Here is a 57,247-nt window from a genome sequence, read left to right as displayed (position 1 = left end):
CAGCGATGCGCCGATGGCGACCACCAGCAAGGCGACAGCCAGCGGACCGAGCCCGTTGGGTGTATGACCGAACATGATGATGACGAACACCAGCACGAATGTCCCGATGGCTTCGGTCATGCAGTTCCAGAAACGTGACCGGATCGTGGGGATGGTCGAAAACGTTGCCAGGATAGTGGTGGCATCCTCGGTGTCGTCGTACTGTTTCTTGTAACAAAGGTAGCAGAGCACCGCACCCAGCCACGCACCCACGAATTCGCCCGTGAAGTAGGCCAGCGTATTGTTCAGGGTGATGGGAATACCCTTCGCATACTCTGTGGCCGGGCCCAGCCACAGTGCCAATGTAATCGTCGGGTTCAGGTGCGCGCCGGTATCGAACGCGATCCATACGCCGCAGTAGACCGCGAGTCCCCAGCCGAAGAAGATCAGCAACGGACCACCATTGTGGCCGCCGGTCTTCTTGAGCAGCACGTTGGCCACCACGCCGCAGCCGAGCAGCGTCATGCAGGCCGTACCGGCGATCTCATGAAGCACTATCGTTTCTATGACTCCCATGGTCTTCCTTAACGTTGGATGATGTTACGGCCGGTATGGCCCGAGTGACATGCGTCACGACGATGGTTGGATTGGCTGCCGAGTCGTGGCGCAGTTGTCGGCTACGCTCACCCTTCCGCCGCTGCCGGAGACGGGAGGGCTAGGTAGTCGGCGAGCCGACGCTTTTCGCGCTCGTCGAGACGCAGGCCGAGCTTGGATCGCCGCCAGAGCACGTCCTCGGCCGTGCGCGCCCATTCGTGATCGCGCAGGTAATCGACTTCGGCGGCATACAAGTCGGCACCAAAATGCTCGCCCAGACCGTCCAGGCTTTTGGCGTCACCCACGATGTCGCGAACGCGGGTCCCGTAGTTGAAGACCAGACGATTGGCCATGCCCAGGGGAATGAAGGGATGGCTGGCCTGCAGCGACTCGAACAGGTGCTGGGGTTTCGCTTCTTCGCCGCCGGGGAGCGGGTGGCCCTTGCCGGTCCAGGCTTTTCCCTGGTTGCCGAGCTCGGGCGCCAATTGGTCCACAGCGTCTTCGGCCAGCCGCCGATAGGTCGTCAGCTTGCCACCGAAGACGTTGAGCAGGACGGCACCGCCGGAGGTATCGAGCTGAATGCGATAATCGCGGGTGATTTCGCTGGCGTTGTCCTCGCGATCGTCGAGCAGGGGGCGCACGCCGGAGTAGCTCCAGACGACGTCGTCTGGACCGATCGACTGCTCGAAATAGCGATTGGCGGATTCGCACAGATAGCGGATCTCGTCTTCTTCGATGGCCACCTTGCCCGGTGCGCCCTCATGCTCGACGTCGGTCGTGCCGATCAGCGTGAAATCGCGCTCGTAGGGGATGGCGAACACGATGCGGCCATCGGGCTGCTGGAAGATGTAGGCGTGATCGTGGTCGAACAGCTTGTTCACCACGATGTGGCTGCCCTTGATCAGGCGCAGCGAATACGGGTGCTTCTGCGAGGCGACCTCGTCGAGAAAACTCACGGCCCAGGGGCCGGCCGCATTGACCAGCCCGTGAGCACCGACCTGGATTGTCTCGCCCTCAGTGGACCGCAGCGTGATGCTCCAACCGTCAGCGCTGCGTTTGGCCATCTCGGCGCGAGTTCGCGTCATGATCCGCGCGCCACGGCTGGCCGCATCCATGCAGTTCAACACCACCAAGCGGGCATCCTGGACCCAAGCATCCGAATAGGCGAAGCCCTTCGTGAACTCGGGCTTCAGCGGGGCGCCGGCCGGGTGATCGGCGAACTTGACGCCTTGCGAGCCCGCCAGCGTCTGCCGTCCACCGAGGTGGTCATAAAGGAAAAGCCCGGTTCGGATCATCCAGGCCGGGCGCAGATGTTTCTGATGAGGCAGGATGAAACGCATCGGCCAGATGATGTGCGGCGCAGCCTTGAGCAGTATCTCGCGCTCGGATAGGGCTTTGGCCACGAGCCTGAATTCGTACTGCTCGAGATAACGCAAACCACCGTGGATCAGCTTGGTCGAAGCCGAAGACGTGTGGCTGGCAAGGTCATCCGCCTCGACGAGCAGCACCGAAAGGCCGCGACCTGCGGCGTCACGAGCGATACCCGCGCCGTTGATGCCACCGCCGATGACAATCAGATCGTAGTTTTCGTTAACCATGTTCGGATCTGCTCAATAATGTTCGATTAAGATCATTGTGGCGCGAAATCGAACATTTGGAAGTAGGCAAAAAGTATTAGAAGCCTCCTTATTTTAGGGCCGGGCCGGTCTGCTACATGGCGGGGGAATCTCCTGAAAAGCCACCGGGAAGGTTTCCACCGAATCCCCGACAAACTTTTCACCTGTGGAAAATGCCTCAATATTTACGATTTGTATCATGGTGTTGCAGCCGGGCGGAGAGTCGCCGGCGGTCTGAAGCCGCCGGCGTACGGCACTATCGCAACTTTTGTTGCGCCTATTTCGTCGCAGTGACGAGCCAGTGGAGAGTGCTGAGGTTGTTTTCGCTAGTGAACATTCGGGTTTGCTTGAGGTCGGGCTCGATTTTCATTTCGAAATCCGACAGGGCCCGATTATCGTCGCACTGTCTGGGCCGCCAGCAGATACAGTTGTTACCTCCTGAAAATTGGCCGACGCTAACAATCTCTTGCATGGGGGTGCGCCGTGACGAAGCAGATCTCATTTCTGACATCGCTGATTCTCCTCGCCGCCGTGACGGTGACGCTCTCTACCCAGTCGCTATCCGTCATCAACTGGCCACTTCTGATCGGCGCCTCCGTTGTCATGGCGCTGACCCCGGGGGCGAACCAGCTGCTCTCGCTTGCCAACGGCTTCCGTGTCGGCGTGGTCCCGGCGATGACGGCGGCCTGCGGATGATTTGCCGCTTTCGTGGTGATGGTGATCGGTGTTGCCGTGGGGCTGGGCCATTGGCTGGCAACCTCGGCACTGTTCTTCGGTGTGCTCAAATGGATGGGAGCGGCGTATCTGCTCTATCTGGGCGTGCGTTCGCTGTTGACGGCTTGGCGCCCGACTATGCCAGCGGCGAGCGGTGACATCGCAACCGCCGATTCGCGGTCCTTGATCCGGCGGGAAGCGCTGGTCGCGTTTTCCAATCCCAAGGCGTATGTGCTGTTCGCGCTATTTCTGCCGCAGTTTCTCCACGCCGACGGCGAGTCGTTCGCACTGGCGATCGTATTGGCGGGGCTGGTCTATATCCTGATCGAGTTCTTCTGCGCGTATCTATACGCCACTGCCGGGTGCCTGCTGGGCCGAGGCAGCGTTACGCTGCGTCGTCAGCGCTGGCTGGATGGCACCAGTGGCGCGGCAATGATCGGTCTGGCGGGATGGTTGGCGCTGGAGAAGCGGCCGGGATGAGCTCAGTTTTCGCTATATGACGTCTTGCGTCATATGCTGCTTGTCATTACCGCTTCGGGAGAGGCAAATCATGACTGAAGAACGACTTCCCAATATTCATCCCGGCGAGATTCTGCTGGAAGAATTTATCGAGCCCATGGGCCTCACCAAGAATGCTTTGGCGACCTCTATTGGCGTGCCGGCCACGCGTATCGGTGAAATCACGCGAGGCACGCGATCAATCACGGCGGATACGGATCTGCGTCTGTCGATCTACTTCGGTACCAGTCAGGGTTATTGGCTGCGGCTGCAGAATGCCTATGATCTGGAAGAGGCTAGACGCCACGGTCACTATGACGGGATTCGTGCTCGCGTGGCGTGAGGCAACCCGCGTCTCTTGGAAGAATGAAAAAATGGGCAGCGACATATGTCGCTGCCCATTTTTTTGGGCCATTTGGCTTGGAGGCCAGTTTGGCTGGCGTTCTTTTGCTCGCTGGCGGCTAGTCGGCCCGTTGCAGCTCGGGCTCTTTCTCCTCGCTGTAGACCATCAGCGTGGACCCGACCAAGGCCAGAATGATGCCGATGGTGCTGAACAGCGACGGCAGCACGCCATAGAAGGTGAGCGACAATACGATGGTCAGTACCGGGGCCAGCGCGTTGGTGCACGGCGCTACGATGACGGCACGGCCGCGACTCAGGGCCATGACCAGGAACAGCGCGCCAACGGCATTGAGTACCTGGGTCACCGTGGTCAAGGCGGGCGCCTGCCAAGGATAATCGAAACCGCTGCCGGGCATCATCCAGAACGCGACCGGAACCAGCAGCAACCCGCTGATGGTCATCCAGGTGAAGGTGGTGCCGTCGTTGACGCCGGCCAGCGACGCCCGCTTCATCAGGAAGGCCTGCACGCCCCAGCAGAGGCAGATGATGATGGCAAGGAACAGCCAGGGGCCGTAGTCGACCTGATCGGCGTCTCCACTGGGCAGCGAGAACATCACGATGGCCACCAGCGCTGCCACGATCCCGGCCCCGCCGAGCGGCGTGATTTTCTCGCGCAGAATGAAGTAGGCCATAAGTACCGTGATGGCCGGCGAGATTGAGATGACCGGAAAGATCAGATAGGCCGGACCGATGGCCAGCGCCTTGAACAGCAGCAGTTGCCCGCCGGCGCCGGTCAGGCCGATGGCGAGTCCGTATAGCGCAGCGATGCCGCGTTTGTCGAAGGTGTCGCGCTTCAGCGAGAAATAGCAGGGAATCAGCATGGTGATGGCCCAGATGATGTAGACCATCTGATCGGGATAGCCGTATTTCTCGGTCGGGAGGCCGGAGAACGCGCCCCACACCCCCCAGAACAGTACCAGCAGAAACGTATAGAAGATCCAGCTCTTGTTGTTCATCGGTATCTCCAGTCGTGGATGATTATTGGATTGATTCAGTCCGTGGTGATGACATCGAGAGAGACGTCGGCCAGCCTCGCGGCATAAAGGGCTGCGCCGATGTCCGGGGTGTGAAGCGGCTTGCGAAGTTCGTGACGGATGCCGAGGCCAGAGAGCGCTTGCGTGAAGGCGTCGAGGAACGTCTTCTCCCGGAACAGGCCACCCGAGTAGGAGACGGGAATGCACTCGGACGCCTCGAATCCGAGCAGTCGGGCGGTGGTCTCCACGATGAGTGCCAGCTCGCCGACCGCATCCTCGATGATCGTCACGGCCTGAGGATCCTGACGGTGCGCCGCTTCGATCACGGTGAGCGCCAGTTCGGCGATGCGGGTGCGGTCGGCATGCCACTCGTTCAGCACGATATCGATCACGTCGAGATCGCTGGTCAGGGCAAAGTGCTGCTTCAGTAGTTCGTAAAGCGGCCCTTGTGGCAGACGCCCGTCGCTCATGCGGGTGAAGGCGCTCAATCCTCGACAGCCGATCCAGTAGGCCGAGCCCTCGTCACCGAAGATTTCACCCCAACCGCCGCAGCGCGCGCCCGCACCGTTGCGCTCGCCATAGGTCATCGAGCCGGTGCCGGCGATGACATTGATGCCGTCGGTGCCGCCCAGCGACCCGGCCCACCCGCAGATCATGTCGTTACCGCACTGGTAACGGTCATGACCGAGAATGTCGCGGGGCATGGCATTGAGGGTTTCGATGACCGATGAGCCTTCTCCGTAGGCGGGCAGCCCGAAGAAGGCGTAAGCGATCTCGGCCGGGGCGATGCCGGCCTTCTTGCAGATGTGTTCTACCCCGTCGGCCAGCACCTGACGAGAGGCTTCGAGCCCGATCGACAGGTAGTAGCAGGTGCCCGCCTGGAATGTCGCTACGACCCGGCCGGACTCGTTCAGGAGGCAGAAGGACGTCCTCGTCCCGCCGCCATCGACGCCAAGAAACATGCGCAACCTCCGGTTTTCGGTTGGCTTCAGCGAGCGGTCGGCTCGAAGGGATGGATGGTGACGCCCTGGACGACCCGATTGACCTCGCCCGAGGGGAAGGGGTTGTCGGGTGTTCGACCCAAGGCGAGCGATGCGTGGAGCGCGAGCAGCTGTGCGTGAACCAGGAAGGGAAACAGCAGGGCCCAGTCCGGATCACGAGCCATTCCGGAAACCGACCAGAGCGCGCATGGGGGCGCCGGATCCAGAGTCTCGGCGGCAATGGCGACAACGGCGTCGCTGCCGATCTGTCCGCAAAGCTCGTCGAGAATGTCGAGATCGTAGCGGCGGGCGTAGTCGTCGTTGGAGACGAACACGACCACCAGCGTTCGCTCGTCGAGCAGGGATTTGGGGCCGTGCCGGAAACCGAGCGGGGTATCGTGATACGCCATGATCCGGCCGGCGGTCAGTTCCAGAATCTTTAGCGCGGACTCCTGGGCGAGGTCCTTGAACGGACCGCTGCCGAGATAGACGATACGGTCGAAACCGCGCTCGGCTAGCGCCGCGATGCCCGACGAGCGTTCATTCATCAGTTGCTCAGTGGCCGCCGTCAGGCGATCCATGATTTCACTGCCGACGAGGGTCGGTGCCAGCGAGTAGAGCACCGCCAGCATCATCGAGGTCACGCTGGAGGTCATGGCGAAGCCCTGATCGTCCGCAGCCTCGGGCATCATCAGCACCAGCGAGCGTTCGGCATCGGCATGCGCGCCATAAAGCTTGCCTTGCGGGTTGCAGGTCACCACCAGGTGGTGACACTGCGCGCTGCACTGCTCGGCGAGCTCGGTCGCCGCGATGCTCTCGGGGCTGTTACCGGAGCGAGCGAAGGAGATCAGCAGCACGGGTCTGTCGTCGACAAAGCACTGCCGGGGACGCGAGACGATATCGGTCGTGGCGATCGCCTCCACCGGGCGCTGCAACTGGGCGCTCAGCGTCGAAACCAGCATCTGCCCGCCGAAGGCCGAGGTGCCGGCGCCGGTCAGCACGATACGCAGATCGGGTTTCGCGAGCAGCGGCTCGAGGAAGGTATCGATCGATTCGCGCTGCGATCGGAGCTGATCGAAAGCGGCTTGCCAGACCTGCGGCTGCTGGGCAATTTCACGAACGGTATGCGCCGCTCCGCGTGCCGGAGCGTCGGCAACGCCCAGCATGTCATCGGACTTCATGGTTGATCTCCGCAGGTATGGGAAGGGTCGCAGGCTGCGGCGTAGTCGCGCAGCACGGTGCTGACGTGATCCATCAGCAGGGTATGGGGATGATTTTCCAGATGGCCCTCGCGCACTCGACGGTACTGCAGGGGCATGTAGCGGCTCAGTAGCGGCAGGGGAATTTCCTGCTCGGCCAGGTTGTTCACCAGCGTCTGCTGCGCTGCCTGAATCTCGGGATCGGGCCAGTAGTAGCGGATTCGATCGCTGAGGCTGAATCGGCGCGCAAAGCGCTGCTGGGCTTCGTCGCCGTGGTAATGACCCTGCCAGTAGCCGGGCGCTTCACACATGCGGCGCTCGACGGTCTCGCCCAGGCGAGAGCGTTGGTCGGCGGGGACCAGCAGCGTTTCCATGTCCTCAAGGGCGAACAGCGCTTCACGCAGCGCGAAAGTCAGCCCTGGCCCGACCTTGAGAATGGCGAAGTGATCCTGCACCAGCGCCTCGAGAGCCGAGCGCGTCTGATAGTCGGTAGAGTGCGCCTCGAACACCAGATGATCGTATTCGTCGACGACCGACTTGAGCGCCTGCGCTTCATCGCGCTGGTAATCGATCACGTGCAGATGATCGAACTCCACGCCCGGCTGAACGACCAGCCCGATGACGCGGGGCCAGATGGCATCCAATCCTACCCGGGAAAACGCCTGACGGTGGGCGGCGATCGTGTCGCGCGCGGCCTGCGGCGACGTCGGCGTGATTCCTGAATCGAGCGACTCACGAGCGCCGCCGGGAACGGGGACTTCGGTGCCGACGATGTACAGAAGCCGGCTTTCGCCGAACCGCTCCTCGGCAGTCTGCTCGGCAATGGTGGCGAGGCGGGCGGCACGTTCGGCGGCGCGCTCGTCGCCCAGCGGTGTGGGGTCATCGGCGCAGGACATGCTGCAATCCAGATGAATCTTCTCGAAGCCTGCCGCGACGTAATGGCGAATCAGCTCTTCAGCGTTGGCCATGGCCACCTCGGCGCTTTCGTTCTGCCAGCGATTGGGGCCGAGGTGATCGCCGCCCAGGATGATGCGGTGAGCGGGCAGCCCGACTTTTTCCGCGATCGACATGACGAAATCACGGAAGTCGGCGGGCGTCATGCCGGTATAGCCGCCGGTCTGATCGACCTGATTGGAGGTCGCCTCGATCAGCGCCAGGCCGTTCGAGGCGTGGGCCTGGCGCAGCGCAGCCTCCAGCACCAGCGGATGCGCGGAGCAGACGGAATAGATGCCGATGGGCTCGCCCTGCTTGTGGCGAGCGATCAGCTCACTCAGCGGATTCATGTCATCACCTCCCGGATTGATGCCGTGTTCGATGCGGCTGTGTTCTCTACGACGATATTCGGTGCGGCTATGAAAGAATGACGTCGACGTTGTGCTTCTGGCGCAGCGTGTCGGTATAGCTGTCGGGCAGTTGATCGTCCGTCACCAGCCGGTCGATGCCGTCAAACGTGCTGACGAGATGTACGCTCTTGCGTCCTGCCTTGCTGGAGTCGGTAACGGCGACGATTTCGTCGGCGATCGCGATCATTCCCCGGTTCAGGCTCGCTTCGTTCTCGTGGTCGGTCGTCAATCCCCGATTCAGCTCCATCGCATCCACGCCCAAAAACAGCCGATCGAAGCGATGATGCGCCAGGCTGCCTTCGGCTTCGGCCCCTGAGCACGAAAGCGCCGTCTTGCGCAGCCTGCCGCCCAGCATGATGATCTCGACGCCGGGGGCGTGTGACAGCTCCATCGCGATATCGAGACCGTTGGTCATTACCAGTAACGCTTCGTGCTGTTTCAGATGACGGGCGACTTCCAGCGTCGTGGTGCCCGCATCCAGAATGATCGACTCGCCGTCCTTCACCAGCTTCGCTGCCTCGGCGCCGATTCTTCCCTTCACGCCCGAATGTTTTTTCCGGCGTTCCGCAAAAGCGATCTCCGCCGCCGTGTTCTGACTCAACACCACCACGCCATGCATCCGCAGCACGTAGCCGGCTTCCTCGAGCAGTCGCAGGTCGCTGCGGATGGTGACGGCCGAAACCCCGAGGTGGTCGGCCAGTTCATCCACACGGATGCGTTCGTGTTGCGCCAGGTGGTGAACGATGGCCTCGCGTCTTTCCTGTCCTGTCATTCTTCATATCCTTTCGTTTGAATTAAACATTCTTTCGTTTGTCTTCTCAAATGCTTTATAAGCTTTCGATATTCGCCATTAGTCGCATATCTTCGGCGCGTCGATAGGGTATTCCCCCTCATGCCCATCGTGGCATGAGAACGTAAACACAGGCACCGAGATGTTCTTTCAGCGAGATCGCATCCCTTCGCTAGCTTGCATCAACGGCAAGGGGGCGGAGCGTCAGCCATTGCTGGGAGTGGCAAATTATCAAAATAGGAAGGTGCTGAGGGAGGCGACGAAACGCTGCGAAAGTCGATGAAAGAAGTTGCCGGAAGCGAAGCTGGCGAACAGCAACACCAAGGCGCTGATGGAAATGATCGATGATATGCCGCGGATGTCACGACGGAGGGCGCGCACCCTCCGACGTTGATGCAGCAGGCTGCTACGCCAGCTTCTGCGGCTCTTCATATAGTTGAGCCGGGATGGTGACGCCATTGATGCGACTGCGCTCCCGCGCTTCGAAGCGGCGCTGCGAGGGCAGGCGGGCGTCTTGATCGACGATGCGTTCGAACAGCACTTCCGCTGGACGAGGTGCTCGATCATGCTCGCAAGCGCCGAGCCTTCATGGCCGGGCCCATCAGACCCATCTCTGCGAGGGCTTCGACCTCGGGCCATAGCGCGGAGACGTGATAGTGGTAATCTCTCGCGATATCCGGATACTCATAACGCTGATTTCTGGTTTCAGACAATAAACAGGGATACGAATTTATGAGAAAGGCCTTTTACCCTTTCGCGGCGGTGCTGTTTACCATGGCGTCTATCGCCCCGATCCAGGCCGATGCGCAGGACCAGGCGCAGGAAAAACCGCTGGTCATCGGCACCAACAACTGGGCGGAAAACGTGGCCGTCGCCAATCTGTGGAAGCTGGTGCTCGATGATCACGGCTACGACGTCAAGCTCGCCGATGTCAGCAAGAGCGCGCTCTATGCTGGCATGGACAGCAACGACATCGATCTGTCGCTGGAGATATGGCTGCCGTACACCGACAAGAGCTTCCTGGAACCCTACAAGAATACGCTCGAGGTTCACGAGGCGTGGTACGACAAGACCGGGCTGGGGCTGGTGGTGCCGAGCTACGTCGACATCGATACGATTCCGGAGCTCGTGGAGCACGCCGACGAATTCGAATATCAGGGCAGCCCGACGATCCTGGGTATCGATTCCGGCTCCGCCATCGCCGGGATGACCGAAGACGCCATCGAGACTTACGATCTGCCGTTGCAGCAGGTCAATAGCTCCGAACCGGCGATGATGTCTGCGCTCGACAGCGCCTACCGGAATCACGAGCCGATGGTGGTGACCCTGTGGAATCCTCACTGGGCGTTCGCCAATTACGATCTCAAGTATCTTGAAGATCCCGACAAGGTCTACGGCGATGGTGATACGATCTACTGGTTCTCGCGTCAGGGCTTTTCCAAGGATGATCCATGGCTGACTGCGGTGCTCGATGCCTGGCACATGAGCGACGCAAGCCTGAGTGATCTGATGGCGGAAATCGAGTCGCAGGACGATCCGGTGGCGGGAGCGCGCACCTGGCTGGATGAAAACCAGGATCAGGTCGACGAATGGCTGGCCGCCGGCGAGCAGATTCAAGACTAACGATAGCGCCGGCCCGTCTTCCCCGGCGCGGCTGACCGGGGCCTTGGGCGGGTCGCTTAGACTGAACGGCCGTTCAGTGCAACCACCTCGTCTCACGCTATCGCCCAATTGATTAAACGCTACTTCACGCTCTAGTCTGTGCCGACTGCTGGCTGCCTGACCGGCTGGCAATACAATGACAATCGGCCCCGAGCCGACACCACAATAACAGCGTGCTGCTGTGCAGGAGATTGATGATGAAGAAGACGCTGCTTGCGGCTGGCATCGCCGCCATGATGCTGGGCGCGACCCCGGTCATGGCCAAGACGCTGGTCTACTGCTCCGAAGGTTCGCCGGAAGGCTTCGATCCTTCCCTCTACACTGCTGGCACTACCTTCGACGCGTCCAGCAAGACGATCTACAACCGTCTGGTTCAGTTCAAGCCGGGTACCACCGAAGTCGAGCCGGCCATCGCCAAGAGCTGGGAAGTTTCCGACGACGGTCTGACCGTGACGTTCCATCTGCGCGATGACGTCAAGTTCCAGACCACCGACTTCTTCACGCCGAGCCGCATGCTCAATGCCGACGATGTCATCTGGACGTTCGAGCGTCAGATGGACGAGAACAATCCCTATTACAAGCTCGCCAACGGCAGCTTCGAGTATTTCAACTCGATGTCGATGGGCGATCTGATCAAGTCGATCGACAAGGTCGACGATCACACCGTGAAATTCGAGCTTACCAAGCCCAATGCCCCGTTCGTGGCCAACCTGGCGATGGATTTCGCGTCGATCCATTCCAAGGAATACGAGCAGAAGCTGCTCGACGAGGGCAAGCCGGAGCTGGCCAACCAGCAGCCGCTCGGTACCGGTCCGTTCCAGTTCGTCAACTATCGTGAAGATGCCGCCATTCGCTACAAGGCGAATCCGGACTACTTCCGTGGCAAGCAGCCGATCGACAATCTGGTCTTCGCGATCACTTCCGATGCGCAGGTTCGCTATCAGAAGCTGATGGCGGGTGAGTGCCAGGTGATGCCGTTCCCGAACCCGTCCGATGTCGAAGACATGAAGCAGAACGACGACATCAACGTGCTCGAGGAAGCCGGGCTGAACGTCGCCTACATGGCCTACAACACTCAGATGGCGCCGTTCGACAAGCCGGAAGTGCGCAAAGCACTCAACATGGCGATCGACAAGCAGGCGATCATCGATTCGGTGTTCCAAGGTGCCGGTCAGGTGGCCAAGAACCCGATTCCGCCATCCATGTGGGGCTACGACGACGACATCAAGGACGATCAGTACCATCCCGACAAAGCCAAGCAGATGTTGAAGGACGCGGGCGTCGAGAACCTGAAGATGAACATCTGGGCGATGCCGGTTCAGCGTCCGTACATGCCGAACGCGCGGCGTACCGCAGAGCTGATGCAGTCGGATCTGTCCAAGGTCGGCGTCGATGCGCAGATCGTGACCTACGAGTGGGGCGAGTATCTCAAGCGCTCCTCCGACACCAAGCGCGACGGTGCGGTCATTCTGGGCTGGACCGGCGACAACGGTGACCCGGACAACTTCATGGGCGTGCTGCTCGGTTGTGACGGCGTCGGCGGTGCCAACCGCTCGCAGTGGTGCTACAAGCCGTTCGACGATCTGATCAAGAAGGCTCGAACCCTGGACAACCAGGACGAGCGCGCCAAGCTCTACAAGCAGGCGCAGGAGATCTTCAAGGAGCAGGCACCGTGGGACACCCTGGCGCACTCCACGGTCTTCATGCCGATCCGCAAGGAAGTGACCGGCTACAAGATCGATCCGCTCGGCGGCCATAGCTTCGAAGGCGTCGACATCGAGTGATTCTCTCCTAGCGAGGACGCGGGGCGGCTCTGGTAGCCGCCCCGCGTCTTATCGCGTGAATAGTCAGACCTCCAAACATGTTCAAATTTTTCCTGGTCAAACTGGCGCAGCTGGTGCCGACGTTCATTGGCGTCACCATCGTTGCGTTCTCTTTCATTCGCCTGCTGCCGGGCGCCCCGATTCTGCTGATGGCGGGGGAGCGCGGCATATCCGCCGAGCGCTACGCCCAGCTCAAGTCCCAAATGGGCTTCGATCGTTCGCTGATCGTCCAGTATTTCGATTTCCTCAAGGGTTTGCTGCACGGTGATCTGGGTAATTCACTGGTGACTCACGCCCCGGTGATGGACGAGTTCATGAGCCGCTTTCCGGCCACGCTCGAGCTGTCGCTGTTCGCATTGGCATTCGCCGTCATCATCGGCCTGCCGGCCGGCGTGCTGGCGGCGGTCAAGCGCGGCAAGACGCTCGATCACACCATCATGGGTATCAGTCTGACCGGCTATTCGATGCCGATCTTCTGGTGGGGCCTGCTGCTGATCATGCTGTTCTCCACCATCCTTGGCTGGACACCGGTGTCGGGGCGTATCTCGTACATGTATTTCATCGAGCCGGTAACCGGCTTCATGACCATCGACAGCCTGATCGCCGGGGACTGGGGCGCGTTTCTTTCCGCGCTGCACTACCTGATTCTGCCGTCGATCGTGCTGGGGACGATTCCGCTGGCGGTCATCGCACGCCAGACCCGTTCCTCGATGCTCGAGGTGCTGGGCGAGGACTACGTGCGCACCGCACGCGCCAAGGGGCTGTCGAATTTCCGGGTGATCATGGTGCACACCCTGCGCAATGCGCTGATCTCAGTGGTGACGGTGATCGGCCTTCAGGTCGGCCTGCTGCTGGCGGGGGCGATTCTGACCGAGACGATCTTCTCGTGGCCGGGGATCGGCAAATGGATGATCGATGCGATCTCGCGACGCGACTACCCCTCGGTACAGGGTGGCCTGGTGCTGATCGCGTTCATCGTGATGATCGTCAATCTGCTGGTCGATCTCGCCTATGGCGTCATCAACCCGCGTATTCGCCACTAACAGGGGGCTTTCATCATGAGTACCATTTCTACCCCCGCCGCGCCCGGTACCTTTCGCTACCAGCTGGCGTCTTTCTGGAGTGACTTCAGTGCCAGTCGCGGCGCGCTGGTCGGCCTGCTTTTCATTGTCTTCATCCTGCTGGTCGCGCTGTTCGCGCCCTGGGTCGCGCCGCATGATCCGGCGATGCAGGATCGCTCGGCGCTGCTGGTCCCGCCGGTGTGGCATGCCGAAGGCAGCTGGAGCTATCTGCTCGGCACCGATGCTGTCGGTCGCGACGTGCTCTCGCGGTTGATCTACGGGGCGCGTTATTCGCTTTCGATCAGCGCCATGGTGGTCGTGCTCTCCATGGGCGTGGGCATTTTCCTTGGTCTGCTGGCCGGTTATTTCCGCGGTTGGGTCGAGACCGTGATCACCCGCGTGATGGACGTGGTGCTGGCGTTCCCCAGTCTGCTGCTGGCGCTGGGCCTGGTCGCCATTCTCAGCCCCGGCCTGACCAGCGCGATGATCGCCATCGCCATGGTCCAGCTGCCGTATTTCGTGCGTCTGACCCGGGCGGCGGTGATCGGCGAGAAGGATCGCGAGTACGTCATCGCCAGCCGACTTTCCGGCGCCGGACATCTGCGCCTGATGTTCAACACGCTGCTGCCCAACTGCATGGCCCCGCTGATCGTGCAGGCGACGCTTTCGTTCTCTACCGCGATTCTGGATATCGCGGCACTCGGCTTCCTGGGTATGGGCGTTCAGCCGCCGACGCCGGAGTGGGGCGCGATGCTGGCCAATGCGCGCGAGTTCATGGGCAGCGCCTACTGGGCGGTCACATTCCCGGGCCTGATCATTCTGCTGACGGTGTTGATGATCAATCTGATGGGTGACGGCCTGCGCGACGCGCTGGACCCCAAAATGAAACGCTCTTAACGCCGGAGGTTCTGACTTATGGCATTACTCGATATTGAAGGCCTCAGCGTTCGCTTCAAGACCAGTAGCGGCCTGTTTGCCGCCGTGGAAGACGTCGATATCAACGTCGACCGCGGCGAAGTATGGTCGATCGTGGGCGAGTCCGGCTCTGGCAAGTCCGTTTCGATGCTCGCCACCATGGGCCTGCTGCCATGGACGGCGCAGGTCACCGCCGACAGGATGACCTTCGACGGCCAGGATCTGCAGCAGCTGAGTCCGCGCCAGCGCCGGCGCATCGTCGGCGGCGAGATGTCGATGATCTTTCAGGAACCGATGAGCAGTCTGAACCCCTGCTTCACTGTCGGTACCCAGATCGACGAGATGATCAAGCAGCACCTGGGCGGTTCGCGCAAGGAGCGCCACGAACGGGCGCTGGATCTGCTGGCGCAGGTCGGCATCCCCGACCCGGCGCGACGGATCAAGGCCTATCCGCATCAGCTTTCCGGCGGCATGAGCCAGCGCGTGATGATCGCCATGGCGATCTCCTGCAATCCGCGGCTGCTGATCGCCGACGAGCCGACAACGGCACTCGACGTCACCATCCAGGCGCAGATCCTCGAGCTGCTGCTCAAGCTGCAGGAAGATACCGGCATGGCGCTGATCCTGATCACCCACGACATGGGTGTGGTCGCGGAAACCGCCAAGCACGTGGTGGTGCAGTACGCCGGCCGCCAGGTCGAGAAGCAGGACGTGAAGTCACTGTTCGCCAATCCGCGTCACCCGTATACCGAGGCGCTGCTGTCGGCGCTGCCGGAGCGTGCCGGCAATCAGGACCGCCTGCCGACCATTCCCGGCGTCGTTCCCGGCCAGCACGATCGCCCGACCGGCTGCCTGTTCAACCCGCGCTGCCAGTACGCCACCGAGCACTGCCGCGAGGTGGAGCCGGTACCGGCCGCAGACGATCCCGCCCGTACGTTGTGTCACTATCCACTGGAAGATGGGATTTCGCCGTCGCCGGCTGCGGCGGGCGTGGCGCGAGACAACCCGCAATCCAGCCCGCATAGAGAGGTGCGCCCATGAGCCGCGATGCCGTACTGAGTGCCGTCAATCTCACGCGCTATTATCAGGTCAAGGGCGGACTGTTCTCCAAGGCGGCGACGGTCAAGGCGCTCAACGAAGCGAGTTTCGAGCTCTATCCCGGGCAGACGCTGGCCGTGGTCGGCGAGTCCGGCTGTGGCAAGTCGACGCTCGCTCGTGTGCTGACGATGATCGAGCCGCCCACCAGCGGCAAGCTGACGATCAGTGGGCATGAGGTCTCGTTGAAGGAGGGGCAGCGCCCGCCAGCGGCGCTGCGTCGCGAGGTGCAGATCATCTTCCAGAACCCGTATGGTTCGCTCAATCCGCGCAAGACCGTGGCGACCATGCTGGAGGAGCCGCTCAGGCTCAATCGCAAGGAGATGAGCGCGGAAGAGCGGCGCCAGGCGGCGCTGGAGATGATCGCCAAGGTCGGGCTGCGCCCGGAACATGCCGATCGCTATCCGCACATGTTCTCCGGCGGCCAGCGCCAGCGTATCGCCATCGCCCGTGCGTTGATGCTCAATCCCAAGATTCTGGTGCTCGATGAGCCGGTGTCGGCGCTGGACCTATCGATTCAGGCCCAGGTGCTCAACCTGCTGGCGGATCTGCAGGAAGAGTTCGGGTTGGCCTACGTGTTCATCTCGCATGATCTATCGGTGGTGCGACGCATCGCCGATGACGTGATCGTGATGTATTTCGGCCAGCCAGTGGAAACCGGGCCGGCGGAGGAGGTCTTCACGACGCCGCGACATCCCTACACCCAGGCGCTGTTTTCGGCCACGCCGGTGGCGGACCCCAATCGGCGCCGCGAGCGCGTGCATCTCAAGGGCGAACCGCCGTCGCCGCTGGCGCCGCCGCCGGGATGTCCGTTCGCACCACGCTGCCATCTGGCAACCGAGGAGTGCACCCAGGTCGATCCGCCGCTGGAGCACGTCAACGACCGGGTCGAGGTGGCGTGTATCCATGTCGACCAGGCGGCCGCCAAGTACGCGCACGCCGAGGCGAGCTGAGACGGCGTGCCAGCGCCGTAGCACCACCACCCCCCGCCGAGATCGGCTACGCTGAAGTCAGGTAGCGGCGATGCGACAGCGATCAGCGCGCATCGAATCATCGACGGAGGGGTGGCAATCATGACTCAGCAGATACTGGTACCCATCGACGGCTCCGCCAGCGCGCGCAAGGCCCTGGCACACGCTGTGCTGGTCCAGCAGGCGACCCAGGCCTGGATTCACCTGCTGCATGTTCCCGAGATACCGGTCGCCACGGATGCGCTGGGCGCCATGGTCGGTGCATCACCGGCCGACTACACGCCGGAGAAGGGGCGTCTGACGGGCGAGCGCCTGCTCGCGGAAGCCTGGCGGGCCGTCAGTGGCGGTTCCGACGAAGTGACCTATCACGTCGAGGAAGGGCGACCGGCGCACGTCATCGTGCAGCTGGCGACCAATCTTGGCGTCGACATGATCGTCATGGGCAGTCGCGGCCAGAGCAATCTCAAGAGCCTGATGGTCGGCAGCGTGTCGCACAAGGTGTCGCATATTGCTCCCTGTCCGGTGATCACGCTGCACATTCCGGATTAGTCGCTGTCTCCTGCTACCGAGCTGACGTGAATCGTTTCGTGGTCGTCGATCACCGACTCGAAAGTCCGTAGCCGTTTGACGATCGACAGCAGCTCGATGATCGTCGACCAGGAATTGACCAGATACTGGAACGATTCGCGTACCTGACCGAAGACGTTGAGTACCTGTTGCAACAGGCCCAGCGTCAGCTTGCCGGCGACGATCGACGGCGTCAGCACGACGAAGGCGAAGAGCGTGTCCGCCTGCAGGTAGAAGATACGGGCAATATTGAAGTAGGCGTAGTGCCAGTAAAGCCGGAAATAGTTGCGACGCACCCGCGAGAAGAGCTGACTCATGGTGGCCGGCTCGGCGCGTGACGCGTCGTCCTCGCCGTAGACCAGCTCCTTGCGATAGGCCGCCTCGACGCGCTGATTGCGAAACTCGAGCCCTGGCAGCTTGATTCCCACCAGTGCCAGAAACAGCGTGCCGAAAACCGACCAGACGATCGCTGCCCAGACCAGAGCGTTGGAGACATGGCCGATCAGTGGCAGTTGGGTGATATGGGATGACATCGTCACCAGCAGCGGCAAAAAGGCAATCAGGGTCAGCACCGCCTTGAGCAGGTTGACCCCTAGCCCCTCCAGCGTGGTGGAAAAGCGCATGGTGTCTTCCTGCACGCGCTGGGCCGCGCCTTCCACGTGCCGAAGCTGCGGCCAGTGGGCCATGTAGTAGTCGTTCATCGCCGTGCGCCAGCGAAAGATATAGTGGCTGACGAAAAACAGGTTGAACACGCCGACAGTCACTGCAACGAAGGCGATCCCCGCGAAGGTCAGCATTTCTCGATAGAGATCCAGTGCGGTCACGGCGCTGCCCCCGGCGAGCGCTTGCTGGACCATGTCCCAGAAGGGGCCATACCAGGCATTGATGGCAACGCTGGTCTGGACCGAGAAATAGGTCAGGAAAACGATCAGGGCGCTACCCAGTATCGACCAGTGCTGCCAGCGATGAGGGCAGAGTCGATACCACAGCGTGGCGAATAGCCCCACGCAAAGCGCGTAGTAGACGTAGAACCACAAAAACGAGGACGACCAGAAGCGGGAGACACCGACCGGCAGCGAGGCGTCTGTCGCCAGAGGCGGCAGGCCGATGGCGGCACCCCAGGCGCTGGCGCCGGTTTCCCACACAATGGCGGCAATCAGCGCCCAGATCAGGGCGCTGGAGAAAAAAAGCGACGGCTTGGGAAAGAACGATCGGAACACGGTGACGGCCCTGCGGCTGGGATGAAGATCGGGATGGCGTGATCCCGCCGCCATCCCGACCTCTCATCGACCTCGAACCGTCGGTTACGTTCCCTTACGCTCGACGCCGTCGATGGAATAGCTATCCATCATGGTGGTTCAGGAAATATCGACCTGATAACGGAAGGTGCTGGCGGCGCCCCGTGAGCGTCGGTATTCCAGCGGTGTGCGGTCGTAGCCGAGTGCCAGTCGCTCGATCAGCACTACGGGTTCGCCGGACTCGAGATCGAGGATCCTGGCGATATCGGGGGTGGCGGTTTCGACGCTCAGCGTTTCCCGCGCCGAGCCGATCAGCTGACCACACCGTGATTCGTAGAATGGGTAGAGCAGATTGCCGAAATCGTCGATCTCGATCTCGATCAAGGCCTCGAAACGCGCCGCCGGCAGCCAGATATCCTCGTGGTAGAGGGGCGCTCCGTCGAACTGCCGGACTCTCTCCAGCCGAATGACCTTCTCCGATCGCTCCAGCCCCAGCGCATTCGCGATGTCCTGAGCGGGTGATTCCAGCTGGCGATCGAGAATCCGGCTCTCGGGAACTCGGCGATCGCCCCTGGCATCGACCTGCCGGAAGAAGCGGAATAGCGAACCTTCGAAGTTGGGCCGCAGGATGAACGTGCCTCGCCCCTGGCTGCGCTTCATCAATCCATCCTGGACCAGGGTGTCCACAGCCTTCCTCAGCGTGCCGACGGCAACCCCGTAATGCTTGGTCAGCTCGGCTTCGGTGGGTATCGCGCCGCCAGGTGTCCATTCTCCGGCGGCGATCTTCGCCAGCATATCGTCACGCAGTCGCTGATAGAGCGGCAGACGTTCGTCTGTCATGGAGCTGATTCCCTTCATGAATGTTCCCTCCATGTTATTTCAAACAACTGTATCACCAAACTTCTCATCTTTAGTCGTACGGAGTTAAGCGTACGACCAAAGCGTGTATGATCGATGTATCTATACGACTATATGAATAGTTCTTTTGGGGCGGTTCTTTGCCAAGATAGAGCGTATCGCTCGCCGCGAGGTGTTCATGCCAATCAGAAAAGGCCGTCCATGACGCAACTCCCCCACGCCGGATTGACCGGCGTCGACACTCACGCGCACATCTTCCATCAGGGCCTGAAGCTGGCCGGGGATCGCCGCTATAGCCCGGATTACGACGCGACTCTCGAGCAATACCTCGAGCATCTCGATCGCTGCGGCCTCTCCCATGGCGTGCTGGTACAGCCCAGTTTTCTGGGCACCGACAATAGCCACATGCTGGCTGCACTACGCGGCTTCCCTCAGCGTCTGCGCGGCACCGCCGTGGTGGAGCGCGACGTGAGCGATGACGTACTCGACGAGCTGGCCGAGGCGGGGGTCGTCGGCATCCGGCTCAATCTGATCGGTCAGCCCCTGGATGATTATCGTAGCGCACCGTGGCAAGCGCTATTCGCCAAACTGGCGAGCCGGGGATGGTCGGTGGAAATCCAGCGCGGGATGGACGATCTGGCCCGGATCGTGCCTCAGATTCTGAAAGCCGGCGTGGCGGTGGTGATCGATCATTTCGGTTTGCCCGCGGGAGAGATCGATCCGGTCAATTCGAACCATCAAGCGCTGCTATCCCTGCTTTCGAGCGAGGATGTCTGGGTCAAACTGTCGGCAACGTATCGCAGCCGCTCGAACCCGGCCCAGGCATCGAGGTCGATCGAACGTCTACGCGATGCCTATGGCCATAGCGAGCGACTGCTGTGGGGCAGCGACTGGCCGCATACGCGATTCGAGGACCGGACCGATTACGACGCCCAGTTCGCGCTGATGCAGACGCTGCTGCCGAACGCCGACGAGCGTCGGCAGGTTCTGGTGGAGAACCCGGCCAGGCTGTTCAAGATCGAGCTCGCGAGCTGAGCGCCGATAGGTCAGAGAACGAGCACGCATAACGAGTGCGCACGACAAGCAGAAAAGGGGAACCGACTTATGATGAGTCTATTGGTGGTGGGGGCGATCGTCGTATCCATCATTCTGGGGTATCGCACCCGGATCAATATCGGGCTGTTCGCGATCGCCTTCGCCTACCTGATCGGTTGCTTCGGGCTGGGTCTGAGTCCTAAGGAAGTGATCGCGATGTGGCCGCTGAAGATATTCTTCATCATCTTCTCGGTGTGCCTGTTCTACAGTTTCGCGATCGTCAACGGCACGCTGGAGAAGCTGGCCGAACATCTGATGTATCGCTGCCGCCATTTCCCGCATCTGCTGCCGTTCGCCATCTTCCTGGCCGCGGTGGTGATCTCCGCACTCGGTGCCGGCTATTACACCGTGCTGGCGTTCATGGCGCCGATCACGCTGCTGCTGTGCAGCCGCACCGGGTTGAACCTGATCGTCGGTGCCATGGCGGTCAACTACGGCGCGCTGGCAGGCGCCAACTTCGTTTCCAGCCAGAGCGGCATCATCTTCCGCACGTTGATGACCAATTCGGGCATCTCCGACAATCAGGCTTTCATCAACAGTTTTGGCATCTTCGCCAGCACCATGATCGTGCCGATCGTTGTCCTCGCCGGCCTTATTCTGTTCAGTCGCAAGCGCGGTACGGCGATGGTCTCGCTGGCGCATGTCGAACGTCCCAGCCCGCTGAGTCCTGACCAGCGTTCCACCCTGATTCTGACCCTGGTGATGATGGCCACCGTGCTGCTGCCGCCCATCGCCAGCCTGATTCTGCCCGACAACACCGCCGTGACGTTCGTCAATTCCAAGGTGGATATCGGCCTGATCGCCAGCGTGTTCTCGGTCATCGCGCTGCTGATGAAACTGGGCGACGAGCGTAAGGCCATCGCCTCGCTGCCGTGGGGCACGATCATCATGATCTGCGGCGTCGGCATGCTGATCTCGGTGGCGATCAAGGCCGGCACCATCGATCTGCTCGGCTCCTGGATCGGGACCAATATTCCGCCGGCGCTGATTCCGGTCGCGTTCGGCATCGTGGCCGCGTTCATGTCGCTGTTCGCCAGCACCCTGGGCGTGGTCACGCCGGCGCTGTTCCCGCTGGTGCCGTCGCTGGCCGGCACGCTATCGATCGATCCGATGATCATCTTCATCGCCATCGTGGTCGGCGCGCAGGCCACCTCGATCTCGCCGTTCTCCTCCGGTGGCAGCCTGATTCTCGGCTCCTGCCCGACGGACGAAGCGCGTTCAGGGCTCCTGCCCAAGCTGCTGTTCCGCGCCGCGCCGCTGGGTTTCATCGCTGCGCTGGTGTTCAATTTGCTGCTGACGTTCGTGTTCTGAACGGGGTGGGTGAGGGAGCGTAAAGTGAGCGCTTTGCGCTCCCTTTCCATCGCGCGACGATGCGCGCTCCTGTGAGACCAAGATGAGATGGAGAGACAGTGTTGGCAATTTGGCGCTAATTTTTGGATATTGTGTGGCTAGGCGGAGCACCGCTCGATAACAGCTCGATAACAACAACCAGGCAGCGTCCATGTCAGAACTCGAGAAAAAGTTCTCCTCGGATATTCGGTTACCCGAGTCGGAAACCGTTCGTCTCCGCTCGCCTTTCTCTCCCAGCCTTCGCTTTCACGCCCTCGCGACAGACCCAACTACCAAAACTTCGGCCGGTTGTTCGTCAACCAGGCTGGGTGAGAGACCTCGACTTTCAGGGATGCCATGAATAAGCAGGAATTGCCTCCGATCCTTCGGATCGACGAGTTGAGTGTCAGCTTTGGCACTGCTTCCGTGGTCAAAGGCTTGTCGTTCGACGTGTTCCCGGGTCGAACGACGGCAGTCGTGGGCGAGAGCGGCTCGGGAAAATCGGTGATGTCGATGTCGATCATGCGGCTTGCCGATATGGCGGGCGCCAGCTTCCCCAGCGGACGTATTCTGTTCTCATCGGGGGCTGGCGAAGGCATCGATCTACTGAAGTGCGACCAGGAAGCGATGCGTCGGATTCGTGGCAAGGAGATCGCCATGATCTTCCAGGAACCGATGACCTCGCTCAATCCGGTATTTACCATCGGCGATCAGCTCTGCGAAGTGTTGATTCTCCATGAGAAACGCTCGCGCGCCGAAGCCATGGTCGAAGCCGAGCGTCTGCTGGCGTTGGTTCGCCTGCCGGATGCGAGAGCTCTGCTTGCGCGCTATCCCCATCAGCTTTCGGGTGGCATGCGTCAGCGCGTGATGATCGCGATGGCACTGGCCTGCCGGCCGAAGTTGTTGATCGCCGACGAGCCGACCACGGCGTTGGACGTCACCGTCCAGGCGGAGATCCTCAATATCATGAAGGATCTGCAGGCCGAACTCGGCATGGCCATGATCTTCATTACCCATGACATGGGCGTCGTCGCCGAGATGGCCGACGATGTCGTCGTGATGTGGCAGGGCGAGAAAGTCGAAGCGGGGCCGGTCGAGGAGATATTCACCCGCCCCAGGCACCCCTATACGCGAATGCTGCTGTCTGCCGTGCCCAAGCTGGGGGCGATGCAGGGCTTCACGCATCCCAGGCGGACACCGCTGACCGTGCTGCGGAATGGCGAACTGGTACAAGAGGGTGACGATCGACAGCAAGACACGGCCGACTACACGGTGCCGCCATTGCTGCGTGTAGAGGATCTGTCGATTCAATTCGACGTGAAGAAGAGCTTTTGGGGGCGTACCACCCATCGTAATTTCGCCGTCTCCCAAGTCGGTTTCGAGATCTATCCCGGTGAGACGCTGGCGTTGGTGGGTGAGAGTGGTTCGGGCAAGTCCACGATCGGACGCACGATCCAGCAGTTGCAGGAGTCGGCCAACGGTGAAGTCTGGTTCGATGGCAAGCCGATGTCGAAGATGAAGCTCGCCGAGCGCCAGCGTCTGCGTCGCGAGGTGCAATACATTTTCCAGGATCCGTTCGCTTCCCTCGATCCGAGACGCACGGTCGGTGACTCCATCGCCGAGCCAATTCTCACCCATGGTCTGCTCGATCGCGGCACTCCGACTCGTCGCCGTGTCGGCGAGCTCTTGGAGCGGGTCGGCTTGTCTGCGGATATGGCGAGCCGTTACCCGCATGAGTTTTCGGGAGGCCAGCGTCAACGGGTCTGTATTGCGCGCGCCCTGGCTTCCAGGCCTCGTCTGATCATCGCCGACGAGGCACTGTCGGCGCTCGATGTCTCGGTTCAGGCCCAGGTGATCAATCTGTTCATGGATCTGCAGCGAGAAGAGGGACTGGCGTATCTCTTTATCAGCCACGACATGGCGGTCGTCGAGAAGATGAGTCATCGGGTCGCTGTACTCTATCTGGGCCAGATCATGGAGATCGGCAAGCGGGCCGACGTATTCGAACGTACGGCACATCCTTACACCCAGCGTCTGCTTTCCGCCGTTCCGCTGGCGGATCCGTCGGCTCGACGTCAGCGTGTGGCGCTGACCGGCGAAATCCCCTCGTCGATTCATCCGGTGGGTGCTCCGCCAGCGCTAAACCCGTTACGTGAAATCGCCAATGGCCATTTCATCGCGCAGGAACGCGTTTGAAAGAAGAGCGTGTTCGACAGCAAAAACAACACCAATCCAGCAAGGGAGATATCTCGATGTCGCCAACGATGTCCTTCAAGACAGTCACTGTGTCGGCCTTAGGCCTTCTGCTCGTCAGCGGCGCTCTTGCCTCGCCGGTCTTCGCGGACGGCACATTGACGGTCTCATCCCCGCAGGACCCGGGCTCCTGGGACCCTGTAGATACGTTCTTGGTTAACTGGGCTTCCGTCGGTACCAATCTGTTCGACGGTCTGACTTACCGGGGGCCGGATATGAAACTGGTGCCTGCACTGGCTACCAGCTGGAACGTTCTGGACGATGGCATGCGCATTCGCTTCAAGCTGCGCGAAGGGGTGACGTTCCATGACGGCGAGCCGTTCAATGCCGAGGCCGTCAAGTTCACCTTCGATCGTCTGCTGGGGGAGGAGGGAGCCAAGGGGCCGCAACAGTCGAACTATACCGCGATCGAGAACGTCGAGATCATCGATGACAATACCGTCGACTTCCATCTCAAGGCGCCTGATCCGGTACTGCTGACCAAGCTCGCGGGCTATGGCGCGATGATCGTGCCGCCGCAATATATCAAGGAGCATGGCGAGAAGTACTTCAACACCCACCCTGTCGGCACCGGTCCATTCCAGTTCGTTTCCTACGAGCCGAAGGTGGATATCAAGTTGAAGGCCTACGATGGATTCTGGGGCGATGGTCCCAAGCTATCCGAGCTGGATTATCGCTTCATCTCCGAGCCCTCGACCGCCGTGGCCGAGCTGCAGTCGGGTGGCGTCGATATCGTCATCCCGCCGACCATCCCGATCGCAATGATCCCGACCATCGAAGACGACGACAATCTCGATCTGATCACGACTTCAGGGCCAACCGTCTATGCGCTGCGTTTCAATACTGCCGACGGCATTACCGCCGATGAGCGTGTGCGCAAGGCTCTGATCATGGCGGTCGACCGTAAATCCATCGTCGACGGGATACTCGGTGGTCAAGCGCAGGTCATCGCCTCGTTCCAGGGTGAGCGCTCCTTCGGCTTCGACCCGGAGATGCAGCCGCTGCCCTATGATCCCGACAAGGCCAAGCAGCTGCTCGAGGAGGCCGGGGTCAAGCCGGGGGCGCAGGTGCAGATCGATATCCGTGGCAACGACGCCACCTTCGCCGAGGTGACCCAGGCGGTTGCCGCTTATCTGTCGATGGTCGGGATCACCGCCTCGATCCATCCGGTCGAGACCAATACGCTGCTCAACGACATCATTCCCCAAGGCAAGACTGGCGCCATGTTCCAGCAGTCATGGGGCGGCTGGACTTTCGATTTCGACAATACCGCCTATGCGATGTATCACAGCGGTCAGAAATGGAATCCCTACGATAGCGATCCGAAGATGGACGAGTTGCTGGAGAGCCAACGCTCGCTGACTGATCCCAAGGAGCGCGAACGGATTCTGCAGCAGATCGCTCACTATGCTGCGGACCGGGCACTGGAGCTGCCGCTTTACAGCCTCAATGCGATCTATGGCGTCAATAAACGCGTGAAACACTTCGTGCCGGCGCCGGACAATCGTATGCGACTCAATGACGTCGAAGTCGAATAAGGCGCTTTTCGTGCCTCGCTTTCCACGAAGGCGAGGCTCTCTTCATTCGACGGAGGCTGGGATGTGACTGGATTTATCGTAAAGCGCTTCGCGCAGGCGATCTTCGTCGTGATTGCGGTGAGCTTGATCGTGGCGGTGGCGATCCGAATGACGGGGGATCCCGCGCTGATGATCGCCCAAGGTGCGACCAACATCACCCAGGCAGACCTCGACAGGATCCGTGAAGGGCTTGGGCTCAATCAGCCGTTTCTCGTTCAATACCTCGATTCGCTGCGCGGACTGGTCACCTGGGATCTCGGTAACAGCTTCGTCGGCGGTACCCCCGTCAATCTGCTGGTCGACAAGGCGCTGCCCGCGACGCTGTCGCTGGCATTCGCCTCGATGTTCGTCTCGATCGCCGTCTCGATTCCGTTGGGTATCCGCGCTGCCGTGGCGCGGGGGCGTGGCAGTGACCAACTGATCCGCATCTTTTCGCTGCTGGGCCTGAGTTTCCCCAATTTCTGGCTGGCGACAATGCTGGTGCTGCTGTTCTCGATCACCTTGAAATGGTTGCCGCCTTCCGGCATGTCCGGCTTTGCGAGCTTCATCATGCCCGCCGTAACGATGGGCGTGATTCTAACCGCGACCAACGTGCGGCTGGTGCGGACTACGATGCTCGATACGTTGAACTCACAGTACATTATGGTGGCACGCGCCAAAGGGCTGTCGGAGCGAAAGGTGCTCTACAAGCATGCCCTGCGCAATTGCGCGATCCCCTTGATTACCTATTTCGGCCTGCAGTTCGGTGGTCTGCTGGGTGGGATCGTGGTGATCGAGAGAGTTTTCAACTGGCCGGGCATGGGCACGCTGGCCTTCGACGCGGTCGCGGCCCGCGACTATCCGGTATTGCAGTCGGTGATCATGATCCTGGCGTTGCTGATCGTCGGCATCAATCTTCTCGTCGATATCGCCTACGGCATTGTCGACCCTCGAATTCGGACGAAATAAATCATGGCTTTTGCTGCGCCACCTCGCTTGCACCGCTTCGCGTCGCTGGAGTTCGTGCTCGGCTTTCTGCTGTTGGGCGGGGTCGTCTTCTGTGTCGTCTTCTCCGCGTGGCTGTTTGCGCCCCCCGGGCAGATCAGTCTCTCCTCGCGGCTGGTGATGCCGTTCCAGAATGCTGCGCATCTTTTCGGCACCGATGCGCTGGGGCGTGACGTGCTGGCGCGAGTCGCCGTCGGTGGCTGGGTTTCCTTGAAGGTCGGCTTCTTCTCGGTGATCGGGTCGGTGGTGTTTGGCGTAGTGATGGGGCTTGTCTCGGGTTACTACCGTGGAATCTGGGATGTGATCGTGATGCGCTGTGCCGATATCCAGCTCGCGTTACCGTTCATTCTGCTTGCCATCACCTTTGTCGCCATCCTCGGCGGCTCTTTGACCAACACGATCATTCTGCTGATCGTCAGTCAGTGGGTGCAGTACGCAAGGCTCGTCCGGGGTTCGGTGCTTACACTGCGGGAGCGTGAATTCATTCTGTCGGCAAGAGCCATCGGCGTGAAGAACGGTGCCATCATCCTGCGCCATATCCTGCCCAATCTGATGGGACCGGTGGTCGTGCTGATGACCTTGAACGTTGCCAACAACATTCTGCTCGAGAGTTCTCTGACGTTTCTGGGCTTGGGTGTCGATCCAACGATACCCTCCTGGGGCGGTATGCTTGCCGAAGGCCGTACCTACCTGCAGACCGCCTGGTGGATCTCGGTCTTCCCGGGCCTTGCCATCCTGTGCACCGTGCTCGGCCTCAATCTGCTGGGTGACTGGTTGCGAGATCTGCTCGACCCGACGGGGAGGACCAACCGTTGATCCTGTTCGAAAAACACTACCCCGCCACGCTCGATCGGCTCGTTGCCGAATTCACCGGGCGAAGACTGGAAACCTGGACGTTCGATGACCGCGAGACTCGGCGGGCGGCCGAGGCCGCGCTGGCGAGCCGAGGCATCGCGGCACGCTGTCGCTCGGCCTACAAGCCGCTGGTCTGCGCCTTCCGCGAGGAGATCGCGACCGAAGGCCTGACCAGCGTCGAGATCGTCTATCCCCGCCACCCGGGGGCCAAGTCCTCTCGTTTCCTGCTGGAGAGCTATCCGCTGTCGGCGCTCTACCCCGGCATCGATTTTCAATTCGAGGCCGGCGAGATCAGCGACGCCGTCCCGATTTATCGCCTGCGACTACGCTACGCCGATGGCCGCGACGAGACCCTGAGAGTGCTGGCGCCCAATCGACCCCACCGCGATTTCGCCGACGAGGCGGCGCTGTCACCCTGTGGCTGGCAGATCGTCGAGGGTGCCGCGAGCCATCTGACGACCGTCTACGAGCAGCTCTTCGCCGAGGCGATGACGGCCATCCGCGAGGCTGAATGGGAAACGCGGAATGGGAGCGGGGAGCGCTATCTCGAGGAGCTCTATCTCGAGGAGCCCTTTTTCGAGGAGCTCAACATCAGCGTAACGCTGCCGATCGCCGATGAGCCTCTCGGCTACGCCGACGAAGCGTTGTCGCTGCGGGAAGCCCTGCACGAGGAGTTCTATTTCTCGCTGCTGGAAGTCTTCCAGCGGCGGTCCGGACGACCGCTGGGCGATCGTCATCTTCAGCCGGGGCAGATCGTGCCGGAGATCCGGTTCGGGACGGCGTACGCCGTCAAGGTGGAAACCCGACCCTACGATCGCGAGTCGATCTCGTTTCACCGCGAGCCGTTGGCCGCCGTCACGCGTCCGTTGTCTCAGGTCCAGATCGGCGAGGAGTTGGCGACGCTTGGCGGTAGCGGGTTCCACGCGATGTCCGTGGCCGGGCGCCGGCTCGAAGGGCGCTATCTCGCAGGGAGCGATCGCGCCATGATCATCTCGGCGGGTCAGCACGCCAACGAAACCAGTTCGCCTGCGGGCACGCTGCAGGCGGCGGCGGTTCTCGCGGCACGAGACGGGGCGCATTTCACGCTCTGCCCGCTGGAGAACCCGGATGGTTATGCGTTGCATCAGCGCCTGATCGCCGATAACTCCCGACACATGCATCACGCCGCGCGCTATACCGCGCTGGGCGATGATCTGGAGTACCGGGAAGGCGAAGCGCTTCACGAGAAGGCAATCCGCGTCGAGGCCGAGCGACTGACCAACGCCTTGTTGCATATCAATCTGCACGGCTACCCGGCACATGAATGGACACGGCCGCTGTCGGGGTACATTCCACGTGGATTCGAGATGTGGACACTGCCTAAGGGGTTCTTTCTGGTGTTGCGACATACGCCTGGCTGGGCCGACGCGTCACGGGCGCTGATCGAGGCGGTCACGCTGGCGCTGAACGAAGTGCCGGACCTGCGCGCGTTCAACGACCGTCAGATCGCGCTGTTCGAGAGACATGCCGGTGACACCGGCTTTGAAATGATCAACGGCTTTCCGTGTCTGATCTCGGAAGACGATCGTCACCGGGTGCCGATGACGTTGATCACCGAATATCCCGACGAAACGATCTACGGGCCCGCCTTTCAGGCTGGCGTGGCAGCTCAGCGGGCGTCGGTGCTGGCGGCTTACGATGCGCTGCAGGCGCTTCCCGATGAGCTTCTGGCCTCCTGAGCCGGGCCCGATTACATGCCAAGCGTGGGCGGCAGTATCGCCAGATCGCCACTGGCCTGTTCGAAGGCGCGTGCCAGCTGCAGCACGCCCCAGTCGTTGCGGGGCCTGCCGATCAGCTGGAAGCCCATCGGTAGGCCTGCGTCGTTGCGTCCCGCCGGCAGGCTGATCGTCGGCGCCCCGAGCATCGAGGCGGGAACCACCACTTCCATCCAGCGATGGTAGCTGTCCATCGGGTGCCCGGCGATGTCGCGGGGCCAGTGTGTCTCCACGTCGAAGGGAAAGACCTGGGCGCTGGGCATGGCGAGATAGTCGAAGCGCTCGAACAGGGCGCTCCAGGCGCGGTAGGCCTCGCCACGCTGCACGTTGGCAGCGTGAATGTCCTGCGCCGAGAGCCGCAAGCCGCGTTCGACTTCCCACCGGGCTTCGGGTTTCAGCCGGGCGCGGCTGTCGGGGTTGGCGTAGTGCGCGCCCAGGTTGCCGGCGACGGCCCAGTGGCGCAGCTTGGTCCAGCTCTCCCACAGCGTCTCGGGGGCGAAGGGCAGATCGACTTCCTCCACATCGCAGCCAAGTCGGCCGAAGTGCGCCAGCGCCGCTTCGCACAGAGCGAGAACGCCGGATTCCATGGACAGATGGCCTTGCCAGGCGCCCAGCCAGCCGATCTTCACACCGCGAACGTCGCGTTCGAGTGCGCCAGCAATATCGCTGCCCTCGGGAAACAGCGGTTCTCCCAGCGACAGCGGTACGCGCGAATCGAAACCGGATTGCGTGTCGAGCAGCCGCGCCACGTCTTCGACGGTCCGGCCCATCGGACCGTTGGTGGCAAGTTGCTGACCGAACGGATCGGCGGCGAGATCTGGCACCCGACCGAACGAAGGGCGAAAGCCGATCACGTGATTGAACGCCGCGGGGTTTCGCAATGAGCCCATCATGTCGCTGCCGTCGGCGACCGGCAGCATTCGCATGGCGAGCGCCGCCGCCGCGCCACCGCTGGACCCGCCGGCGGTTCGCGAAAGGTCGAAGGGGTTACGGGTGGCACCGAATACCGGATTGTAGGATTGCGAACCCAGGCCGAATTCCGGCGTATTGGTCTTGCCGATGATGATCGCGCCGGCCGCGCGCATGCGCTCGACCATCAGGCTGTCCTGGCTGGCAATCTGACCGACGAGCAGCGGCGAACCCTGAACGGTCGGCAGACCCCTAACGTCGGAGAGATCCTTGATCGCCTGGGGGAAGCCGTGCATCCAGCCACGCGACTGGCCGGCGGCGAGCTCGCGATCGGCGCCGTCGGCCTCGTCGAGCAGCGGCGGACGTTCGCGGCGGGAGACCATGGCGTTGACGACGGGGTTCACGGCGTCGATATGGTCGAGATAGGCGCTCATCACCTCGCGGCAGGAGACCGATCGATCATGGATGCGCTGCGACAGCGTAGTGGCGTTCCAGGTCACGATCTCGGTCAGTGGTGGCCGAGCGGAAGTGCGGTCGGAAGCGTTGGACATCGGCAGGGTCCCGGCAAAAAAGAGAGTGTCGATTAGCATACCGCAGTAGCGTCGTCGGCACGCCACTGCGGTTTTCGGGCTAGCCCGCGTTCGGCTCACCGCGGCCCGGCAGACGGCCATCATAAGAAGTGTCAGGGTCTTGGGCCGGTCGTGACACGAAATGCGGCTAAGGTCTAACGGCATCTCCAGTATGATGTATGACAACATGGCTGACAGAATGCCGGCCTTTTCCTGCCTGTCCAGTAGATCAGGCGGTCGAGCGATTGCATGGCAGATTGACGTTAATCCACGACGAGGGACTCTAGGTGAACTTTTCCAAACAAGCGGTTGTAGCCTCCATTACCGACGGTCTGCTGTCGTTTCCGGTGACCGATTTTGACGCCAACGGCAAGTTCGACGTCGAGAGCTATCGTCGCCGTCTGCTGTGGCTGAAGGAGTACGAGGTCTCCGCTCTCTTCGTGGCTGGCGGTACCGGCGAATTTTTCAACATGACGATCGAAGAGTATCGCGAAATCGTCAAAGTCGCCGTGGAGACCATCGGTGGCCACGTGCCGATCATCGCCAGCGCCGGTCAGAGCGCCGAGCTCGCCAAGGCGCATTGCCAGGCCGCTCAGGAAGCCGGCGCCGACGGCATTCTGCTGATGCCGCCGTATCTCACCGAATGTCCGCAGTCCGGCATCGTCGAGTACGCCGCCAGCGTCTGCGATTCCACCGATCTCAGCGTGATCTACTACAATCGCGCCAACGGCTATCTCAACGTCGATGCGGTCCAGGCCCTGGCCGACCGCTGCCCTAACCTGGTCGGTCTGAAGGACGGCAAGGGCGACATGCAGGCGCTCAATATCATCATCAAGACGCTGGGCGACCGCCTCGCCTACGTCGGCGGTGTACCCACGGCCGAGATCATCGCCGAAGCCTACCTGGCGATTGGTGTCAGCACCTACTCTTCTGCCGTGTTCAACTTCGTGCCCGAGATGGCGGTGAAGTTCTATCAGGAACTGCGAAAGGGTAACAGCGAGTTCATTCGTCAGGCGATGCGTGAATTCTTCGTGCCGTTCGTCACCCTGCGCGATACCCAGAAAGGCTATGCCGTCAGCCTGATCAAGGCCGGTGCTGATCTGGTGGGTTATCCGGCAGGCGATGTGCGCGCCCCGCTGACCATGCCCAGCGAGAAAGAGCGAGCGACGCTCAAGCAACTGATCGAAAAAGCCGGCGCGCTATAAAACCGGCCTTCCCGGCTATTCCAATCCTGGGGCGGCTTTTTGGCCGCCCTGCACGCTGGCGGGATGTACGCCGACGCCACTTCGGGCGTCGAACGTGCATCGTCTTGACGGAGACTTCCCATGCCGAGCCACGCTACGCCCACCATCACGGAAATGCAGGTCATCCCGGTCGCAGGCCGCGATAGCATGCTGCTCAATATTGGGGGCGCGCACTCTCCCTGGTTCACCCGCAACCTGGTCATCCTCAAGGATAGTGCGGGCCATACCGGCGTCGGCGAGGCGCCGGGCGGGGAGACGATCCAGCAGTCACTCGAACAGGCCCGATCGCGGGTCGTCGGCCAGCCCATCGGCAAACTGCGTTCGATGGTGGCGTCGCTGCATTCCGCCGGTCGCGGTGCCGATTTCGAGGATTTCGGCAAGGGATCCTGGACCTTCGAACTGCGTGTCAACGCGGTAGCGGCGCTCGAGGCGGCGCTGCTCGATCTGTTCGGCAAGTTCCTCGACGTGCCCGTTGCCGAGCTATTAGGCGACGGCAAACAGCGCGACAGCGTCGAGGTGCTGGGTTATCTGTTCTTCATTGGCGATGGTCATGCGACGCCGCTCGGCTATCGTCGCGGTACGGATCATCGCGAAACGGGGCGGCACAGTACCGACGGCGTCAGCCACGACTGGTATCGCCAGCGCGACGAGGCGGCAATGACGCCGCAGCGCATCGTTGAACTCGCCGAGGCGGCCCACGACCGTTATGGCTTCAAGGACTTCAAGTTGAAGGGCGGCGCACTACCGGGCGAGCAGGAGATCGAGGCGGTTACCGCGCTTCACGAGGCCTTTCCCGAGGCGCGCACGACCATCGACCCCAACGGAGCCTGGTCGCTCGACGAGGCGATCCGGCTCTGCAAGAACCTGCACGACGTGATCGCCTACGCAGAAGATCCGTGCGGCGCCGAGCAGGGTTTCTCGGGTCGCGAAATTCTGGCCGAATTCCGTCACGCCACCGGGTTGCCGGTGGCCACCAACATGGTCGCCACCAACTGGCGCGAAATGGCCCATGCGCTGATGCTGCGCTCGGTCGATATCCCGCTGGCCGACCCGCATTTCTGGACGCTCTCGGGCGCGGTGCGGGTCTCTCAGCTGTGCCAGGATCACGGCATGACCTGGGGCTCGCACTCCAACAACCATTTCGATATCTCGCTTGCGATGTTCGCTCAGGTTGGTGCCGCCGCCGTCGGTCGCACCACGGCGCTGGATACGCACTGGATCTGGCAGGAGGGCGACGCTCGTCTGACCCGCAATCCGCCGCAGATCGTCGATGGCAAGGTCGCGGTGACGGATGCCCCGGGGCTCGGGATCGAAATCGATATGGAACAGATCGAGCAGGCCAACGCACTCTATCGCAGTCTGCCGGCTGGCGGCCGCAACGATGCCATGGCCATGCAGTATCTGATCGATGATTGGCAGTTCGATCCCAATCGTCCGGCGCTGGTTCGTTGAAACGGGAGTGGCGCATCCCCACCTACTATTTATGGCTTGGCGTGAACCGATCGGATCGAGCGTGATTTCGACGACCGATTTCCTCGGTCGATTTTTGCGCTCGATCTCTAAGGTCGATTTTTACGGTCTACGCTGGGTAAGACATATTCGAGCTGTGGCAGACGACGCTGTGCACGAGAGCGTTGCCAGAAAACGTTTCGCAACAAAAGAAATGTCTCGCAAGACTCGGTCCGTGGCACGTAGAGCGCAATTTGCGCTCGGCCAAGGCTGAAGAAGAATCCGTATCCACCACCACTGCAGGAGGCAAGATGAATCTGACAGGTGAAATGCTGATCGGTCAGCAGACCGCGAAAGGCAGCCGTGACCCGATTCAGGCAATCAATCCGGCCACCAACGAGCGTCTCGAGCCGGCCTATCCTGGCGGCACCCAGGTAGAAGTCGAGCGTGCCTGCGAACTGGCGTGGAGCGCCTTCGACAGCTATCGCGAAACCTCGCTCGAGGAGCGTGCCAAGTTTCTGGAGACCATTGCCGACGAGATCGAAGCGATCGGTGATGATCTGATCGAGCGTGCCGTAGCCGAATCGGGTCTGCCCCAGGGGCGTATCCAGGGCGAGCGAGGCCGGACCTGTGGCCAGCTGCGCCTGTTCGCCAAGACCGTGCGTGCCGGCGAGTGGCTCGACGTGCGTGTCGACCCGGCGCTGCCGGATCGTCAACCGATGCCGCGGGTCGACCTGCGTCAGCGTCACATCGCGCTGGGTCCGGTCGTCGTCTTCGGTGCCAGCAACTTCCCGCTGGCGTTCTCCGTGGCCGGCGGCGACACGGCTTCCGCGCTGGCAGCCGGTTGCCCGGTCATCGTCAAGGCACACGGTGCGCATCCCGGCACCAGCGAGCTGGTTGGCCGTGCCATTCAGGCCGCGGTCAAGAAGTGCGACCTGCCGGAAGGCGTGTTCTCGCTGATGTACGGCTCCGGTCGTGAAGTCGGCACCGCGCTGGTCACCGATCCGCGGGTCAAGGCAGCCGGCTTCACCGGTTCGCGCAGCGGCGGCCTGGCTCTGTGGAAGGCGGCGCAGTCGCGTCCCGAGCCGATCCCGTTCTATGCCGAGATGAGCTCGATCAACCCGGTTTTCCCGCTGCCGGCAGCACTCAAGGCACGCGGCGAAGAGATGGGCAAGGCGTTCGTGGGGTCGCTCAACATGGGTGCCGGCCAGTTCTGCACCAATCCGGGCCTGGTCATCGCGATCAAGGGTCCGGAGCTGGATGCCTTCGTCGCCGCCGCGGGTGAAGCGGTCAAGGGCAGCGCAGGCCAGACCATGCTGACGCCAGGCATCGCGGAGGCGTATCAGCACGGCGTTGACGCGTTGGCCGGTACCGGCAAGGCGAAGGAAGTCGCTCGCGGTGAGAAGGGCGATGGTTCGAACCAGTGCCAGACCGCGCTGTTCGTGACTTCTGCCAACGATTTCTTGAACGAGAAGTCGCTGCAGGACGAAGTCTTCGGTGCCACGTCGCTGGTGGTCGAATGTGCCGATGCCGCCGAGCTCAAGCGGGTGGCCGAGCATCTCGAAGGTCAGCTGACCGCGACGCTGCAGATGGACGATGCCGATCTCGACGCCGCCAAGGCGTTGCTGCCGGTACTTGAGCGCAAGGCGGGCCGCGTGATGGTCAACGGCTGGCCGACCGGGGTGGAAGTGTGTGATGCGATGGTTCACGGCGGTCCGTTCCCGGCGACCTCCGACTCGCGCACCACCTCCGTGGGTACGGCGGCGATCTTCCGCTTCCTGCGCCCGGTCTGCTATCAGGACCTGCCGGACGCGCTGCTGCCGGAAGCGATCAAGCAGAGCAATCCGCTGAAACTCAAGCGTCTGGTCGACGGCAAGCGCGAGGCCTGATCCGCCTGCGATTTCAGGGCCGCCGCTCGGCGGTCTTGAACCCCGAAGGGATCCACGACCCCTGCTTTCGAGCGGGGTTTGTTGCGTTTTGGGCTGCGGTTTTCGCCGATGGAGAGGATGGGACCAAGGTCGCTGATCGGTAGCCCTGTCCGCGACGAACGCCTAGAATAAGCGCCGAGTCAAAACGACCCAATGAATTCGACAAGTAAAGGAAAGCCCGTGAACCCGGTTCAGACCACATTCCAGTACGGTTCGAGTACCGTCACGCTAGAAACTGGCCGTATCGCCCGTCAGGCCACCGGTGCCGTGCTGGTCACCATGGACGACACCGTCGTTCTGTGTACCGTCGTTGGCCGCAAGACGCTCAAACCCGGCCAGGATTTCTTTCCGCTCTCCGTGCATTACCAGGAGAAGACCTATGCCGTGGGTAAGATCCCCGGCGGCTTCTTCAAGCGCGAAGGGCGCCCGACCGAAAAAGAGACGCTGACCTCGCGTCTGATCGATCGGCCGATTCGTCCGCTGTTCCCGAAAGGCTTCATGAACGAAGTCCAGGTCATCTGTAACGTGCTGTCCGCCGATCGCAATCAGGATCCCGACATCGCCGCGATGATCGGCACGTCCGCGGCGCTGGCGATCTCCGGTCTGCCGTTCAGTGGCCCGATCGGCGCGGCGCGTGTGGGCTTTACCGAATCACGCGGCTACTTCCTCAACCCGACCGTCGAAGAGCTCGCCACGTCGGAGCTCAACATGGTCGTGGCCGGTACCGACAAGGCCGTGCTGATGGTCGAGTCCGAAGCCAAGGAGTTGACCGAAGACGAGATGCTGGGCGGCGTGCTGTTCGCGCACCAGGAGATGCAGGTCGCGGTCGATGCGATCAAGTCGCTGGTCAGCGAAGCGGGCAAGCCGAAGTGGGACTGGCAGCCGGCCGCCGACAACGTCGAGCTCAAGCAGGCCATGGCGGCGTCTTTCGGAACCGCCGTGGGTGAAGCCTATCGCATCACCGACAAGATGGCGCGTCAGGACGCGCTGGCCGAAATCCGCACCAAGGCTATCGAGCAGTTGGCCAGCGGTGACGCGGCGCAGTTCAGTGTCGACGAAGTCTCCGGTGCGCTGGCGGGTCTCGAGAAGAAGACCGTGCGCAGCCGTGTCGTCGCCGGCGAGCCGCGTATCGACGGCCGCGATCACAAGACCGTGCGGCCGCTGGACATCAAGGTCGGCGTGCTGCCGCGCACCCATGGTTCGGCGCTGTTCACCCGTGGCGAGACGCAGGCGATGGTCATCGCCACGCTGGGTACGCTGCGCGACGCCCAGCTGATCGAATCGCTGGAAGGTGAGCGCAAGGATCGCTTCCTGATGCACTACAACTTCCCGCCGTACAGCGTGGGCGAGGCCGGCTTCATGGGCGGACCCAAGCGTCGCGAGATCGGTCACGGCCGTCTGGCGCGTCGCGGCATCCAGGCGATGCTGCCCAACGATGACGACTTTCCCTACACCATCCGTGTCGTCTCCGAGATCACCGAATCCAACGGTTCCAGCTCGATGGCGTCCGTGTGCGGCGCGTCACTCGCGCTGATGGACGCCGGCGTGCCGATCAAGGCGCCGGTAGCGGGTATCGCCATGGGTCTGGTCAAGGACGACGATGGTTTCGCCGTGCTGACCGATATCCTGGGTGACGAAGATCACCTCGGCGACATGGACTTCAAGGTGGCGGGTTCCGTCAACGGCGTGACCGCGCTACAGATGGACATCAAGATCGAAGGCATCAACGAAGAGATCATGGAGACCGCGCTGCAGCAGGCACATCAGGCGCGCATCGATATCCTCGATCAGATGAACGTGGTGATTGCCGAGAGCCGTAACGAAGTCTCCGACTACGCGCCGGCGATGCAGACGATCAAGATCTCGCCGGACAAGATCCGTGACGTCATCGGCAAGGGTGGCGCGACCATTCGCGGCATCTGCGAGGAGACCGGCGCCTCGATCGATATCGACGACGACGGCACCGTGCGCATCTACGCCGAAGACCGCTCCGCGGCCAAGCGCGCCATCGACACCGTGCTCGGCATCACCGCCGAAGCCGAGATCGGCAAGCTCTATCGCGGCAAGGTCGTGCGTCTCGCCGACTTCGGCGCCTTCGTCAACTTCATGCCGGGTACCGACGGTCTCGTGCACATCTCCCAGATCGTGCCGGAGCGCGTCAACGACGTGAAAGACTTCCTGAGCGAAGGTCAGGAAGTGACGGTCAAGGTGCTGGATATCGACAACCGCAATCGCGTGAAGCTGTCGATCAAGGAGATCACCCCGGAAGAGAAAGCCGCTTTCGAAGCGACGCTCGTCACCGAAGAGTGATTTTCTGGCGGTAACCGCCAGCGCTCCATCAATAACGCCCGGCCTGCATCACGCAGGCCGGGCGTTTTTTTATGGGCGTTTCTATGAATTAGCTCACGCCGCGGCAGTTCGTGGGCGTGGCGCCGGTAGATGCCGCTTGAGCCGACGCGAGAATTTCTTCTCCACGAATTCGAAGCTAAGCCAGGAGCAGAGTGCGATAATCGGCAGACAGATCGCCAGCGCCAGGTAAGGGGTGAGGCCGAACTGCTCGGTCAGGACGTAGTTGCCCGACCACAGCACGATCACGTGCAGCAGGTAGGTGGAGTAGGACCAGTCCCCCATCACCTTGACGACACGGTTATCGCCGATGCGCGATTCCAGGCCGATGAAGGCGATCACCAGCAGCGCGCTGGGCAAGCCCCAGGCGAAGAAGCGCGTGGCGCCGGAAGGGTCGTTGAAGCAGAGAATCGCCGCGAGGCTGGCCAGTGCCAGGCCGATCGGCCACCAGCGGCCGCCGGGGATCCCGTAACGGCCATGGACGACGGCGATCCCCATCCCCAGCAGGAACTGGAAAATGATCGGATCCGTGTAGAAATTGCTGAGGAAGGGCTGGTGGGCGAAGAGCGTATTGATCACCATGATGGCCACTACCACCGCCCATAGTCGCCACTCGCGCTTGAGCACCAGCGAGGCGGCGAAGACGACGTAGAACAGCATTTCGAAATTGAGCGTCCAGCCTACCGGCAGGATCGGATAGTAGCCGTAACCGGCCGGGTTCTCCGTGGGGATGAAGAACAGCGACAGAACCAGCTGCTTGAGGCCCATGCCGTAATCGGGCATGACATCGCTGGCGAAATAGATGACCAGCGCGGTGATGGCGGTATAGAGCCAGTAGGCGGGAACGATCCGGACGACGCGATGCAACAGGAACTGCGGCATCGTCAGCTTTTTGCCGCGGCTCGAGGCAGTGATCACGAAGCCGCTGATGACGAAGAAGATATCCACACCCACTTGCCCGCGGGTGGAGAACAGATACTCGACCCAGTTATTGGCATCGAAGCTGAAAAACACCTGCATGAAATGGTGAAAAACGACGATCCATGCCGCCAGGGCTCTCAGTGCCTGTACGGATACCAACATTGCTGCCTTCCCTAGCGTGAACGAACGATGAGTCCACTCAGAAGGCCAGCGGCGGAAAAAGTTCTCCATCTGGACGAAAAATTACAAAACGCTGTTCGTGATGGGACCAATGGCCGTTCCACCATGAATCAAACCGGGTTTCAGACCTTACGTAACGCGACCTGCTCGACCAGATGATCGCGGCCCTTGCGCAGGATCAGATCGGCGCGGGGGCGAGTCGGCAGAATGTTCTCGCGCAGATTGCGCCGGTTGATGTCTCGCCACAGTCCTTCGGCTATCTCCACCGCTTCCGTCTCCCCGATCTGGGCGTAACGATGGAAGAACGAATCCAAGTCCTGGAAAGCGGTCTGTCGCAGCAGCTTGAAGCGCTCCAGATACCAGTCGTGGATATGGTTCTCCTCGGCATCGATGTAGATCGAAAAGTCGAAGAAGTCCGACACGAACGGCACCATCTTGCCGTCTTCCGGCAGGTCGCGGACCTGAAGCACGTTGATGCCCTCGACGATCAGGATGTCGGGGCAGTCGACGGTCTGATAGTCGTGCTCGCGCACATCGTAGGTCAGGTGCGAGTAGAGCGGCGCCTGCACGTTGCGGGCGCCGGCCTTGATCCAGGACAGGAAGCGCAGCAGGGCGCCGATATCGTAGCTCTCCGGAAAGCCCTTGCGGGCCATCAGATCCTTGTCGCGCAGCACGGCATTGGGATAGAGAAAGCCATCGGTCGTGACCAGGTCGACCTTGGGACTCGACGGCCAGCGCGCCAGCAACTCCTTGAGAATACGCGAAGTCGTCGATTTGCCCACCGCGACGGAGCCGGCGATGCCGATGATGAAGGGCGTCTTCTGGGTATCGTCGATATCCAGGAAGCGCTTGCGCTGGGCGTAGAGCCGTTGACTCGCTTCGACGTAAGAAGAGAGCAGCCGGGACAAGGACAGGTAGATCCGCCGCACTTCGCCCAGATCGATCGGATCGTTGAGCGAACGCAGCCGTCGAAGCTCTTCGGCGGAGAGCGTCTGCGGCGTGTCGGCTCGAAATGCGGCCCACTGCTCGGCCGTGTAGAACTGGTACGGAGAGAACGGGTCCGGTCTCAATTGATTCATCGGGTCTCTTTCGCTGACGAGCTGGCGGCGGGGTCGAAAGGCCGCCAAGGGCTATGGATCTATATTGTCGACATCGTGGATAAATTGTCGCAGCTGCATGGGCTGAATGCCACGGGTGTCGATCGGGCCATGGGTGACGAAACCCAGCCGGCGATAGAGATCGATCGCGGCGAGATTGTCGACGAAGACGTTGAGCGTCACCGTGTCAGCGCCACGTTGATGCGCTTCAGCAATGAGATGCTGGCATAGGCGCTCGCCCAGACCCTGGCGACGGTGGTCGGGCGATACGATGATTCGAGCCAGATGCGCGCGTCTTTCGCCCTTGTCCACGAGTTGGCCGAACGCGATCGGGGCATCGTTGGCGACGAGACAGAACGAGGCGTTCTCGCTGGCGTCGATCTCCTGCCATAGCGTCGTGCCTTCGGTGGGCCAGGTGAGCCCCGGTCCGGCCCAGCGTTCGAGCGCCTTTGGCGTCTCGACCCAGTGAACGATAGCGGCGACATCGGCAGGGCGAGCCGGACGCCAGTGACTGTCAGGCATGTCGAAGGTCAGCCATATCGACGGTCGGCTCCGGTTGACGGAAGCGCGATAGCAACGTTATCGATCAGCCGTGTCGAGCCGAGATAGACGGCAGCCAGCAGCTGGGCCTGGGTATCCCGACCGGGTTCGAAAGGCGAGAGATCCTGGCCACGCAGTTCGAGGTAGTCGAGTCGGAAGCCGGCTTCCTGCAATGCGTACGAAGCCTCGTGAAGGGCGGCACTGGGCGGTTGGCCGCGACTCAGGGCCTCCCGACAGCGCGCCAGCGTTTGCTGCAGGACCGGGGCGAGTGCTCGTTGATCCGGCGTCAGATAGCCGTTGCGCGAGGAGAGCGCCAGGCCGTCCGCAGCGCGCACGATCGGCACGCCGACGATCTCGATGGGGAAGTGCAGATCGGCGACCAGCTTGCGAATCACCGCCAGCTGCTGGAAGTCCTTCTCGCCGAAACAGGCGATGTCCGGCTGGACCAGATGGAACAGCAGGGAAACCACCGTGGCGACGCCGTCGAAGTGGCCGACACGGCTGCCGCCACAGAGCCCCTCGGAGACGTCCGGCACGTGAACCTGGGTCTGGGTTGCCAGCCCACGGGGATAGAGCGTCTCGACGCCGGGAGCGAACAGCAGATCGCAGCCGTGCGCCGTCAGCTGGTCGCGGTCGCTTTCCAGGGTACGCGGATACTGGCCGAAGTCCTCGCCGGCGCCGAACTGCAGCGGGTTGACGAACAGCGTCGCCACGACCACGTCGGCCAACTGCCGTGCTCGATCGACCAGAGCCAGATGACCTTCGTGCAGATTGCCCATGGTCGGCACCAGCGCGATGCGCCGGCCGGCCATCCGGTGCTCACGCAGGGTTTCACGCAGCGGCGCGATCTCGTGGAGCGTCTGCATCAGAAACAGTGCTCCTCGGCCGGGAAGCGGCGCGATTTGACCGCTTCGTCATAGGCTCTGAAGGCCGCCTCGATGCTTTCCTGACCGCTCAGGAAATTCTGCACGAAGCGCGGTACGTAGCCGCTGTTCAGGCCCAGCGTGTCGTGCATGACCAGAATCTGTCCGTCCACGTCCGGCCCGGCGCCGATACCGATGACAGGCGCATCGACGGCCTCACGCACGGCTCGACCGACCGCCCGGGGTACGCACTCGAGCAGGATGACGGACGCGCCGGCCTCGACCAGCTGCCGGGCGTCATCGATTATCCGTCGGGCGTCGTCGTCCGCCTTGCCCTGGACCTTGAAGCCGCCCAGCTGATGGACACTCTGCGGGGTCAGGCCGAGGTGGGCACAGACCGGCACGCCGCGACGCGACAGTTCGCGGATGCCGTCGGCCATCCACGCTTCGCCTTCGATCTTGATCAGCTCGGCGCCGGCGCGCATCAATTCGCCGGCGTCGCGCAGCATCTGACCAATATCGGCGTTGCTCATGAATGGCAGATCGACCATCAGCAGGCTTCGCTGCTTGCCGCGGGCCACGCAGGCGGTGTGATAACGGATGTCTTCCAGGGTAACCGGCAGGGTGCTGGCATGACCCTGAAGTACCATGCCCAGCGAATCGCCGACGAGTAGCACGTCGATACCGGCCGCGTCGGCGCAACGCGCCAGGGTGGCGTCATAGGCGGTCAGGCAGCTGAAAGCCTCTCCGCGCGCCTTGCAGTCGCGTAGCGTATTGAGGGTGACGCGCTTCATGCTCTCTCTCCCAAGAACAGCGAGCCTCGCTCGCAGACGCCGACGATGGACCCGACGCGGCAGGGCGACGGACGCCGGTTTGTCGCCCCCGAAGAGACGATGCGGAGCAGAGTGTAATGGGTTGTCGACAAGACGCAACTCGACGTTGGCGGCATGCCCGATCCTTTCTCATACCCGGTCCTTTCCCATGGCCGGTACGCGAGATGCCGTTACGCCGGAGTCACTCTCCCAGCCGAGACAGCGTCTGGTCCTCGAGCCTGTCTGCCAGTGTCAGTGGCAGCTCGCCGTCCAGAGTCAGCGTCGGAGCGATTTCGGCCAGCGGCTCGAGCACGAACCGGCGGCGGAATATTTCAGGATGGGGGAGCGTCAGGCGTGGAGAGTGGTGAGAGAGACCGTCGTACCACAGCAGATCCAGATCCAGCGTTCGCGGGCCCCAATGACGATCGCGCACTCGCCGATGACGTTGCTCCAGCGCCTGCAGTTGATCGAGCAGTGCCAATGGCGAGAGGCGGGTGAGAATGGCAGCGACGGCGTTGATGAAGTCCGGCTGATCCTGAGGGCCGACCGGGGAACTCGAATAGAGCGACGAGCAGGCGACGCATTCGCTTAACGGTAGCGATGCCAGCGTCGCCAGCGCTCGCTCGAGCTGATCGCGTGGTGCATCGAGGTTGCTGCCCAGGCCGATATAGGCCAGGGCAGCAGGCCGGCGTTCAGTCATCCAGCGTCGGGGGCGTCGGCTTGTTGGTCGGGCGCCGGCGCTTGCGCGGGCGTCGTCGACGAGGCTTGCCGCTCGGGCCGTCGGCAGGAGGACCGCCATCGGCATCCGCCATCAGTTGACGCTGGCCGTCGTCATCGGCTTTCTGAAATTCGGTCCACCATTCACCAAGGCCCGGCGTCAATTCACCGGATTCCTCTCGCAGCAGCAGGAAATCGTACGCCGCACGGAAACGCGGGTGCTCCAGCGTCTGAAAAACCCGGCGGCCGCGACGACGGGGTAGCTGCTGCTGCAGCTCCCAGATGTCACGCATCGGCATGCTGAAGCGTTTGGGAATCGAGGTGTGCTGCAACTGGCGACTGATGACCTGCTGCGCTGCCGCCTGCTGTGCCGGAATCTCCGGCAGATCCTGCTCGTGGGCGATGCGCGGCGTGCGTTGCTGGACGCAAGGCCATAGCAGGGCGCCAAACAGGAACGCGGGCGTCACCGGACGCTCCTGGGCGATTCGCGCATCGGTATTGGCCAGCGCCTGCTCGACGAGCTTGACCGCCCACGGCTGCTCGTTGAGGGCTTCGTCGCTCTCGGGGAACAGCATGGCGAACAGTCCGCGTTCGCGAAGCACGCGAAAGCTTTGCAGGGCGTGACCGGAGAGAAACAGCTTGAGCACTTCCTCGAACAGTCTCGCCGGCGGAATCTGCAAGAGGAGCGGTGCCAGTTCACGAATCGGTGCTTCGGTCTCTGGAGCGATCCGGAAGTCGAGCTTGGCGGCAAAGCGTGCGGCGCGCAGCATGCGAACCGGGTCCTCGCGGTAACGGGTTTCCGGATCGCCGATCATCCGCAGAACGCGATCATCGAGATCCTGCAGGCCGCCGGTCCAGTCGTGAATGGCGAAGTCGGTGACGCTGTAGTAGAGCGCATTGACGGTGAAGTCGCGACGAATCGCATCTTCTTCGACGCTGCCCCAGACGTTGTCGCGAAGCAGCAGGCCGTCGTCGGACTGCTGGCTCACATTGCCGGTGTGCTCCTCGCCGTGACGCCCACGGAAGGTCGTTACCTCGATGACCTCACGTCCGAAGCGCACGTGGACGATACGAAACCGGCGGCCAATGATGCGAGAGTTGCGGAACAGCTGGCGGACTTCATCGGGGGTGGCGTTGGTGGCGACATCGAAATCCTTGGGCCGATTGCCCAACAGCGAGTCGCGAATACAGCCCCCGACCAGATAGGCGTCATAGCCTGCACCGTTCAGTCGATACAGTACCTTGAGGGCGCTTTCACTGAGATTCTGGCGCGAGACGTTGTGTTCGTCGCGAGGCAGGACTTTTCGGGTAGGCGTTGCGTCTTCGCCAGCCTGTGCGGATTCCGGGTTGAAGAGGGTCTTCAAACGCTCACCGGGACGCTGGAGAAAACGGGAAAATCCTTTGAACATGCGGCGAAGTCGACTCGCGAGGTAGCAAAACTCCAGTGTAGCGGAGCCCCGAAGCCTTGCAAAGGCAACGGTCATGACGGGGAAGCGGAAAAGGATATGGCTGATGCGGGTTTGGGGCCTTGAAAAAGCCCGGATATCGGCGTCATCGCGGGACCGGGATTGCCACAGGTGGCCATAGTACACAGGTGGCCATAGTACTCAGGTGGCAATAGTACTCAGGTGGCAATAGTACGCAGTTGCCATAGTACGCAGTGGCCATAGTGAATAGTGGCCATAGTAAAAGGGGAGACCCGGTAGGCCTCCCCTCTAAAGATGCTTCGCAACGTCCATGCCGCTTCTTTTTGTTCGTGATGGCGCATCGCCTTGAATACGCAACACAGTCGCTAACGGCGATTACAGCTTTTGGCTTGTCATTGTCAGCCTTGCTGTGTAGCGACCACCTCGTATTCAAAACAATAATCCAACCACGACAGGCAATGCCCTTTCTCGGTTGTTGTCGTTGTTCCGAGAAGTCTTCAGACCTCGGGGAGGCTTGTTATTGTTGCCCCGTCGATGAAGAGCGTCGCGTCCTGATTTTGCTTCGGCTCGAGAACGATTGTTGTTGTTCGCGCTCTCGTTCGTGCCTTCGGCCAGGATTTTTATTGTGGGGCCGTTGACGATCTGCCTTCCAGGTTGAGTGCCATATTGTGATTGTGTCGGCACTTAGGGGTCATCCGATCGAGGATTGTTGTTGGGGATTGATCGGCGCCCGCTGTTGTTTTTCTTGTCTTAGTTACTGCACTTGCCGTGCCACTCCATATTTTTTAAATAAAATACAAATAGATACGGTTTTTTCGTCGTGCCAGGTTCGCTCTGGTTCCTGGTGTGGCCGATTGTGCTGATTCATGACGGGGCATGCTGAGCCGTCGATGCATGCTTGTGGTGCACCCCGTGCGATGGCGACAGGGTGACGCAAAACGGCGCAGGTTGCGCTTAGACAATAGTCTTCAGCCGAATGGGCGAGGAGCTTTCCGCCGAGTGGGAAAAGCGCTCTCGAGCCATTGGCTCACTCGGCTTCGTCTGCCTCGGGGCAAGGTGAAAAGGAGATGTCGCATAGCGAGGGCGAGATTCCGAACGGATTGTTGCCGCGCAGGTTCAGTCTTGAGCCCGGCCGGAGGTTGCGCTCATCGAGTCCGGCGACCAGTTTCGGCAGGCGTGGGCGAGCTGATCGGCAACCGGCGCCAGGCGTAGTGTGCGAGGGGGGCGCTGATCGAGCAGCTGCAACGCTTGATGAAGCAGCGGCCGAGCGACGTCGCCATCATCGGGGATGGCGGTCGCGAGGTTCTGTTTGGAGAGCTTCTGACCGTCGTCGCCCAGAATCAGCGGGAGATGCAGATAGCGCGGTTCCGGATAGCCGAGAGCGACCTGGAGCTGGCGCTGCCATGGCGTGTTATCGAGCAGATCAAAACCGCGGACGATATCGGTGACATTCTGGTCCGCATCATCGACCACCACGGCCAACTGATACGCCCAGAGTCCTTCCTTGCGTTTGATGACCACATCGCCCTGGCGAGTCGGATCGAGGCACTGGTGGCCGAACAGCCGGTCCTGCCACGTTACGGGCTGGATGCCTCTGTCGGTACGCAGGCGCCAGGCTTGCGCCCGTGCAGGATGTCGCGAGCCTTGCCGGCACCAGCCAGGGTAATACCCCTCATGCTGCCACTCCCGACGTGAACAGCCACAGGGATAAGCCATGCCGGCAGCGATCAGCCGGTCCAGCGCGGCCTGATAGGCGTCGTTGCGCTCGCTCTGGTAGCGAATCTCTCCGTCCCAGGTCAGGCCGAAGGCTTCCAGCTGACGCTGGATCTGGTCGGCGGCGCCCGGCGGGCAGCGCGGCGGGTCGATATCCTCGATCCGCAGCAACCACCGGCCGCCGACGGCTCGAGCATCCAGCCAGCTGCCTACCGCCGCCACCAGCGAACCCATGTGGAGAGGGCCCGAGGGAGTGGGGGCGAAGCGGCCGATATAGTTGGGAGTCGACGCGAGGGGAACGGTCATGGCATGGCTCGTGATTCGACGCATGGCGATGCTGATGGCGGGAAACCGCTGGCGCGGCGCACGGAGAATGGCTCTGAATATGGCCCTGCAGAACGCAAAACGGGCACCGCTGAAGGTGCCCGCCGTGTGACGACCGCCATCGAGGTCGCTCAGCCGCCGAGCTGCTTCTCCTTGAGCTCGGCCAGTGTCTTGCAGTCCACGCACAGCGTGGCCGTGGGGCGGGCTTCGAGACGGCGAATGCCGATTTCGACGCCGCAGGCTTCGCAGAAGCCGTAGTCATCTTCGTCGATCTTCTCGATCGTTTCGTTGATCTTCTTGAGCAGCTTGCGCTCGCGATCACGGGTGCGCAGTTCCAGACTGAACCCCTCTTCCTGCGTGGCGCGATCGGCAGGGTCGGCGAAATTGTTGGCCTCTTCCTGCAGATGGCGAACCGTGCGGTCGACCTCTTCCATCAGATCCTGCTTCCAGCCCATCAGGATCTCACGGAAGTGCGCAAGTTGCTTTTCATTCATATACTCTTCACCCGGCGCCGACTGGTACGGGGTGAATTGACTGGGCGCTTCCGCTTTCTTTTCCGCTACTGGCATGGGGGCTGCCTCGTTACGCAAGTGTCGTGACGCGTGTCATCTGGCCGGGTATCGGCCGTGGGCAGCGACTGCCACTGCCCGAAGCCATGCTTATTTAGCGAAAAAGTTGCCGCATTGCAACCCGACGGGCACTTTATTTTTCTCATCTTGCGTTCGCGTCATCGGCGGATCGACAGTGGATCGGGCCGCCATGGCGCGGGCCCGCACCGTTGGCATCGCGTCTCTATCCCACTTCCCGCTCAACGGATCGGCACTGCATGAATTATCCCGTTCTCGTCCCCGGCATTCTGCTGCGACGCTATAAACGTTTCCTGGCTGATATCGAGCTCGAGGATGGTCGCGAAGTCGTGGCCCATTGCCCCAATACCGGCTCGATGCGAGCCGTCAACGCGCCCGGTTGCCGGGTCTGGCTTTCACCGAGCACCAACCCGTCGCGCAAGCTCGGCTGGACCTGGGAGCTGATCGAACTGCCAGACGGAAAGGGAGGTGTGGATCGGGTCTCGGTGCACACCGGGCGGGCCAACGCCTTGGTCGAGGAAGCCCTGCTCGCGGGCGTCATTCCCGAGCTGGCGGGTTTCGCCGAGCTCAAGCGCGAGGTCAACGTCGAGGGCGCCAGGCTCGATTTCCGCTTGAGAGACGCGCAAGGAAGCGACACGTTCGTCGAGGTCAAACAGGTCACGCTCAAGGAAAACGATGGGCACGGCTATTTCCCCGACTCCGTCAGCGAGCGGGGCCGACGCCATCTCGATGTGCTCGCCGATCTCGCCGACCGGGGGCAGCGCAGCGTGCTGCTGTTCTGCGCGGCGCATACCGGCATCGATGACGTGGCACCCGCGGCGCATCTCGATCCGGCCTATGCGCGGACACTGCAGGCGGTGGCCGAGCGTGGCGTGGAGATAGTGGCCTACGGCTGCCGCGTGACTCTCGCGCCGGACCGGCCCGTGGCGATCACGCTGGATCGCCAGCTGGACGTGGATATCGAACGCCGCTGGTCATCCTCGGATGAAGCCCAGGGCTAACGTCCGCGGCGAACCCGGAATATCGCGGTTTCACCGAACAGGTTGGGCCACCAGCGGGAGGTCCAGTGGCCTTCGTGATCGGCGCTACCGACCGCCTCGTCGACGATGGTGACGCCCTTGTCGCGGCACAGCTGGGCGAAGTCCTGAAACGTCGACAGGTGAATGTTGGGCGTGTCGTACCAGGCGTGCGGTAGCGAGCGTGACACCGGCATGCGACCGCGGAACGTCAGGTGCAGGCGGTGCTTCCAGTAGGCGAAGTTGGGGAAGGCGATGATGCACTCCGGCGCTACGCGCAGCATCTCGTCGAGCATGGCGTCGGGGCGGCGCAACACCTGCAGCGCCTGGGTCATGATCACCAGATCGCAGGCATCGTCGACGAAGTTGCCGAGCCCGTCATCGAGGTTCTGTTCGAGCACGTTGACGCCCTGGCCGAGGCAGGCGGCGATGCCGTCGGGATCGATCTCGAGGCCGTAGCCGGTGACATTCTTGTGGCGCGCCAGTGCCGCCAGCAGCGTGCCATCGCCGCAGCCGAGGTCGAGAATACGGGCATGCTCGGGAATCCAGTCGTAGATCAGTTCGAGATCCGCGCGCATCAGGCTGTCTCCCCGGTGATATCGGCGTGGATGCGCCGCATGTAGCTGCCGAATACGGCTTCATATTGCTCGTTGGGCAACAGAAAGGCGTCGTGGCCGTGGGGCGAGTCGACGTTGATATAGCTGACCGACTTGCCGGCGCGCAGTAGCGCTCTGACCAGCTCCCGCGAGCGTGCCGGGGCGAAACGCCAGTCGGTTGTGAAGCTGACCACCAGATAAGGGCAGGCCACCGGGGCCAGCGCCGCGGCCAGATCACCGCCGTGCTGTCCGGCGGGATCGAAGTAATCCAGCGCCTTGGTCATCAACAGATAGGTATTGGCATCGAAGCGGGTCGAGAACGTATCGCCCTGATGGCGCAGATAGGATTCGACCTGGAATTCGACGTCGTAGCCGAAGTTCAGCTGATCGCTGCGCAGGTCGCGGCCGAAGCGCGACCCCATCGAGTGTTCCGACAGATAGGTGATATGGCCGATCATCCTGGCCAGCTTCAAGCCGAGCTTGGGGATCGCCTCGTGGTCGGCATACCAGCCGTCGTGGAAATCCGGATCCGAACGGATTGCCTGACGCGCCACCTCGTTGAAGGCGATGTTTTGCGCCGATAGACGCGGAGTGGCGGCGATCACGGCGACGTTGGCGACACGCTCCGGATAGGCAATCGTCCACTGCATCGCCTGCATGCCGCCCAGACTGCCGCCGACCACGGCGGCGAAGCGTTCGATGCCCAGCTGATCGGCCAGGCGAGCCTGGCTGTGGACCCAGTCCGCCACGGTCATGACCGGAAAGGTCGGGCCCCATTGGTGGCCGGTCTGCGGATTGAGGCTGGCGGGGCCGGTGCTGCCGTGGCAGCCGCCCAGGTTATTGAGCGAAATGACGAAGAAGCGATCGGTGTCGATCACCTTGCCGGGACCGATGTAGGCGTCCCACCAGCCGGGTTTGCGTTCATCGGCCGTGTGGTAACCCGCGGCATGGTGATGTCCCGACAGGGCATGGCAGATCAGCACCGCATTGCTGCGCTCGGCATTCAGCGTCCCGTAGGTCTCGTAGACCAGTTCGAAGCGCTCTAGGGTCTTGCCGCAGGCCAGCGCCAGCGGCGACTCGAACGTCGCGATTTGCGGTGTGACCACGCCGACCGAATCGGACGGGAAGGAAGCGGACATGAAGCGGGGTAATCTCCAGGTTCAGCAGGGGCACGTCACCGAGGACGTTCTCGGGTGCGCCCGAGCGCCGCCGCGGCAATCACGACGTCGCCATGGCGATGGAACCGCGGCCCTGATGGCGCTGCGGCAGTTGACGCTGCAACAGCCACGGGGCCGCGATCGCGACGATTCAGAAGCCGATCAGCGCACCCGGCAAGCCCGCGGCGCGGGCAAGCGAACCCACCACGACGCTGTCGAGCAGGTTGATGATGATGAACACCACGATCGGCGAGAGATCGATCATGCCCAGCGGCGGGATCACACGGCGCACCGGCGCCATGATCGGTTCAACGATCTGCATGACCAGCAGCGCTCCAGGATGGCTGGCTCGAGGTGCCACCCAGCTCAGGATGATCATGATGATCAGGGCGAAAAAGTAGATCTTGAGAATCGCGTTGAGAACACCGGCGATACCGGCCAGCAGCAGCCCCTGAAGTGGCGGCATGCCGAAGCCGGCGATCTGGAAGATCGCGATGATCACGAGCACTTTCAGCAGAAACCCCACGAACAGGGTGGCGATATCGATCCGGCCGACCGGACGCAGAATTTTCTGTACCGGCGCGACCACCGGCTGGGTCGCCTTGACGATTCCCTGACTCAGAGGGTTGTAGAAGTCCGCCTGCGAGAATTGCAGCAAAAAGCGCAGCATCAACACAAACAAATAGACGTTGACTAGCGTGTTGACCAGCATCAAGCCGGCGCTTCCGAGATTACTGCCCATTACGTTCTCCTAGTGATTCGGCGGGTTCCAGTCCGACTGGGTTCGATCTTGGTTTCATTCGCGTGACAATTCACGAGACAGTTCGCGGGCGCGTTCGGCGCAGGCCTGGGTCGCGCGGCCCACGATATCCCTCAGGCCCGCTTCCTCGAAAGCGTTGATGGCCCGCTCGGTGGTGCCATTGGGAGAGGTGACGCGACGGCGTAGCTCGGCAGGGTCGAACTCGCTCTCCCGCGCCATCTTGGCGGCCCCGAAGGCGGTCTGCAATGCCAGGCGGCGGGCGCTTTCTGCCGGCAGGCCCAGTTCGATCCCGGCGGCCTCCAGCGACTCCATGAATAGAAAGAAGTAGGCCGGGCCGCTGCCCGAAATGGCCGTGACCGCTTCGATCTGGGTTTCCTGATCGACCCATTCGACCAGCCCTACCGAGGTCAGAAGTTCGGTGACAAGCTGGCGCTCGCCATCGCTGACGCGATCGTTGGCATAGAGACCGCTGACGCCGGCGCCGACCAACGAGGGCGTATTGGGCATGCAGCGAATCAGAGCCAGACCGCCGCCCAGCCAGCCATCCAGCGTCGCGGCATCGAGCCCGGCCGCCACCGAGACGACCAGCGGGCGGCGTACCTGGACGGCCTCTCTCAGCGACAGGCACAGGTCGCGCATCATCTGTGGCTTGACCGCCAGAATCACGACGTCCGCCTCCTGCACGGCGGCCAGGTTATCCTGCATCGTGCGGATGCCGTAGCGTTGGCTGATGTCATCGCGCTTCTCCTGGCTGCGCGACGTGGCGACGATGGCCTCGGCGGGATAACCGCTGTCGAGCATGCCGCCGAAGATGGCGCTGGCCATGTTGCCGGCACCGATAAAGACGATACGGCTGGCCTGAGGCGAGTCGGTCATGGCTGAGTCCTCTGGAAACGTTCGGGGGTCCGGCGGCGAAAAGGGCAAGGCATCGGTGAGGTCAACTCCCGGCTGGCGGTCGGCTGCCAAAAATGGCGGTGCCCAGACGCACGATGGTGGCGCCTTCCGCGACGGCCGCTTCCAGGTCGCCGCTCATGCCCATCGATAGCGTGTCCAGCGGCGCCTCGGGGAAACGCTCTCGGAGCATTGCCAGTGCATCAGCGACCTGGCGGAAGGCCTGGCGCTGTTGCTCGGGGTCGTCACTGGGCGCGGGTAGCGCCATCAGCCCGCGCAGACGCAGATTGGGCAGCGCCAGAACCGACTCGGCAAGCGCCGGCAACGCCTGCAGCTCGACACCCGCCTTGCTGGCTTCGCCGCTGACATCGAGCTGCAGGCAGATATTGATGGAGCCTCGCTCGGCCGGACGCTGTTCGGAAAGCCGCCGCGCGATCTTCTCCCGGTCGACGCCATGCACCCAATCGAAGTGCTCGGCCACCTCGCGAGTCTTGTTCGATTGCAGCGCGCCGATGAAATGCCACTCGATATCGTCGAGGTCGGCCAGTGCTTGCTGCTTGTCCAGGGCTTCCTGCAGGTAGTTCTCGCCGAACGCGCGTTGACCGGCGATATAGGCCTGGCGCAGCATGTCCGCTGGCTTGGTTTTGCTGACAGCAAGCAGATGCGCGGCATCATCCGGACGACCGGCAGCAGACAGCGCCGCTACGAGGCGCTCGCGGGCACGGGATAAGGACTCGGACACCGATGCTTCTGCCATACTAATTAGCGACCTTACGCAGGGGAGCGAATAAAAGCCCATGGATATTACCGAACTGCTGGCGTTCTCGGCAAAGCACGACGCCTCAGATCTGCACCTTTCGGCCGGATTGCCGCCCATGATACGGGTTGACGGCGATATGCGCCGACTCAACGTGCCGGCGCTGGACGACAGCCAGGTGCGTCGTCTGATCTACGACGTGATGAACGATCGTCAGCGCCGCGATTTCGAGGCCGTATTCGAAACCGATTTTTCGTTCGAGGTGACCGGAGTTTCGCGTTTTCGGGTCAACGCTTTCACCCAGGGGCGCGGGGCGGGCGCCGTGTTTCGGACCATTCCCAGCACCGTGTTGACGCTCGACGACCTCGGGCTGGGCGATGTGTTCCGGCGCCTGGCGATGCTGCCGCGGGGCCTGGTGCTGGTCACGGGGCCGACCGGAAGCGGCAAGTCGACGACGCTGGCGGCGATGATCGACTACATCAACAGCAATCGCCAGGAACATATTCTGACCATCGAGGATCCGGTCGAATTCGTCCACGAAAGCAAGCGCTGCCTGGTCAATCAGCGCGAAGTCCATCGTGATACCAAGGGGTTCGCGCCCGCTCTGCGTTCGGCGCTACGCGAGGATCCGGACGTGATTCTAGTGGGCGAGCTACGCGACCTGGAAACCATTCGACTGGCGCTGACCGCGGCGGAGACCGGCCACCTGGTGTTTGGTACCCTGCACACGACGTCGGCGGCCAAGACCATCGACCGGATCATCGATGTGTTCCCGGGGGACGAGAAAGGCATGGTGCGTTCGATGCTGTCCGAGTCTCTGCAGGCGGTGATTTCTCAGACACTACTCAAGCGCGACGGCGGTGGGCGTGTCGCCGCCCACGAAATCCTGGTGGCCACGTCGGCGATCCGCAACCTGATTCGGGAGGGCAAGGTCGCGCAGATGTATTCGGCGATTCAGACCGGCGGCAGCCTGGGAATGCAGACGCTGGATGCGGCGTTATCCCACCTGGTGGCCGAAGGCTTGGTGACACGCCAGGAAGCCCACGCCAAATCGCGCGCCGGGCTCGATCAGTGAATCGGGTCCCTGATTCCGGTTTTCAGGACATGTCATGACTCCCTCTCAATGGTTTGAACAATTACTCGACATCATGCTGGCCAAGCAGGCGTCGGATCTGCTGATTTCCACCGGCGCGCCGCCCTGTCTGAAGCTTGACGGTAAGCTGGTAGCGTTAGGCGACGCGCCGCTACAACCGGAGCAGGTCCGCGAGCTGGTGGCCGTCGCCTTGCCTCAGGGGCGCCGGGAGTCGTTCGAGGTCGAGCACGAAGCCAATTTTGCCCTGAGCCTGAGCGGCAAGGGGCGCTTTCGGGTCAGCGCCTTCTTTCAGCGCAGCCAGCCGGCCATGGTGGTACGTCGCATCGCGTTCGATATCCCCGATCTCGAGTCGCTGGGACTGCCGGAAGTGACGGCGACGCTGGCCTCGATCCGGCGCGGGCTGGTACTGGTGGTGGGCGGTACCGGCAGCGGCAAGTCGACGACGCTGGCATCGATGATCCAGCATCGCAACCGCACGGTCGGCGGCCATATCATCTGTATCGAAGACCCGATCGAGTACATGCATCCGCATCAGCGCGGCATCATCAATCAGCGCGAAGTGGGCATCGATACCGAGTCCTACGAGGTGGGGTTGAGAAATGCGCTGCGTCAGGCCCCGGATGTCATCATGATCGGCGAGATCCGCAGCCGCGATACCATGGAGCTGGCGCTCAGCTTCGCCGAAACCGGGCATCTATGCCTGGCGACGCTTCACGCCAACAGCGCCGATCAGGCGATCGAGCGCATCCTCAGCCTGTTTCCGCCGTCGCGTCAGGATCAGATGTGGATGGATCTTTCGCTCAACCTGCGTGCCGTGGTCGCCCAGCGGCTGCTGCCACGTCTGGACGGCACCGGGCGCTGTGTGGCGACCGAGATTCTGCTCAAGTCGCCATTGATCAGCGAGCTCATCCGGCGCGGAGAGGTGGCTGAACTGAAGGATCTGATGCGGCGCTCCCGCGAGCAGGGCATGCAGACTTTCGACCAGTCGCTCTACGAGCTGTTCCGGCGTGGCGATATCGGTGAAGAGCTGGCACTGGCCCACGCCGATTCAGCCAACGATCTGCGCATGCTGATTCGATATGGCGAGCGGCGACGTCCCGGAGATCGGGGTGACGACGGTGCCCGGTTTTCGTTGATCGACGACCCCGATCGACAATGAGTCCGCTGGCCTAGAAGGAGAAGCAAGCCTGAGGTGAGCTTTGGTCGGCGGTCGGTCAGGACGCGTAGACGCCGCCCAGCACGCGAGGGCCGCTGGCGCCGGTCACTTCCGGCAGGTTGCCTGGCAGTTGGTGAATCCGCCGCCAGGCCAGCCAGGCGAAGGCGCCGGCTTCCAGCCAGTCGGCCGACCAGCCAAAATCCTCGCAGTGCAACAACGCGACGCCGGGCAGATGCGTTGCCAAACGCTGCATGAGATGGCGGTTATGAGCCCCGCCGCCGCAGACGATCAGATCGGTATGGCCGTCATCGATGTACTCACGCGCGGCCCGCGCCACGCTGGCTGCGGTCAGCTCCGCCAATGTGGCCTGAACGTTGGCCGGCACTTCGTCCCCGCGCAATCTCTTTTCCACCCAGCCGAGATGGAACTGCTCCCGACCTGTGCTCTTGGGTGGGACGGAGGCGAAGTACGGCTCGTCCAGTAGACGCTCGAGCAAGAGTTCATCGATGCTGCCGCTGGCGGCCCAGTCGCCGTCTTTATCGATTGGCCCACCTCGGTGCCGAGCATGCCAGGCATCGATCAGGAGATTCGCCGGGCCGGTGTCGAAACCGACGACCGGTAGCGATGAATCTGCAGGGCCGAGTCGCGTCAGATTGGCGATACCGCCCAGATTGAGAACCAGCCGAGTGCGGACGGGATCGGTAAACAGCGCCTGATGGAAAATCGGCGCCAGCGGCGCGGCCTGGCCGCCGGCCGCCATGTCGCGACGGCGAAAGTCGGCGACGACCTGGCATCCGGTCAGCTCTGCCAGACGGCTGGGGTTGTCGAGCTGGTAGGTAAAAGGGGCGTCTGCGTAGGGGGCATGCTCGATGGTCTGTCCGTGACTGCCGATGGCCGTGATCGCTTCAGGCGTCAGGTCGTGGCGCGCCAGCAGCTGGCGTACGGCTTCGGCCTGGCGGTCGCAGAAGGCGCTTTCGGTGGCGCCCAGTGCCGCAAAGCTCACCCGCGACGCCTGCGTCAGTTCGAGCAGGGCGTTGCCGAGCTTCTCGCCCAGCGGTAGGCACAGGGCATCGATCAGCCGCGGGCGTTGGTCGATGTCATCGGCGATCTCTACCAGTGCCGCATCGATGCCGTCCAGGCTGGTGCCGGACATCAAGCCCACGAACAGTGACATGAATTCTCCCTCGTTGTTGTAAATCGATAGCGTAAATCGATAGCGTGAATCGATAGCGCGAGCCGGCGACATGAATCCGCAAGTTAGCACGCTGGTCCGGGCCCGGGGCGTGGTTCAACGGAGGTCAAAGACTCGTGCTAATATTGCCGCCTTTCAAGCTCGATAGCGTTGGTAAGGGAGACGGATACGATGGCCGAGGTCGATGAGGCGCTGGCGTTGATCAAGCGCGGTACGCAGGAGATTCTGATCGAAGATGAGCTGGTGAAAAAGCTCGAATCCGGTCGCAAGCTCCGCATCAAGGCAGGCTTCGACCCCACGGCCCCCGATCTGCATCTGGGGCATAGCGTATTGCTGACCAAGATGCGCCAGTTTCAGGATCTTGGCCACGAAGTGATCTTCCTGATCGGCGATTTCACTGGCCGAATCGGGGATCCCACCGGCAAGAACGTGACGCGCAAGCCGCTCACCGAGGAAGAGGTCAAGGCCAACGCCCAGACCTATCGAGAGCAGGTCTTCAAGATTCTCGATCCCGACAAGACCGAAGTGCGCTTCAATGCCGAGTGGTTCGGCGAGATGTCGGCGGCGGACATGATCGAGCTTTCCGCGCAGTCCACCGTGGCGCGCATGCTGGAACGCGACGACTTCGAGAAACGTTATCGCGCCGGACAGTCGATCTCCATTCACGAGTTTCTCTATCCGCTGGTGCAGGGCTACGACTCCGTGGCGCTGAAGGCGGACATCGAGCTGGGCGGCACCGACCAGAAGTTCAACCTGCTGATGGGGCGCGAAGTTCAGAAGCACTTCGGCCAGGAACCGCAGGTCGTCATCACCATGCCGCTGCTCGAGGGTCTCGACGGTGTGCAGAAGATGTCGAAGTCGTTGAACAACTATATTGGTGTCGACGATTCGCCGGGTGTGATGTTCAACAAGATCGTGTCGATGCCGGACGGCCTGATGTGGCGCTACTTCGAGCTGCTGTCGCTGAAATCCAACGAAGAGATCGAAACGATTCGCCAGGAGATAGACGGAGGCGCGAATCCGCGTGATATCAAGATGGCCTTGGCAAGAGAGTTGATCACGCGCTACCACGGCGAAGAAGCGGCAGCGAATGCGCACCGCTCCGCAGGCAATCAGCTGGCGGAGGGAGAGCTACCGACTGATCTGCCGGAAGTCGAGGTCGATTTCGAAGGCGCAGCGCAGGCGCCGATCGCTGCGGTACTCAACCGAGCAGGGCTGGTTGGTAATAGCGCCCAGGCCAAGGACATGCTCAACAATGGTCGAGTCAGGGTCGATGGCGAAGTCGCAGCCAAGAGCGCAATGCTCGACACCGGAAAGAGCTACGTGATTCAGGCCGGCAAGAAGCGCTACGCGCGTGTCACGCTTGGCTAGGTCAGGTGGAGCCGAATCGCTGACAGGTTGAATCGAATTCGCTGAACAGTGCTGAAACGCCCGCCCTGCGCGGGCGTTCGGGTTTCTGAAGGAAGGGCGGCGAGGCCGTCAGCGGGTCCGCATAAATCCAGGCGGGTCAAAAAGTTGTCATGAAGGGCTTGCCAACTCGGCAGCGGGTCCGTAAAGTACGCATCCGCTGCCGCCGAGAGAGGTCTTCGGGGACAGCGAGAAGGATTCCAAGCGTTTGATTTGATTGAATAAATCGGTTGACGCAAGGCGGTGAAGCCAGTAAGATTGCTTCCCAGTTCTTCAAGGATCGGCACCGACAAGCAGTAACGGCGCCAGGCAGGATTCGACAAGAAAGACGTTGACATCCTCACCCAGATCCTTAAAATACGCCACTCCTTACGGCGGCCCAGAAAACAAGCGCTGACAAGCACTTGGGTTCGATGGCAGAAGCAAAGCGCTTCAAGTAAGGACGCTCTTTAACAATCGATCAGGTAATT

At 61.9% G+C, this 57,247-nt stretch carries 52 protein-coding genes (1 of these 52 cut by a window edge); 26 read left to right on the top strand and 26 right to left on the bottom strand.

The window, feature by feature from the left end; all coding sequences use genetic code 11:
• Positions 1-555 carry the 5' portion of an MIP/aquaporin family protein gene (locus BTW08_RS07430; protein WP_188113826.1) on the bottom strand. 174 nt of this gene lie to the left of the window's left edge, so only the first 555 of its 729 coding nucleotides appear in the window; the start codon lies at positions 553-555; its stop codon lies off the left edge, out of view.
• A gap of 107 nt (positions 556-662) precedes the next feature.
• Complete coding sequence (gene glpD / locus BTW08_RS07425; RefSeq protein ID WP_075561887.1) at positions 663-2,171, bottom strand: glycerol-3-phosphate dehydrogenase; 1,509 nt, start codon at positions 2,169-2,171, stop codon at positions 663-665.
• Positions 2,172-2,672: 501 nt separating this feature from the next.
• Between glpD and BTW08_RS18805 the strand changes: the two genes are divergently transcribed.
• From BTW08_RS18805 to BTW08_RS07410, 3 genes are all read left to right on the top strand, one after another.
• Positions 2,673-2,885 carry a hypothetical protein gene (locus BTW08_RS18805; protein ID WP_083627745.1) on the top strand — a complete coding sequence of 71 codons (213 nt, stop codon included), beginning with the start codon at positions 2,673-2,675 and terminating at the stop codon, positions 2,883-2,885.
• Positions 2,886-2,903: 18 nt separating this feature from the next.
• The gene (locus tag BTW08_RS07415) at positions 2,904-3,383 is read left to right on the top strand and encodes a LysE family translocator (RefSeq protein ID WP_083627744.1); all 480 of its coding nucleotides are present in this window, start codon (positions 2,904-2,906) and stop codon (positions 3,381-3,383) included.
• Positions 3,384-3,453: 70 nt separating this feature from the next.
• The gene (locus tag BTW08_RS07410) at positions 3,454-3,744 is read left to right on the top strand and encodes a HigA family addiction module antitoxin (RefSeq protein ID WP_075561885.1); all 291 of its coding nucleotides are present in this window, start codon (positions 3,454-3,456) and stop codon (positions 3,742-3,744) included.
• A gap of 118 nt (positions 3,745-3,862) precedes the next feature.
• Here BTW08_RS07410 and BTW08_RS07405 read toward each other — a convergent pair whose 3' ends face one another.
• The 6 genes from BTW08_RS07405 to BTW08_RS19445 all read right to left on the bottom strand — a co-directional run bounded on the left by BTW08_RS07405 (position 3,863) and on the right by BTW08_RS19445 (position 9,656).
• A complete protein-coding gene (locus BTW08_RS07405; RefSeq protein WP_075561884.1) occupies positions 3,863-4,759 on the bottom strand; it encodes a DMT family transporter in 897 nt (298 codons plus the stop codon).
• A 35-nt stretch (positions 4,760-4,794) separates the two neighbouring features.
• Positions 4,795-5,739 (bottom strand): BadF/BadG/BcrA/BcrD ATPase family protein, encoded by a 945-nt coding sequence (locus BTW08_RS07400; protein ID WP_075561883.1) that lies wholly within the window; start codon positions 5,737-5,739, stop codon positions 4,795-4,797.
• Between the two features lie 26 nt (positions 5,740-5,765).
• Positions 5,766-6,938 carry an SIS domain-containing protein gene (locus BTW08_RS07395; protein WP_210403213.1) on the bottom strand — a complete coding sequence of 391 codons (1,173 nt, stop codon included), beginning with the start codon at positions 6,936-6,938 and terminating at the stop codon, positions 5,766-5,768.
• Positions 6,935-8,239: a D-tagatose-bisphosphate aldolase, class II, non-catalytic subunit gene (locus BTW08_RS07390; RefSeq protein ID WP_075561882.1), complete on the bottom strand. Its 1,305-nt coding sequence runs from the start codon at positions 8,237-8,239 to the stop codon at positions 6,935-6,937. Before BTW08_RS07390 ends, BTW08_RS07395 begins: the two co-directional genes overlap by 4 nt.
• Before the next feature lie 67 nt (positions 8,240-8,306).
• A complete protein-coding gene (gene agaR, locus BTW08_RS07385) occupies positions 8,307-9,071 on the bottom strand; it encodes a transcriptional repressor AgaR (RefSeq protein WP_075561881.1) in 765 nt (254 codons plus the stop codon).
• Between the two features lie 249 nt (positions 9,072-9,320).
• Positions 9,321-9,656, bottom strand: coding sequence for a hypothetical protein (locus BTW08_RS19445; protein ID WP_168170645.1), 336 nt, complete (start codon positions 9,654-9,656; stop codon positions 9,321-9,323).
• 165 nt (positions 9,657-9,821) lie between these two features.
• Here BTW08_RS19445 and BTW08_RS07380 point away from each other — a divergent pair, with 165 nt between their 5' ends.
• The 7 genes from BTW08_RS07380 (at position 9,822) to BTW08_RS07350 (ending at position 17,165) form a co-directional block, all read left to right on the top strand.
• Positions 9,822-10,712: a glycine betaine ABC transporter substrate-binding protein gene (locus tag BTW08_RS07380; RefSeq protein WP_083627743.1), complete on the top strand. Its 891-nt coding sequence runs from the start codon at positions 9,822-9,824 to the stop codon at positions 10,710-10,712.
• 236 nt (positions 10,713-10,948) lie between these two features.
• A complete protein-coding gene (locus BTW08_RS07375; RefSeq protein WP_075561880.1) occupies positions 10,949-12,535 on the top strand; it encodes an ABC transporter substrate-binding protein in 1,587 nt (528 codons plus the stop codon).
• A gap of 77 nt (positions 12,536-12,612) precedes the next feature.
• Positions 12,613-13,617: an ABC transporter permease subunit gene (locus BTW08_RS07370; protein WP_075561879.1), complete on the top strand. Its 1,005-nt coding sequence runs from the start codon at positions 12,613-12,615 to the stop codon at positions 13,615-13,617.
• Between the two features lie 15 nt (positions 13,618-13,632).
• Positions 13,633-14,532, top strand: coding sequence for an ABC transporter permease subunit (locus BTW08_RS07365; protein WP_075561878.1), 900 nt, complete (start codon positions 13,633-13,635; stop codon positions 14,530-14,532).
• A gap of 18 nt (positions 14,533-14,550) precedes the next feature.
• Positions 14,551-15,591, top strand: a complete 1,041-nt coding sequence (locus BTW08_RS07360; protein WP_075561877.1) for an ABC transporter ATP-binding protein — start codon at positions 14,551-14,553, stop codon at positions 15,589-15,591.
• On the top strand, positions 15,588-16,598 hold the full coding sequence (locus BTW08_RS07355) for a dipeptide ABC transporter ATP-binding protein (protein WP_075561876.1): 1,011 nt from the start codon (positions 15,588-15,590) through the stop codon (positions 16,596-16,598). Before BTW08_RS07360 ends, BTW08_RS07355 begins: the two co-directional genes overlap by 4 nt.
• A gap of 120 nt (positions 16,599-16,718) precedes the next feature.
• The gene (locus BTW08_RS07350) at positions 16,719-17,165 is read left to right on the top strand and encodes a universal stress protein (RefSeq protein WP_075561875.1); all 447 of its coding nucleotides are present in this window, start codon (positions 16,719-16,721) and stop codon (positions 17,163-17,165) included.
• Here the strand turns inward: BTW08_RS07350 and sbmA are convergent.
• A complete protein-coding gene (sbmA, locus tag BTW08_RS07345; protein ID WP_075561939.1) occupies positions 17,162-18,403 on the bottom strand; it encodes a peptide antibiotic transporter SbmA in 1,242 nt (413 codons plus the stop codon). The genes BTW08_RS07350 and sbmA overlap by 4 nt on opposite strands.
• A gap of 138 nt (positions 18,404-18,541) precedes the next feature.
• On the bottom strand, positions 18,542-19,261 hold the full coding sequence (locus tag BTW08_RS07340) for a GntR family transcriptional regulator (RefSeq protein WP_110693910.1): 720 nt from the start codon (positions 19,259-19,261) through the stop codon (positions 18,542-18,544).
• Positions 19,262-19,480: 219 nt separating this feature from the next.
• Between BTW08_RS07340 and BTW08_RS07335 the strand changes: the two genes are divergently transcribed.
• The 7 genes from BTW08_RS07335 (at position 19,481) to BTW08_RS07305 (ending at position 29,090) form a co-directional block, all read left to right on the top strand.
• On the top strand, positions 19,481-20,314 hold the full coding sequence (locus BTW08_RS07335) for an amidohydrolase family protein (protein WP_075561873.1): 834 nt from the start codon (positions 19,481-19,483) through the stop codon (positions 20,312-20,314).
• Between the two features lie 69 nt (positions 20,315-20,383).
• The gene (locus BTW08_RS07330) at positions 20,384-21,685 is read left to right on the top strand and encodes an SLC13 family permease (protein ID WP_075561872.1); all 1,302 of its coding nucleotides are present in this window, start codon (positions 20,384-20,386) and stop codon (positions 21,683-21,685) included.
• 375 nt (positions 21,686-22,060) lie between these two features.
• On the top strand, positions 22,061-23,899 hold the full coding sequence (locus tag BTW08_RS07325) for an ABC transporter ATP-binding protein (protein ID WP_075561871.1): 1,839 nt from the start codon (positions 22,061-22,063) through the stop codon (positions 23,897-23,899).
• A 209-nt stretch (positions 23,900-24,108) separates the two neighbouring features.
• Positions 24,109-25,494, top strand: a complete 1,386-nt coding sequence (locus BTW08_RS07320; protein ID WP_246837671.1) for an ABC transporter substrate-binding protein — start codon at positions 24,109-24,111, stop codon at positions 25,492-25,494.
• A 63-nt stretch (positions 25,495-25,557) separates the two neighbouring features.
• Entirely contained in the window at positions 25,558-26,481 is a 924-nt protein-coding gene (locus BTW08_RS07315) for an ABC transporter permease (protein ID WP_075561870.1), read from the top strand.
• Positions 26,482-26,484: 3 nt separating this feature from the next.
• On the top strand, positions 26,485-27,333 hold the full coding sequence (locus BTW08_RS07310) for an ABC transporter permease (protein WP_075561869.1): 849 nt from the start codon (positions 26,485-26,487) through the stop codon (positions 27,331-27,333).
• Complete coding sequence (locus tag BTW08_RS07305; RefSeq protein WP_075561868.1) at positions 27,330-29,090, top strand: peptidase M14; 1,761 nt, start codon at positions 27,330-27,332, stop codon at positions 29,088-29,090. Before BTW08_RS07310 ends, BTW08_RS07305 begins: the two co-directional genes overlap by 4 nt.
• Before the next feature lie 11 nt (positions 29,091-29,101).
• Here the strand turns inward: BTW08_RS07305 and BTW08_RS07300 are convergent, their stop codons facing one another.
• Positions 29,102-30,586 carry an amidase gene (locus BTW08_RS07300; protein WP_075561867.1) on the bottom strand — a complete coding sequence of 495 codons (1,485 nt, stop codon included), beginning with the start codon at positions 30,584-30,586 and terminating at the stop codon, positions 29,102-29,104.
• A 305-nt stretch (positions 30,587-30,891) separates the two neighbouring features.
• On the opposite strand from BTW08_RS07300, the gene kdgD reads away from it, so the two are divergent.
• The 4 genes from kdgD (at position 30,892) to pnp (ending at position 37,535) form a co-directional block, all read left to right on the top strand.
• Positions 30,892-31,809 carry a 5-dehydro-4-deoxyglucarate dehydratase gene (kdgD, locus tag BTW08_RS07295; RefSeq protein ID WP_075561866.1) on the top strand — a complete coding sequence of 306 codons (918 nt, stop codon included), beginning with the start codon at positions 30,892-30,894 and terminating at the stop codon, positions 31,807-31,809.
• Positions 31,810-31,929: 120 nt separating this feature from the next.
• Entirely contained in the window at positions 31,930-33,300 is a 1,371-nt protein-coding gene (locus BTW08_RS07290; protein WP_075561865.1) for an enolase C-terminal domain-like protein, read from the top strand.
• 308 nt (positions 33,301-33,608) lie between these two features.
• Positions 33,609-35,186 (top strand): aldehyde dehydrogenase (NADP(+)), encoded by a 1,578-nt coding sequence (locus BTW08_RS07285; RefSeq protein WP_075561864.1) that lies wholly within the window; start codon positions 33,609-33,611, stop codon positions 35,184-35,186.
• A 219-nt stretch (positions 35,187-35,405) separates the two neighbouring features.
• Positions 35,406-37,535, top strand: a complete 2,130-nt coding sequence (gene pnp / locus BTW08_RS07280) for a polyribonucleotide nucleotidyltransferase (protein ID WP_075561863.1) — start codon at positions 35,406-35,408, stop codon at positions 37,533-37,535.
• Between the two features lie 93 nt (positions 37,536-37,628).
• On the opposite strand, the gene BTW08_RS07275 is transcribed toward pnp, so the two are convergent.
• From BTW08_RS07275 to gluQRS, 8 genes are all read right to left on the bottom strand, one after another.
• Positions 37,629-38,654, bottom strand: a complete 1,026-nt coding sequence (locus tag BTW08_RS07275) for an acyltransferase (RefSeq protein ID WP_075561862.1) — start codon at positions 38,652-38,654, stop codon at positions 37,629-37,631.
• A 140-nt stretch (positions 38,655-38,794) separates the two neighbouring features.
• Positions 38,795-39,751, bottom strand: coding sequence for a type I pantothenate kinase (coaA, locus tag BTW08_RS07270; RefSeq protein WP_075561861.1), 957 nt, complete (start codon positions 39,749-39,751; stop codon positions 38,795-38,797).
• A 51-nt stretch (positions 39,752-39,802) separates the two neighbouring features.
• Positions 39,803-40,291, bottom strand: coding sequence for a GNAT family N-acetyltransferase (locus BTW08_RS07265; RefSeq protein WP_075561860.1), 489 nt, complete (start codon positions 40,289-40,291; stop codon positions 39,803-39,805).
• Between the two features lie 8 nt (positions 40,292-40,299).
• On the bottom strand, positions 40,300-41,175 hold the full coding sequence (gene panC / locus BTW08_RS07260; protein WP_075561859.1) for a pantoate--beta-alanine ligase: 876 nt from the start codon (positions 41,173-41,175) through the stop codon (positions 40,300-40,302).
• A complete protein-coding gene (gene panB / locus BTW08_RS07255; protein ID WP_075561858.1) occupies positions 41,175-41,966 on the bottom strand; it encodes a 3-methyl-2-oxobutanoate hydroxymethyltransferase in 792 nt (263 codons plus the stop codon). The genes panC and panB overlap by 1 nt, the downstream gene beginning before the upstream one ends.
• 220 nt (positions 41,967-42,186) lie before the next feature.
• The gene (gene folK, locus BTW08_RS07250) at positions 42,187-42,684 is read right to left on the bottom strand and encodes a 2-amino-4-hydroxy-6-hydroxymethyldihydropteridine diphosphokinase (RefSeq protein ID WP_075561857.1); all 498 of its coding nucleotides are present in this window, start codon (positions 42,682-42,684) and stop codon (positions 42,187-42,189) included.
• Positions 42,677-44,110, bottom strand: coding sequence for a polynucleotide adenylyltransferase PcnB (gene pcnB / locus BTW08_RS07245; protein ID WP_075561856.1), 1,434 nt, complete (start codon positions 44,108-44,110; stop codon positions 42,677-42,679). Before pcnB ends, folK begins: the two co-directional genes overlap by 8 nt.
• A gap of 1,134 nt (positions 44,111-45,244) precedes the next feature.
• Positions 45,245-46,147, bottom strand: a complete 903-nt coding sequence (gene gluQRS / locus BTW08_RS07240; RefSeq protein ID WP_075561855.1) for a tRNA glutamyl-Q(34) synthetase GluQRS — start codon at positions 46,145-46,147, stop codon at positions 45,245-45,247.
• On the opposite strand from gluQRS, the gene BTW08_RS19440 reads away from it, so the two are divergent.
• A complete protein-coding gene (locus BTW08_RS19440) occupies positions 46,146-46,277 on the top strand; it encodes a hypothetical protein (RefSeq protein WP_280951151.1) in 132 nt (43 codons plus the stop codon). The two genes, gluQRS and BTW08_RS19440, sit on opposite strands and share 2 nt — an antisense overlap.
• Before the next feature lie 19 nt (positions 46,278-46,296).
• Here the strand turns inward: BTW08_RS19440 and dksA are convergent, their stop codons facing one another.
• The gene (gene dksA / locus BTW08_RS07235) at positions 46,297-46,734 is read right to left on the bottom strand and encodes an RNA polymerase-binding protein DksA (protein ID WP_075561854.1); all 438 of its coding nucleotides are present in this window, start codon (positions 46,732-46,734) and stop codon (positions 46,297-46,299) included.
• 257 nt (positions 46,735-46,991) lie between these two features.
• Between dksA and sfsA the strand changes: the two genes are divergently transcribed.
• A complete protein-coding gene (gene sfsA, locus BTW08_RS07230; RefSeq protein ID WP_075561853.1) occupies positions 46,992-47,753 on the top strand; it encodes a DNA/RNA nuclease SfsA in 762 nt (253 codons plus the stop codon).
• On the opposite strand, the gene metW is transcribed toward sfsA, so the two are convergent.
• The 5 genes from metW to BTW08_RS07205 all read right to left on the bottom strand — a co-directional run bounded on the left by metW (position 47,750) and on the right by BTW08_RS07205 (position 51,929).
• Positions 47,750-48,346, bottom strand: a complete 597-nt coding sequence (metW, locus tag BTW08_RS07225; protein WP_075561852.1) for a methionine biosynthesis protein MetW — start codon at positions 48,344-48,346, stop codon at positions 47,750-47,752. The two genes, sfsA and metW, sit on opposite strands and share 4 nt — an antisense overlap.
• Positions 48,346-49,503 carry a homoserine O-acetyltransferase gene (locus BTW08_RS07220; RefSeq protein WP_075561851.1) on the bottom strand — a complete coding sequence of 386 codons (1,158 nt, stop codon included), beginning with the start codon at positions 49,501-49,503 and terminating at the stop codon, positions 48,346-48,348. Before BTW08_RS07220 ends, metW begins: the two co-directional genes overlap by 1 nt.
• Before the next feature lie 169 nt (positions 49,504-49,672).
• Positions 49,673-50,263: a YggT family protein gene (locus BTW08_RS07215; RefSeq protein ID WP_075561850.1), complete on the bottom strand. Its 591-nt coding sequence runs from the start codon at positions 50,261-50,263 to the stop codon at positions 49,673-49,675.
• A 54-nt stretch (positions 50,264-50,317) separates the two neighbouring features.
• Positions 50,318-51,157 (bottom strand): pyrroline-5-carboxylate reductase, encoded by an 840-nt coding sequence (proC, locus tag BTW08_RS07210; RefSeq protein ID WP_075561849.1) that lies wholly within the window; start codon positions 51,155-51,157, stop codon positions 50,318-50,320.
• A gap of 61 nt (positions 51,158-51,218) precedes the next feature.
• Positions 51,219-51,929 (bottom strand): YggS family pyridoxal phosphate-dependent enzyme, encoded by a 711-nt coding sequence (locus BTW08_RS07205; protein WP_075561848.1) that lies wholly within the window; start codon positions 51,927-51,929, stop codon positions 51,219-51,221.
• A gap of 40 nt (positions 51,930-51,969) precedes the next feature.
• Here BTW08_RS07205 and BTW08_RS07200 point away from each other — a divergent pair, with 40 nt between their 5' ends.
• The gene (locus BTW08_RS07200) at positions 51,970-53,004 is read left to right on the top strand and encodes a type IV pilus twitching motility protein PilT (RefSeq protein ID WP_075561847.1); all 1,035 of its coding nucleotides are present in this window, start codon (positions 51,970-51,972) and stop codon (positions 53,002-53,004) included.
• Between the two features lie 34 nt (positions 53,005-53,038).
• The gene (locus BTW08_RS07195; protein WP_075561846.1) at positions 53,039-54,181 is read left to right on the top strand and encodes a PilT/PilU family type 4a pilus ATPase; all 1,143 of its coding nucleotides are present in this window, start codon (positions 53,039-53,041) and stop codon (positions 54,179-54,181) included.
• A 55-nt stretch (positions 54,182-54,236) separates the two neighbouring features.
• Here the strand turns inward: BTW08_RS07195 and BTW08_RS07190 are convergent, their stop codons facing one another.
• Positions 54,237-55,352: an anhydro-N-acetylmuramic acid kinase gene (locus BTW08_RS07190; protein WP_075561937.1), complete on the bottom strand. Its 1,116-nt coding sequence runs from the start codon at positions 55,350-55,352 to the stop codon at positions 54,237-54,239.
• 189 nt (positions 55,353-55,541) lie between these two features.
• Here BTW08_RS07190 and tyrS point away from each other — a divergent pair, with 189 nt between their 5' ends.
• Complete coding sequence (tyrS, locus tag BTW08_RS07185; RefSeq protein ID WP_075561845.1) at positions 55,542-56,741, top strand: tyrosine--tRNA ligase; 1,200 nt, start codon at positions 55,542-55,544, stop codon at positions 56,739-56,741.
• The last annotated feature ends 506 nt before the right edge of the window (positions 56,742-57,247 follow it).

Origin of the sequence: Salinicola sp. MH3R3-1 (assembly GCF_001937155.1) — a bacterium.
Taxonomy (GTDB): Bacteria; Pseudomonadota; Gammaproteobacteria; order Pseudomonadales; family Halomonadaceae; genus Salinicola; species Salinicola halophyticus.
The sequence above is the reverse complement of the archived record's forward strand: the minus strand, read 5'-3'. Positions and strand labels throughout refer to the sequence as shown.

Bases quoted from the DNA above. Each gene is read 5' to 3' on its own strand.
- BTW08_RS07200 (WP_075561847.1), top strand. From the start codon at position 51,970: ATGGATATTACCGAACTGCTGGCGTTCTCGGCAAAGCACGACGCCTCA.
- BTW08_RS07400 (WP_075561883.1), bottom strand. From the start codon at position 5,739: ATGTTTCTTGGCGTCGATGGCGGCGGGACGAGGACGTCCTTCTGCCTC.
- BTW08_RS07410 (WP_075561885.1), top strand. From the start codon at position 3,454: ATGACTGAAGAACGACTTCCCAATATTCATCCCGGCGAGATTCTGCTG.
- BTW08_RS07405 (WP_075561884.1), bottom strand. From the start codon at position 4,759: ATGAACAACAAGAGCTGGATCTTCTATACGTTTCTGCTGGTACTGTTC.
- BTW08_RS07360 (WP_075561877.1), top strand. From the start codon at position 14,551: ATGGCATTACTCGATATTGAAGGCCTCAGCGTTCGCTTCAAGACCAGT.
- panC (WP_075561859.1), bottom strand. From the start codon at position 41,175: ATGCAGACGCTCCACGAGATCGCGCCGCTGCGTGAAACCCTGCGTGAG.
- BTW08_RS07190 (WP_075561937.1), bottom strand. From the start codon at position 55,352: ATGTCACTGTTCGTGGGCTTGATGTCCGGCACCAGCCTGGACGGCATC.
- folK (WP_075561857.1), bottom strand. From the start codon at position 42,684: ATGACTGAACGCCGGCCTGCTGCCCTGGCCTATATCGGCCTGGGCAGC.
- BTW08_RS07330 (WP_075561872.1), top strand. From the start codon at position 20,384: ATGATGAGTCTATTGGTGGTGGGGGCGATCGTCGTATCCATCATTCTG.
- coaA (WP_075561861.1), bottom strand. From the start codon at position 39,751: ATGAATCAATTGAGACCGGACCCGTTCTCTCCGTACCAGTTCTACACG.
- BTW08_RS07390 (WP_075561882.1), bottom strand. From the start codon at position 8,239: ATGAATCCGCTGAGTGAGCTGATCGCTCGCCACAAGCAGGGCGAGCCC.
- dksA (WP_075561854.1), bottom strand. From the start codon at position 46,734: ATGCCAGTAGCGGAAAAGAAAGCGGAAGCGCCCAGTCAATTCACCCCG.
- BTW08_RS07375 (WP_075561880.1), top strand. From the start codon at position 10,949: ATGAAGAAGACGCTGCTTGCGGCTGGCATCGCCGCCATGATGCTGGGC.
- BTW08_RS19440 (WP_280951151.1), top strand. From the start codon at position 46,146: ATGGCATGGCTCGTGATTCGACGCATGGCGATGCTGATGGCGGGAAAC.
- BTW08_RS07265 (WP_075561860.1), bottom strand. From the start codon at position 40,291: ATGCCTGACAGTCACTGGCGTCCGGCTCGCCCTGCCGATGTCGCCGCT.
- BTW08_RS19445 (WP_168170645.1), bottom strand. From the start codon at position 9,656: ATGATCGAGCACCTCGTCCAGCGGAAGTGCTGTTCGAACGCATCGTCG.
- glpD (WP_075561887.1), bottom strand. From the start codon at position 2,171: ATGGTTAACGAAAACTACGATCTGATTGTCATCGGCGGTGGCATCAAC.
- BTW08_RS07220 (WP_075561851.1), bottom strand. From the start codon at position 49,503: ATGTCCGCTTCCTTCCCGTCCGATTCGGTCGGCGTGGTCACACCGCAA.
- BTW08_RS07350 (WP_075561875.1), top strand. From the start codon at position 16,719: ATGACTCAGCAGATACTGGTACCCATCGACGGCTCCGCCAGCGCGCGC.
- BTW08_RS07215 (WP_075561850.1), bottom strand. From the start codon at position 50,263: ATGGGCAGTAATCTCGGAAGCGCCGGCTTGATGCTGGTCAACACGCTA.
- BTW08_RS07395 (WP_210403213.1), bottom strand. From the start codon at position 6,938: ATGAAGTCCGATGACATGCTGGGCGTTGCCGACGCTCCGGCACGCGGA.
- proC (WP_075561849.1), bottom strand. From the start codon at position 51,157: ATGACCGACTCGCCTCAGGCCAGCCGTATCGTCTTTATCGGTGCCGGC.
- BTW08_RS07340 (WP_110693910.1), bottom strand. From the start codon at position 19,261: ATGACAGACGAACGTCTGCCGCTCTATCAGCGACTGCGTGACGATATG.
- BTW08_RS07415 (WP_083627744.1), top strand. From the start codon at position 2,904: ATGGTGATCGGTGTTGCCGTGGGGCTGGGCCATTGGCTGGCAACCTCG.
- BTW08_RS07310 (WP_075561869.1), top strand. From the start codon at position 26,485: ATGGCTTTTGCTGCGCCACCTCGCTTGCACCGCTTCGCGTCGCTGGAG.
- sfsA (WP_075561853.1), top strand. From the start codon at position 46,992: ATGAATTATCCCGTTCTCGTCCCCGGCATTCTGCTGCGACGCTATAAA.
- BTW08_RS07335 (WP_075561873.1), top strand. From the start codon at position 19,481: ATGACGCAACTCCCCCACGCCGGATTGACCGGCGTCGACACTCACGCG.
- tyrS (WP_075561845.1), top strand. From the start codon at position 55,542: ATGGCCGAGGTCGATGAGGCGCTGGCGTTGATCAAGCGCGGTACGCAG.
- gluQRS (WP_075561855.1), bottom strand. From the start codon at position 46,147: ATGACCGTTCCCCTCGCGTCGACTCCCAACTATATCGGCCGCTTCGCC.
- BTW08_RS07325 (WP_075561871.1), top strand. From the start codon at position 22,061: ATGAATAAGCAGGAATTGCCTCCGATCCTTCGGATCGACGAGTTGAGT.
- metW (WP_075561852.1), bottom strand. From the start codon at position 48,346: ATGCGCGCGGATCTCGAACTGATCTACGACTGGATTCCCGAGCATGCC.
- BTW08_RS07355 (WP_075561876.1), top strand. From the start codon at position 15,588: ATGAGCCGCGATGCCGTACTGAGTGCCGTCAATCTCACGCGCTATTAT.
- BTW08_RS07290 (WP_075561865.1), top strand. From the start codon at position 31,930: ATGCCGAGCCACGCTACGCCCACCATCACGGAAATGCAGGTCATCCCG.
- BTW08_RS07285 (WP_075561864.1), top strand. From the start codon at position 33,609: ATGAATCTGACAGGTGAAATGCTGATCGGTCAGCAGACCGCGAAAGGC.
- BTW08_RS07205 (WP_075561848.1), bottom strand. From the start codon at position 51,929: ATGGCAGAAGCATCGGTGTCCGAGTCCTTATCCCGTGCCCGCGAGCGC.
- pcnB (WP_075561856.1), bottom strand. From the start codon at position 44,110: ATGTTCAAAGGATTTTCCCGTTTTCTCCAGCGTCCCGGTGAGCGTTTG.
- BTW08_RS07370 (WP_075561879.1), top strand. From the start codon at position 12,613: ATGTTCAAATTTTTCCTGGTCAAACTGGCGCAGCTGGTGCCGACGTTC.
- BTW08_RS07300 (WP_075561867.1), bottom strand. From the start codon at position 30,586: ATGTCCAACGCTTCCGACCGCACTTCCGCTCGGCCACCACTGACCGAG.
- BTW08_RS07380 (WP_083627743.1), top strand. From the start codon at position 9,822: ATGAGAAAGGCCTTTTACCCTTTCGCGGCGGTGCTGTTTACCATGGCG.
- BTW08_RS07195 (WP_075561846.1), top strand. From the start codon at position 53,039: ATGACTCCCTCTCAATGGTTTGAACAATTACTCGACATCATGCTGGCC.
- BTW08_RS07275 (WP_075561862.1), bottom strand. From the start codon at position 38,654: ATGTTGGTATCCGTACAGGCACTGAGAGCCCTGGCGGCATGGATCGTC.
- BTW08_RS07365 (WP_075561878.1), top strand. From the start codon at position 13,633: ATGAGTACCATTTCTACCCCCGCCGCGCCCGGTACCTTTCGCTACCAG.
- panB (WP_075561858.1), bottom strand. From the start codon at position 41,966: ATGAAGCGCGTCACCCTCAATACGCTACGCGACTGCAAGGCGCGCGGA.
- agaR (WP_075561881.1), bottom strand. From the start codon at position 9,071: ATGACAGGACAGGAAAGACGCGAGGCCATCGTTCACCACCTGGCGCAA.